Origin of the sequence: Neisseria sp. P0024.S006, assembly GCF_051956595.1 — a bacterium.
In the GTDB taxonomy this organism is placed as follows: Bacteria; Pseudomonadota; Gammaproteobacteria; order Burkholderiales; family Neisseriaceae; genus Neisseria.
Window position 1 is genome coordinate 54,993 of record NZ_JBQCXH010000005.1, and the last position, 57,167, is coordinate 112,159.

The following is a 57,167-nucleotide window of genomic DNA, read 5'->3' on the forward strand; positions in this document are numbered from 1 at the left end:
GGTGCCGGTGCTGTTGTAGCCGGTGACATTGATTTGCCACATGATGTGGAAATCATCAATCCTGAACATGTTATTTGCCACTTGTCCGACAATGGTCAAATCGACATGGAAATTAAAGTAGAGCAAGGTCGTGGTTATCAATCTGTTTCAGGTCGTCGCGTATTGCGTGATGAGAATAAACAGATTGGTGCGATTCAGTTGGATGCGAGCTTTTCGCCCATCAGTCGTGTTAGCTTTGAAGTTGAACCTGCACGCGTAGAGCAACGTACGGATTTGGATAAATTGGTTTTGGATATTGAAACCAATGGTTCTATTGATCCAGAAGAAGCTGTACGTAGTGCCGCACGTATCTTAATTGACCAAATGTCTATTTTTGCAGATTTGCAAGGTACTCCGGTTGAAGAGGTTGAAGAAAAAGCGCCTCCTATCGATCCTATCTTGCTGCGTCCTGTAGATGATTTGGAATTAACCGTACGTTCAGCTAATTGTCTGAAAGCTGAAGATATTTACTATATTGGCGATTTGATTCAACGTACTGAAACCGAGCTTCTCAAGACCCCTAATTTGGGTCGTAAATCTTTGAATGAGATCAAAGAAGTGTTGGCCTCTAAAGGTCTGACATTAGGTTCCAAATTAGAAGCTTGGCCGCCTGTAGGCTTAGAAAAGCCGTAAGTTTGAAGATTAAAGGATAATGACATGCGTCATCGTAATGGCAACCGCAAATTAAACCGTACTAGCAGCCACCGCGCTGCGATGCTGCGCAATATGGCGAATTCCTTGTTGACTCACGAAACCATCGTGACAACTTTGCCGAAAGCAAAAGAATTGCGCCGCGTAGTTGAACCCTTGATTACTTTGGGTAAAAAATCATCTTTGGCAAACCGTCGTTTGGCTTTTAACCGCACTCGCGATCGTGATGTTGTAGTTAAATTGTTTGACGAATTGGGTCCACGCTTTGCTGCTCGTAACGGCGGCTATGTTCGTGTACTGAAATACGGTTTCCGTAAAGGTGACAATGCTCCTTTGGCATTGGTTGAATTGGTTGATAAAGTAGCTGATTCTGCTGAATAAGCAAATTGATATGAAAGCACTACCTGTTTAGGTAGTGCTTTTTTCATTTAGGAAGTCTCTATTTTATTTTGCAACGCTACAATTTTATTGTTTCATTCAATGGGGTGAATATAGTTGTAGCTCCCTTTCTCATTTCGCAGTGCTACAATTCAAACGTGAGATTAACCTCTTTAACCGTTGTTGTAGCTCCCTTTCTCATTTCGCAGTGCTACAATTTCCAACCGAGCCTATCCCCGATGGCCATAGTTGTAGCTCCCTTTCTCATTTCGCAGTGCTACAATGCTGCGGAAACAGCTTGTAACGATGATTCCGTTGTAGCTCCCTTTCTCATTTCGCAGTGCTACAATGATTTGGTACGACCAAAAGGTACGTTTCCGGTTGTAGCTCCCTTTCTCATTTCGCAGTGCTACAATGCGCACGCCTTCGGTGTATTCGTTGGCTGTGTTGTAGCTCCCTTTCTCATTTCGCAGTGCTACAATTCCAAAGTGCGCGGTATCCGCAATACCATGGTTGTAGCTCCCTTTCTCATTTCGCAGTGCTACAATTCCATCATGTTGCATGGTAAGTGGTCTGAAGTTGTAGCTCCCTTTCTCATTTCGCAGTGCTACAATACACGCAAATCACGGTCAATGGCGGTATCAGTTGTAGCTCCCTTTCTCATTTCGCAGTGCTACAATCTACGGCCATACCGTTATTTTGATGACCCAGTTGTAGCTCCCTTTCTCATTTCGCAGTGCTACAATACTCCAACGGGAAATCCTTATTCTATAAGGGTTTCCCGTTTTATTTTGTCTAAAAAATGGGCTTAAAATAATAATAGTTGATCTGAATTGACCCTTTTTTCTTGGGTTTTTAGCTCTCCCAACAGCAGTTTCATGGTGGCAAATTGCTTTTCTGTTACTTCCAAACAGCGGATTGAGCCTTCTTGTGGTAGGTTTGCACATAGTCTATTGTGGTGTTTTTGCAACGAATCTCGACCTTTAACAATACGGCTATATACGGAAAGTTGGAGCATTTGGTATCCATCTTTTAATAGGAACTGGCGGAATTGATTGGCGGCTTTCCGCTTGGCCGCTGTGGTAACCGGTAGGTCGAAGAAGACGATAATCCTCATAAATTTAGCCTCACTCATATTGGTATTCTTTCAATGGCAAGATTTCAGGCAGTTCCAGCTGTTTGGCGTTTTTGTTAGTTACGCTGGCTTGAAATGAAGAAATCATTTTGTCGATGGCAGCCAAGGTACTGAAATGTTGCCGTTCGATGCTGATTTGACAGTGAAGGGTTTTGATAAGGTTTTGTTTTATGTTGGGTGTCAGTTCAGTTTTCAGACGGCCTTGTTCGTGCATATGTATAACGACCAAGTCAGCTAATGGACGCAAGGGTTCGATAAAGTCATCGGCGAGATTGAATGGATTCAGTTCGCTTCTATGAAACAAGCCTAATGCAGGCAACCAGCCATATAAGGTCAGGGCGCGTGCAACTGCTGCACGGAGCACGGCGTAGGTGTAGTTCAATGCGGCATTGACGGTATTGTCGTCATTACGGGTAAACTTTTCTCCAAAGAGGGCTTGGAAGTAGAGGGCGGCAGCTTGGGCTTCACGGTTTCCTGTATCGCCTGAACGGACTTCGACTGCCAAAGTGCGCAGCCGTTTGGCTGCAAGATCATTGCCTGTTTCGTCTGCGACAAATGCTTGATTCAGGATTTTTTGACGGATGATATGTTGCCAGAGTTGCTTTTTTAAGGGTTCGCTTATATTCAGTTGCAGCTTGAGGATTTTGAGTTGGCGGTGATATTGGGCATAAGGCAGCCATTGTCCGCAGGGGAGGAACTGCTCGTCACATGTCAGCAGGGTTGCACCATGCTCGGCTAATGCCGATAGGAGCGGGGCGGTAATCAGGGTTTCGCGGTTTTCGATGATGATAACGGCGATGTCTTCTAATGGTACGGTGTGGGATTCGCCGTTTTGTTGAATCAGCAATTGCCGGCGTTGCAAGGATAGTTTGCCGCCGTTTTGAATGAGTAGACTGCGCCAAGTCATTTTTTCCCCTTATTTTTATATAAAAAATCCCTGCTTCAGGCCGTCTGAAACAGGGATGGATTAATTTAACGGACAGGTGGGCGTTTTTTCAGACGGCATGGTCTGATTTCTTTACCCAGTTCGTCGATTTGGTATTTCTCTACCGATATCAGATTTTGGGTACTGATTCGGAACTGCTGCTCTTTTGAACCTTTATCGTGCCAAGCCAAATAAAACCGTCCATTAGAGCTATCACAGTTGATATAGTATGCAAATTCTACTTCAGATTTTTCATCTTTCTGAAAAGCAATCAGATCATACTTATGCAAGCTAAAACAGAATGTATAGCTATCATCAATCCGGTATCCTTTACAATCAATATCGGGAAGAATGTTTTCAGCAACCTGCCAAGCATAGATGGGAACAATAAAATACTGATTTTTTCCTTTCTTATCCACTTTACAGAACACATCAACACGTACCATGTCTCCATTATCTGCAATGGTATAAGCATTTTTTTTGTTTAATAAGACTCCGCTCTCTTGGGTTTTTTCGATCCTCACAGCTTTAACCAGTTGTCCCCCCTTTTTATAAAACGGATTGTCCTTAGGGTCAAATGCTTGTTTAGCATTACCTCCATATGCCCCTAAACGTGCCTTAAGGGCCTCATATAATTCAATCTCCCTACCATTTTTATAATTAACCATATTTTCAAGGTCGGCCAACTTGATTTCGGTTAACCATACTCGTTTAACACTAATTTTTTCATTATGTTTAACAAATCGTTTAGCAGATCTCAAAGTATCTTTATGTGCACCGCTCATCTTCCGATTGGGCGCGCGTGAAACAAACAGTGGCGTCACGTATTCGTGTACGGCTTCGGGACGAGATGATAATTTTTCTGCGAGCAGGGTACGCAGTTTTTCGGGGGTATCCGCTTCTTCAAATTCGGGTTTTCCGTCCGGTTTGCCGAAGATGCGAATCATGACTTCCTGCGCGAAAAATTCCCAAGGTTGCGGGAAGTGTGTTTTTTGATGCAGCACTTCTCCTGTTTCTTTATCTATGGTTTTACCGTCAAATGCGTTCATTTCTTTGTAATGTACAAAATAGGTAATTTTCTGCTGCATGGCAACGGTTGAGCAGGCAACGACGACGGCGTCCAAAGCATGATGGCGGTCGTTTTCCGCACGCACTTTGCGCAATCCCCAAAAGCCACGCAACAGATTGGTAATTTGTCCGTTGGAGGCAAAGACGCGTCTTTTCCCTTTACCTGTCAGCCGCATATGGTTGGCAACAAATTGGCACAGGAAACGGTTGACGTAGCGCGTATCGTTCAGATTGCGTTCTTTGAAGCCGTCTTCGTCAAATTTTTGCAGCAGAATCCGTTGTTTTTTACTGCGCGGGAAACGGCTGGTTTCAACACGCGCTTTAAATTCCTGCCATTCGCGGCTGTTGTCTTTGCCGTTGAAGTATTCGTAAGGGGTTTTGCTGCCTTTGTTTTGGTTTTCGCTGCCCAATACCAGCACTTTATTGTTGAAACTGTCGTCCCATGTGCGCGAGAACGGCAGGGCATGGTCGATTTCGACATAGCCTTTTTCGTTCAGACGGCCTAAGTCGATTTCTTTGCCCGAATACAGGCATTTGCCGTGTTGTTGCTCGTACAGGCGCAGTTTCAGAATATCTTTGGATTTGGGTTCGCCGACAAAATTAGGAAAATACTCTCGGAATTTGGCAGCAGCTTTTTCCCGGTCTTTACGGTTTTCTTCTTGGCGTTTTTCGATTTCTTTGCGGTCTTTAAACGATTTGCCTACTTCCCTTGCCGTTTCAATATGGATACGCGCAGGAGAGCCGTAACGGCGTACAACGGCATTAATGACCTTACGCGCTTGAGATAAGGCGCGCAAAACGACGGAGTTGCGGATTTCGTCGGCGGGAATCGGCGGCAGATAAATCTTTTCTTCTGTCTTCTTCTTGCCGTAATGGTCTCCGTAGATTTCGGCGCAGGCTTCATCGTAACGTTTGCCTTGTTCCATTAGAGGCACAATTTTGCGCAACGCTTTCAAGGAAATTTGAACGAACTTATCGAAGCTGATGTTCAACAGCGCTTCTAAGATTTCGGGCTGTACACGGTCTTTCAGACGGCCTGTAATGTCTTCATCGGTTTTGAATAGGGAGAGTGCCGTGCCGATTTCGTCTTGTAATTCGGGAGAAAGGTTTAATGGGGATTTTTTGTCTTTCAATCCTTCTTTTTCCAGCGCACGGCTGATGGCATCGTAAGCCTTCATTTCCATCAGTATCGCAGATTCGGCATTGTCTTCACCATAGCGCAAGCCTTTGAAAAAGGCGGTATCTTCTAAACCCAGTAGCTTACGGGCTTGTGCGTAAGTCAGTTTCTTTTTATACGGCTGATTTATAAGTATGGCGCGTTCGGTATCGGTCAACGGCCGCTCGCTGCCTTGCTCTAAAATACGCAGGTTGTTCAGCTTGGTCAGCCAAATAAAACGTTCGGCGGTGTAGGTGTTTTTAGCGGCTTTCGGCTCTGTCGGTTCGAAGGTGCAATGCCCCAACATTTTTTGAACAGCATCGCCGGACAAGGCAGGGCGTTGCGTCATCAGCAGGGTTTCAATATCTTCTTTAAGGCCGTCTGAAACATGCGGATTGCCGAATTCTTTTTGTTTTTCAAACAGTAAATTCAGCTCTGCCTGCAAATCTTTGCGGCTGAACGTATGCGAATAATCGCCGCGCTGGTTGCGGATATGGCCGCTTTCTTTCTCAAATTTATTTAAAGCCAATTCAGCCGGTGTGCGGAAATCGCCTGTTTGTAAGGCATGGGCATTGTCGGCTACGCCTTTGAGTAAAGCGCCAAGTTCCTTGTCGGCAGTTTCGCCCTCGTTTTTTCTTTGCGACAAATAACCGCGGTGTTTGATTAAATGCAACAAGACTGCCGACCACTCCAAAGGCGTCAGTTTGCGGTCTAATGCGGCTGCGCGAAGTTGCCATGGTGTATTCGGCAAGGATTTGATCAAGCCGTTTTCATCAAAATCGGCGGCTTGTAATACACCTTCGCGTTTCAATAGGCGGCGGGCCCGAAGCAGGCGGTGGGCGCGACGGCGGGTCAGGCGGCGAACACTGCGTGCCAAGCGTCTTGCCGCTGCGAGAGAGTCGCCTGTTTTCGGGACTTCGGCACGCTCAAATACGCGCACGCCCAAATCAATCAGGCGTATGGGGTTTTCTTCTTCGTCAATTTCTACCATCGCCCAGCCGACGGATGCGATGCCGATATCGAGGCCGAGGATGTAGTTGATTGGATTGGGTTTGAATGTAGCCATCAGTTTCTCCGTAATGTGATGTTTGGTAAGTATAAATATATCCCAGGTAAGTATTACCATGCAAATGAAATACTTGACTAGGTACCGATTTGGAATTAGAATCTGTCCATATTGTTGCACTGCGAAATGAGAAACGTTGCTACAATAAGGCCGTCTGAAAAGATGTGCCGCAACGCTCTGCCCCTTAAGGCTTCTGCTTTAAGGGGCATCGTTTTGTCTAAATGGCAGGGATTAAAAAGGCCGTCTGAAGTTTCAGACGGCCTTTGGTTTTACCAGATATCGGATTTGATTTTGCGTTTCAAGCCAGGGTGTTCGGAGAGTTTGAACTCTGGGTCTTTGCCCATTTTCAGCTTGGCTGTGTAGTCTTTCAACAGCAGGAAGGCAAGTGGGGACAGGAGCAGGATGGCAACGAGGTTAATCCATGCCATGATGCCCATGGCCATGTCTGCCATATCCCATACCAAGGGTACGTTGGCAACTGCGCCGAAGTAGACCCATGCCAAAACCAGCATACGGAAAACGGCGGTAACCAGCCAATGGCTCTTGATGAATTGGACGTTGGACTCGGCATAGGCATAGTTGCCGATAACGGTTGAAAAGGCAAACATAAACAGGATGGCAGCAAGGAAGCCCGCTCCCCATTCGCCTACCTGGCTGACGATTGCCGCTTGGGTCAGCGCCGCACCGCTCAGGTCGCCGTAAGGCTGTTGATAGGTCAAGACGATAAAGGCGGTGCATGAGCAGACGATGATGGTATCGACGAAAACGCCCAGCATTTGAATCATGCCTTGGGAGACGGGGTGTTTTACTTCGGCTGCGGCTGCGGCGTTCGGCGCGGAACCCATACCCGCCTCATTGGAATACAGGCCGCGTTTGATACCCTGCATCATGGTGATCGAAATCAGACCTCCGAGGAAACCGCCTGCAGCCGAATCAAAGTTGAACGCGTTGGAGAAAATCTGACCGAACACGTCAGGAATCAGGGAAATATTGGTAGCAATGATGAAGAGTGCTATGACGAGATATAAAACCGCCATCAGCGGAACGATAATTTCCGCGGCTTTAGATACGCGACGGATACCGCCGAAGATAATAGGGGCAGTCAGAATGACCAAAGCGACACCGACATAGTGTTGATCCCAGCCCCATGCCGCTTTGGTGGTATCGGCGATGGTATTAGTCTGTACGGCTTCAAATACAAAGCCGAAACAGAAAATCAGGCTCAGGGCGAACAAAACGCCCAGCCATTTTTGTCCCAGGCCTTGAGTTATGTAGTAGGCAGGACCGCCGCGGAAGTGGTGGTTGTCGTAGTCCCGGACTTTAAAGAGTTGGGCCAGTGAAGATTCGACAAACGCCGAACTCATGCCGATTAAGGCGGTTACCCACATCCAGAATACCGCGCCCGGCCCGCCGAGTTTGATGGCAATCGCCACGCCGGCGATGTTGCCCACGCCTACGCGGCTGGCCAAGCCGGTAACGAATGCTTGGAACGGTGTGATTCCGTGCGGATCATCACCTTGTTTGCGGCCGCCCAGCATTTCTTTGATACTGCGCCCGAAGAGGCGGAATTGTACAAAACCGGTGGTAATGGTGAAAAATAGGCCTGCGCCTAAAAGCATATATACCAATCCCGACCACATTGGGTCGTTAATGGCGTTTACCCAGCCGTGAAGCTGTTCGAAAAATTGATCCATACAAACCTTTCAGAGTTTCTGAATTTTCAGACGGCCTGTGCGTGGAGGCTGTCTGTAACTGGATGTATTCTAGCAGACTGTCAACAAACTGAAAAACGTTTACATATTCTTTTTTATATTATGCTTTTGATTATCATGGAATTTTATTATTATGATGTAAAGGAATTATCGATTTGAATTCTACCGTTTTACATATTTGAACAAAAAGGCCGTCTGAAAACAGAGTCTTGTTTTCAGACGGCCTAGATTTTATTTCAATGTGTTATTCGGGACGCATTTGCGGGAACAGAATCACGTCGCGGATGGTTTGCGAATCGGTCAGCAACATTACCAAGCGGTCGATGCCGATGCCGCAACCACCTGTCGGCGGCAGGCCGAATTCCATCGCGCGGATGTAGTCGGCATCGTAATGCATGGCTTCGTCGTCGCCGGCGTCTTTTTGCGCCACTTGCGCCTTGAAGCGTTCGGCTTGGTCTTCCGGATCGTTCAACTCAGAGTAGCCGTTTGCCAGTTCGCGGCCGACAACGAAAAGCTCGAAGCGTTCGGTCAAACCAGGTTTGCTGTCGGATGCGCGTGCCAATGGCGATACTTCGACAGGGTAGTCGATGATGAAAGTCGGGTTCCACAGTTTGCTTTCTGCGCAACCTTCAAACAGGGCAAGTTGCAGGCTGCCGATGCCCGGAGACGGAGGCAGACTTTCACCGTGTTTGACGATTTCTTTTTTCAGCCATTCTTCATCGTTCAACTGCTCGTCGGTGTAGTGCGGATTGTATTTTTTGATGGCTTCGAGAATAGTCAGGCGTTCAAACGGGCTTTCCAAATCGACTTCTTTGCCGTTGTAGCTGATTTTCGCCGTGCCGTTTACCGCGCGGGAAGCGTTGCGGATGATGTTTTCCGCCATTTGCATCATGCGTTCGTAGTCGGAGAAGGCTTCGTAGAATTCGATCATGGTGAATTCAGGGTTGTGGCGTACGGACATACCCTCGTTACGGAAGCTGCGGTTGATTTCAAACACGCGTTCCAAGCCGCCGACAACCAAGCGTTTCAGATACAGCTCGGGAGCGATGCGCAGATAGAGCGGAATGTCCAAGGCATTGTGGTGGGTAACGAACGGTTTTGCCGTCGCACCGCCCGGAATCGGGTGCATCATTGGGGTTTCAACTTCCAAATAATGCTCGTTGACCATGAAATTGCGCACGGATTGGATGATTTGGCTGCGTTTGATGAAGGTATTGCGTGATTCTTCGTTGGCAATTAAATCGACGTAGCGTTGACGGTATTTGGTTTCCTGATCGCTCAAACCTTTGTGTTTGTCCGGCAGAGGGCGCAGGGATTTGGATAGCAGGCGGATGTTGGACACGCGCACGGTCAATTCGCCGTGGTTGGTTTTGAACAAAGTACCTTCCGCGCCGACGATGTCGCCCAAGTCCCAGTGGTTGAAGTCGTCCAAAACTTCTTGGCTCACACCTTTGTTGTTCAGATAAAGCTGGATTTGACCGGTAACGTCTTGAATGGTGGCGAAGCTGGCTTTGCCCATTTGACGTTTGAGCATCATGCGGCCGGCTACTTTGACGGGAATGCCTTGCGGGTCGAGTTCTTCTTTGCTGATTTCACCGTATTGGGTGTGCAGGTCGGCGGCAAAGCTGTCGCGTTTGAAATCGTTAGGGTAGGCGTTGCGTTCTTTGCGGATGTTGTGCAGTTTCTCGCGGCGCAGGGCGATGATTTGGTTTTCGTCCAACTGCGGCTCGATTTGCGGATTGTTTTGTTCGCTCATGGTGTTTTCCGGAAAAATGACTCAGGCTGCCGGAGTTTTCAGACGGCCTGAATAAAGTGAAAAATTGGCTCTATTTTACGCGATGTCGGTGTTTTTTTCTATAAAGGCAGAAAGGCCGTCTGAAACCTGAAAAATCAGTTTCAGACGGCCTTTTGTTTCATGAAGGGCCGTATCGGCAGTTAGATATTGGTTTCCAAATAAACGACTTGGGTTTGCAGATATTCTTCCAAACCGTGTTTACCGTCCGCGCCGCCGATACCTGATTTTTTCCAACCGGCATGGAAGCCCTGCATGGCTTCAAAGTTTTCGCGGTTGATGTAGGTTTCGCCGAAACGCAGGCGGCGGGTTACATAAAACGCTTCATTCAGATTGGTGGTATAGACGGAGCTGGTCAGGCCGAATTCGCTGTCGTTTGCCAAAGCGATGACTTGATCGAGCGTGTCGAAAGTGGCAACCGGCAGGACGGGGCCGAAGGTTTCTTCCTTCATAATGTCCATGCTGTTGTCGGTATCAGTCAGCAGGGTAGGTTCGAAGAAGTAGCCTTTACCGTCGGCACGTTTGCCGCCGCAAACCAAGGTTGCGCCTTGTCGAACTGCGCGTTCGACTTTCTCGGCAACGGATTTTACGGCGCGTTCTTCAATCAACGGCCCCATTTCCAGTGCGCCGGCTTCGGCTTCGGCCGGGTTGCCGTAGCGCACGCCTTTCATGGCGGCGGTCATTTTTTCGATAAACGCGTCTTTCAGGCTGCTGTGGACATACACGCGTTCGGCGCAGTTACAGATTTGGCCGGTATTGCCCACGCGTGAAGCCAAGATGGATTTAACAGCCAGATCCAAGTCAGCATCTTTCAGGACGATGGCAGGGGCTTTGCCACCCAGTTCCAGTGAGACTTTGGTAATGTTGGCGGAGGCGGCTTCCATCACTTGGCGGCCGGCATCGACAGAACCGGTCAGGCTGACCATGTCGACTTGCGGATGTGATGCCAAGGCATTGCCGATTTCTGCGCCCGGGCCGTTGACGACGTTGAATACGCCGGCCGGTAAGCCTGAGGCATGGACGATTTCAGCAAAGATGTGGCAGTTAATCGGGGTAACGCTGCTTGGTTTGACGACGATGGTATTGCCTGTTACCAAAGCCGGGCCCATTTTGCGGGCGATCAGGAAGAATGGGAAGTTCCACGGCAAAATACCGGCGATTACGCCCAAAGGACGTTTGAACAATAAAATGTTTTCGCGCGGACGGTCGCTTTGGATGATTTCACCTTCATAACGGCGCGCCCATTCTGCTTGGTAGTCGAGATAATCGGCAGTGAACATGACTTCTATGCGTGCCAAATCTTTGGTTTTGCCACCTTCGGCAACAATGGTATCCGTCAGCTCGTCGGCACGTTCACGGATGCCTTGGGCAATTTTACGCAGGTATGCGCCGCGTTCAACGGCAGGCAAACGCTCCCATGCAGTTTGCGCATCTCTGGCCGCGGCAACGGCACGATCAACATCGGCTTTTCCGCCTTTAGGCTCACGCGCGATGACTTCTTCGGTTGCCGGATTCAATACATCACGCCATGTGCCGTTAAAGTCGGTTTCAAAGCGGCCGTTGATATACATAGACAGTTGTTTCATCAAACCTTCTCCTGTTGTTGTAGTTGGATGTAGTTTTAGTCTATGCCTAAATTGTCTGGCATACAAGAGGATTTAGCGTGGGTTGATGATAGGTGTTTGGAAGCTTTTAGAAAAATATGATGTGTGGGGAGTTGGATAAGAGGGTGGTGCTGGGGTGATGCCTTGAGTTGAGTCTATAACAACATTGTGACAAGTGCGAATATTCTTGATATTGATAATAAGGGAAGTATCGAGTGAAGAAAGGCTTGATGGAGAATATAAAAAAACCTGCTTTTTTCAAAGCAGGTTTTCATATTTGGTGGGTCGTGAGCGATTCGAACGCTCGACCAACGGATTAAAAGTCCGCTGCTCTACCGACTGAGCTAACGACCCGATAAGCTGTGCATTATATGGAGCTTGTTTCTTTTCGTCAACTGTTTTTTTGAAATTTTTTTCAAAAAACGTAAATTGGTTGTTATTTGGCGTTAATTCTCCCGTTTCCGAGTATTAATTATGTTATGATTTTCTAATCTGTCAGTTCTGATGGATATTTTTTAGACCAAAGGATATACAACATGAAAAAATTATTGATTGCTGCGATGATGGTGGCTGGTTTGGCTGCTTGTTCTCAAGAGGCGAAACAGGAAACTCAAGAAGCGGCTTCTGCCGTTGCTTCTGATGTGAACGCTGCTGCTGAACACGCGGCTTCTGCTGCTGATGCTGCTGCTTCCGAAGCTAAAGGCGCTGCTGAGCAAGCTGTTTCTGACGCTAAAGAAGCCGGTGCCGATGCGAAGGAAACTGCGGAGAAAGCAATTTCCGATGCTAAAGAAACTACCGGTAAAGCCATCGATGGTGCTAAAGAAGCCAGCGACAAAGCTTTGGACGATGCAAAAGCTGCTGTGGGCGAAGCTAAAGACGCTGCCAAAGATGCGGCTAAAGATGCTTTGGGTAAAGCTGCCGATGCAACTCAAGAAGCTGCCGATAAATTGAAAGACGCTGCTAAATAAGCTGGTGTTTGATATTTGAAAAGGCCGTCTGAAATGTTCAGACGGCCTTTTTATATCGGCAGATTATTTTTTCTCTTGCTGACGCGTGTACACCAAAGAAGTCAGGATGGACGCGCCCAGTGCGCCGAAGACGACGGACAGGGAAATGGAAATCGGGATATGCACCCAGTGCATAATCAGCATCTTGATACCGATAAAGCTCAACACGAAAGCCAAGCCGTATTTGAGGAAAATAAAGCGTTCGGCAAAGTCTGCCAGTAAGAAGTACATGGCACGCAGGCCCAAGATGGCAAAAATGTTGGAAGTGAGGACGATGAAAGGGTCGGTGGTTACGGCAAAAATAGCGGGGATGCTGTCCACGGCGAAGATGACGTCGCTCAATTCGATCATAATCAATACCAGCAAAAGCGGCGTAGCGATACGTTTGCCGTTCTCGATGGTAAAGAACTTTTCACTGTCAAACTGTTGGCTGGTCGGGATGACTTTTTTGAGCAGGGTCAGTATCTTGTTTTGGGAAAGATCTTCTTCAGCTTCGGCTTCCGGCTTCATCATGTGGATGCCGGTATAGAGCAGAAATGCGCCGAAAAGGTAGAGAATCCATTCGAATTGCTGTACCAGTGCCGCGCCGATGAAAATCATGATGGCGCGCAGGACGATGGCGCCGAATACGCCATAGAGCAGGACGCGGTGTTGGAATTTGGGTTCGACTTTGAAGTAGCCGAAAATCATCAGGAAGACAAAGATGTTGTCGACGGCGAGGGATTTTTCGAGTACATAGCCGGTGAAGAATTCGAGGATTTTTTCTTTGGCGACAGCGGCACCGTAAGCCGGGTTGCCCGCCAGTTCGAAATAGAGCCAGCCGGCAAACGCGCAGGATACGGCCACCCAAATGCCGCTCCAGGCGAGGGCTTCTTTAATGCTGACTTTGTGGGCACCGTTTTTTTTCAGCGACACCATATCGATGGCGATCATGATTAAGACGGCAATAAAGAAGATGCCGTAAAACATCGGCGAGCCGACGGACGGGTATTGGGTCATAAACAATCCTTGTGTGTGGGGGAAGGGTAAGGTTTACCAAGACAGGTAGAACATTGCTTTGGCAAAAAAGACGATAAACAGCATATGGCTGAATACGACGGCGTGTATGTATTTCGACCAGCCGACGGTGAGGGTGTGCCGTGCCATTTTGACGACGGCGATGGCAAAATGTACCAAAACGCTTATTGCCAACAGGATTTTGATGCTCAGCATGATGCCGAAGGAGCTGTCGAATGGGTGGTGCAGTATCGGCAGGTAGCGGTTGTACACCATCACGATGCCGCTGATGAACAGGGTAATGACGACAGGCGGCATTACGCGGACGGCACGATAGGACATGGCACGTTCGACTTCGCGGCGCGATTCACGCGAAACGCGGCCGGTGTGTAAAACGGAGAGAACCAGCATTTCGAAAAATACGCCTCCGACAAAGGCAATCGCGCAATAAACGTGGATGATGTGTGCCAGTGCGTAGATACTCATGACGGGTGTTTCCGGTAATTCAGACAAGTCGTCATTGTATCACTACCGAATGCGGTTGATGTATGCGCAATTTTATGCCAAATATATTAAAATTTATAAATATTCTTTTGGAATTGCCGTTTGTTTTTGCATTTAACCGTTCATCAAGAGCGTTATCTTAGTTTAATCTGTCTTTACTTATCAGAAAATATATTAATGAAAGGTTGTGCCATACTGTTCCATATACAGCTTAACCCCTGATGGAGAATTAAACCATGAAGAAAACTTTTGCAAAAACTGTGACCTTGATCATGCTGGCCGCTTCTTTGGGCGCGTGTGCCAATATGACTCAAACCCAACGCAACACTGCTGCTGGTGCGGTATTGGGCGGCGTGGCAGGTAATTTGATTGGTGGCGATACCGGCTCTACCTTGGGTGGTGCGGCTTTGGGTGGCGTTATCGGCAGTCAGGTTCATACCCGCTACTAATCCTTTATTCGGTTAAAAATAAAAAGGCCGTCTGAATATTCAGACGGCCTTTTGTTTTACGGTTTATTCGTTGACGAATGTTACACCGGTCAGTTGCGATTGCAAAATGGCAGTGCGCAAGGCAGTCAGTGCTTTCGGACGGACAAAGTTGCGGCGATAAGCCAAAACGACACGGCGGTGCGGTGCAGTGCCTTCAAACGGGATAATGCTGAAAAGCATGTGGTCGTTTTCGGTCAATGCGGTAGCCGGCATGACGCTGATGGCCAGGCCGCTGGCAACCATGTGGCGGATGGTGTTGATGGAGCTGCCTTGCAGGGTATTGGTCAAGCCCTGGATTTTTTGCTTGGAAGCCAATTCGGAACAGCTTGCCAACACTTGGTCGCGCATACAGTTGCCTTCGGACAGCAGCAACACTTGTTCTTCGCTCAAAAGCTGAGGCGTAACGGCATCGAGTTCTTCAAAGTGATGGCCTTTGGGAACGATGACGAAGAAAGGTTCGTCATACAGGGGCTCGGTTACGATGCCCGGCTCTTGGAACGGTTCGGCAACGACGATTGCATCGACATCGCCGCGTTTGAGCGACTCGGTCAGGATGTGGGTATAGTTCTCTTCCAGCATCAGCGGCATTTTCGGCGCGGTTTCACGCAGCGCGGTAATGAGCTTGGGCAGAAGGTAGGGGGCAACGGTAAAAATCAGGCCGAGTTTGAACGCGCCTTCCAATTCGTTTTGCTCTTCATTGGCAAGGTGCTTGATGAGTTCTGCTTCTTCCAGAACCCGGCGGGCTTGGGCGACAATGCGCTCGCCCGCTTCGGTCGTGATGATGTCGTTGCTGCTACGGTCGAACAGGGATACCGACAGCTCTTCCTCCAGCTTTTTGATGGCGATGGAGAGGGTGGGCTGGCTGACAAAGCAGCGTCGTGCGGCACGTCCAAAGTGACGTTCTTGTGCGACGGCTACGATGTAACGCAATTCGGTCAAGGTCATGTGTTAAGCCTTTTTTTGTTCCGGCAGGGTGATGTTCAGCTCAAGAACGTCCAAGCCGTCTTGTTTCTCTTGGGAGATGCGGATGTCGTCCAATGATACGTTGACGTATTTGGACAGGACTTCCAGCAGCTCTTTGCGCAAGGTCGGCAGATAGTCCGGAGCTTGGCCTTCTTGTGCGCGTTCTTGCGCGATGATGATTTGCAGGCGGTCGCGCGCGACGGTGGCGGTTTTCGGCTTTCTGCCGAACAGCATATCGAGCAGTGACATGTATTAACCTCCGAACAGTCGTTTTAAGAAACCTTTTTTCTCGGCTTCAAGGAAACGCATTTCGCGGTTTTCACCCAAAAGGCGGGCAATAACGTCTTTGTAGGCTTCGGCTGCGGCGGCATTGTCTTGATGGATGACAGGTTCGCCGGCGTTAGAGGCCTGCAGGACGTTTTGTGATTCGGGAATCACGCCGATCAACGGGATGCGCAAGATGTCGCAGATGTCTTGTACCGACAGCATTTCGCCTTTGGCCACGCGCTCTGGGGAGTAGCGGGTAATCAGCAGGTGCTCTTTAACTGTGCTGCCTTGTTCGGCTTTGCGGGATTTGCTTTGCAAAATGCCCAAGATTCGGTCGGAGTCGCGGACGCTGGATACTTCCGGATTGGTGGTGATGATGGCTTCGTCGGCAAAGTAGAGCGCCATCAGTGCGCCTTGTTCGATACCGGCAGGGGAGTCGCAGATAATGAACTCGAAGCCCATTTTTTTGCTGGACAGCTCTTTCATCACTTTGTCGACGCCGTCGCGGGTCAGTGCGTCTTTGTCGCGGGTTTGCGAGGCGGGCAGGATGTAGAGGTTTTCGCAGTTTTTGTCTTTAATCAGGGCTTGGTTGAGTGTGGCTTCGCCTTGGATGACGTTGATGAGGTCATACACGACGCGGCGTTCGCAACCCATAATCAGGTCGAGGTTGCGCAAACCGACGTCGAAGTCGATTACGGCGGTTTTGTGGCCGCGCAGGGCCAGGCCGGTTGCGATGCTGGCGCTGGTAGTGGTCTTGCCTACGCCGCCTTTACCTGAAGTTACTACGATGATTTTGGACACGATATTTCCTTTTTAAGTACTGATGTTTATTCGGCGTCGATTGCGCTGATAACCAGTCGGTTGTCTTGCAATGATACTTGTACGGGTTTTTTGTGCAGATGCTCGGGCAGGTCTTGCTCGAAGTTGCGGTAGATGCCGGCAACGGAGACTAACTCGGCCTGCATGGAATGGATGAAGATACGCGCGTTGGTGTTGCCTTTTGCTCCGGCCAACGCTCTGCCGCGCATGGGGGCGTAAATATGGATGTTGCCGTCGGCGATAAGTTCTGCACCTTGGCTGACGATGCCGGTAACGATGAGGTCGCCGTTTTCAGCGTACACCTGCTGGCCGGTACGTACGGGCGTGCTGACCAATACGGTCGGATTGTTGATAACGGTGGCTTGTACGTCTTGCGGCTGCGGTGCTTGGCGCGGGGTGGGCGCTGCCTGTGTGTCGGCTGCTTGGGTGGCGTTGCCTTGTTTGAAGACCAAGTGGTAACGCGCCGCCGCCGCCGCCCATGTGTCGCTGGTGTGGTGCAGCCCTAAAATTTGCATGCCGTAACGGGCAAACAGGGAAATCATGCCGCCCAAATCGATGGATTCGGGATGGTCGAAATCTTGTACGTCTAAAATAAAGGGAACGAATTCGTCTTGGGATTGGCCTGCCAGTTGGCGCAGGAATTCTTCCAATTCGGTTAAATCTGCGGTGTGCAGATGGATGGATAAGACGTCCAAACGTGACGTTTTTATGTCGAATGCGGGTTTCATTGTAATGAAATAATAAAATTTTTTAATGATGTAAGTTTACCGTGTAAATCTTGGCTATTCAATCTGTTTGGCCGTCTGAAACCAAAATATTTTGTTTGGGCGTTTTTTAGTTGTGTTTAGTGTGGTTTTTTGGTGTGAAGCTCTGTTTCAGACGGCCTTGGGGAAGGGGTAGCCGTGTGTGTCGATGTCATCGGCGGCTGCCCACGGTGTGTGGATGAGGGTGGACGGCAGGTGTGCCAATTCGGGGAGGTAACTGCGGATATAGCTGCCGTCGGGGTCGATTTGGTGCGAACGGTGGGCATAGCGGACGGTGGTTGTGTCTTGGGCGGCAAGGTGCCAGTTGGCTTGGTTGAGCGCGGGGTCGGTGCCGGTTTGGACGGAGGCTGTCCACGCGATGCCTTGGTTGGGGTCGAGGTTGAGGGCGTGGCAGAAATAGTGGGCGCACAGCTGCTGGAGAACAGGATGTAGGTGGCCGGTGGCTTCGAGGCTGCGGATGGAGGCGTCGATGACGGGTACGCCGGTTTGGCCGTTGCGCCAGTATTCGCGCACCGGGGCGGCATCGGTTGTTTCGGGTAGGCGGCGGTGGTAGGCGAGCTGGTAGCAGTAGTCGCGGAAAATAAGCTTGTCCAGCCACTCGAAATGTCGGTTTGCCAAGCTTTCGGCGGCCAGCAGGCGTGGGGAAATGCAGCCTGCGGACAGGTAGGCATTGAGGAGGCTGGTGTTTTTTCGTGCCGGAAAGTTTTGGGTAATCGGGTAGTGAACCAAATTTTGTTTGAATGCGTGCCATTGCGTTAAGGCTGCGGTTTCGCCGCCCTGTTGATAGGCAGGCAATACTGCGCCGGTATGGGCTGGAAACAGTGGAACGTTTTGTCCGGTTTGAACAGGCAATTCGGTTTCAGACGGCCTTTGTCCTGAATAAGCCTGCAACCATGCTTGTTTATAGGCGGCAAAATCGGTGTAGGGCAGGCCGTTGGCATCCATGAGGGGGGCTTTGGCCAAGATACCGCGGTCGTTGGCGTGTTGCAGGGCAATGCCTGCGCGGTCGAAATTGTGCCAGAGTAGGTTGTCTTGGCGGATTTCGGCTTCGGTGTAGGCTTCGTCTGTGATGACGGTATGGGCATGGAGCGCAGCGGCCAAGGGGAGGAGGTCTTCGTCAGAAGCGACGGCATATAAAGGAATATGGTGTGCCGCCAGACGGGTATGCAGCTCTTGCGCGGCTTGATAATGGAACAGGCTTTGACGCGGATTGTGGTTTTCAGACGGCCTTTGGCTGACCCAGACGCAGGCGATGGGCAAACCGCTTGCAGCGGCGGCATTAAGCGCGGCATTGTCGTGCAGGCGGAGGTTGCGGCGGAACCAGACAAGGACGTGGGCAGATTTCATGAGCATGTTCCGACGGAAAAGGGGAAACCATTTTATCAGAATCGGCCTTATGTATCAGGCCGTCCGAAAAATCTTTTGGTTTGATTTCGCTATATAATTTTGGTTTTAGCAACGAGATGCAACCATGACCGAGCAAACCGTTTTGGCACTCATTACCTGCCAAACCTATCCTGAACCGTCGGACAACCTGAAAACATTGGCGGCGCATTTGGAAACCATGGGTGTGAAAACCGTATTTGATACGTGGCAAAACCATCCGTCCGCGCCGTTTTTGCTGCCTTTGTGCGCATGGGATTATGCCGCCGAACCAGAAGCCTTCCGCCAATGGCTGGAGCAAGCCGGGCAGGCGGGACAGCGTTTTATCAATCCGCCCGAATTGATAGCTTGGAATATGGAAAAGACGTATTTGTGCGATTTGGCGGCACGCGGCGCGCAAGTGGTTCCCAGCGTGTTCGTTCCCGCGCACAAAGACAAATTGGCCGATATTCTGAACCAACAGGGCTGGACGGAAGCAGTCGTCAAGCCCGCATTCGGGCAGAGCGGCAAAGGCGTGGTCAAAGTTTGTGCGGAGGCATTGGACGTGGATATGGCGGATTATCCGCAAGGCGTGATGGTTCAACCTTATATCCGCGAAATCGAAACGGCGGGCGAAACCTCGCTGGTGTTTTTCAACGGCGCATTCAGCCATGCCGTACGCCGTCAGCCGCCACAAGGCGAATGGCGCGCCAACTCGGCCTATGGCGTGTCGGTGTTCGGTATCGAGCCGCCCGAGTTTGCCGTCCGTGCCGCGCAAGACATACTGGCCGCCTTGCCGAAAATGCCGGTTTACGCCCGCGTGGACGGCACACTGATTGGCGACACCTTCCTGCTTAATGAGTTGGAACTCATCGAGCCCGCCCTGTATTTGCACACCAGCGAAGGCGCGGCGGAGCGTTTTGCCCGAGTGTTGGCCGGGTTGCTGGAATAGGATTGCGGCACGCACATTCAGGCCGTCTGAAAGATTTTTTTCAGACGGCCTGAATTTTTTTTAAACAGTTGGCAGGAAGATGTTTTAAAGCATGCTTTTATTTGTCATTTTAATTGGGCTGGGGTCTTGGCCTGCTCTGGATTGTAAACAATTTTCTTGGTGTTGATTGGGTTTTATTTAGGGTAAAAATACGAAAAGTTTTTGAAAATAAATATGTTGTAATCTTAAACATTCTGTGCTGAAATTACAGGGCACTACAAAAAAGTGGTGTTTTAAAAAAATAAAACAGACAAAGGAGAAAAACCATGCAATTGCTTTTAGACAATCTCAAAGCCTTTTTTGAAACCATCAGCGGCTGGGTCTGGGGGCCTATTATGTTGATGCTGCTGGTCGGTACGGGCATTTTGCTGACCGTTTTGCTGAAAGGCTTGCAGTTCACCATGTTGGGTTATGCACTGAAACAGGCGTTTGTGCCGTCAAAGAAGCATGAAGACGGCGAAGACCACGAAGGCGATATTTCCCATTTTGCAGCGTTGATGACCGCGCTGTCGGCCACCATCGGTACGGGTAACATCGCCGGTGTGGCGACTGCGGTGGTAACCGGCGGCCCGGGCGCGGTATTTTGGATGTGGATGACCGCTATTTTCGGTATGGCCACCAAATACGGCGAGGGCGTGTTGGCGGTGAAATACCGCGTCACCAATTCCAAAGGCGAAATGTCCGGCGGCCCGATGTATTACATCGAAAAAGGCTTGGGCAAAAACTGGAAATGGATGGCCGTTGCGTTTGCGCTGTTCGGCACATTCGCTTCCTTCGGTATCGGCAGCTCGGTGCAGTCCAACTCGGTTGCGCAGGCAGTGCAAACCAGCTTCGGTGTCGAACCTGCCTACACCGGCGTGATATTGACCGTATTAACGGCCATCGTGCTTTTAGGCGGCATTAAAGGCATTGCCAAAGCCGCGTCCTTTATCGTGCCTGCCATGGCCGTGTTTTATGTAGTGGGCGGTATTTCCATTATTGTCGTGAATTCTGACGCACTGATGCCTGCCGTCAAACTGATTTTCTCCGATGCGTTTAGCGCGCAAGCTGTGGCCGGCGGCGCCATCGGCACGGTCATCCGCTACGGCGTGGCGCGCGGTGTATTCTCCAATGAGGCGGGTATGGGTTCTGCGCCGATTGCCGCCGCAGCCGCAAAAACCGATCACCCCGTCCGTCAGGCTTTGGTTTCCATGACCGGTACGTTTTTGGACACCATCGTTGTCTGCTCGATTACCGGCATCATTTTGGTGATGGGCCTGCTCGGCGCAGGCGGCGAGTTTGTCAAACCTGAATTGAGCGGTGCGGCGCTGACCACCGTCACTTTCCAAAAAATGTTGCCCGGTATCGGTGGCTGGATTGTCACCATCGGCCTGATTTTCTTTGCTTACTCAACCATTCTCGGCTGGTGCTACTACGGCGAGAAATGCGCGGTTTACGTCTTCGGCGAGAAGTTTGCCGGTCTGTACCGCGTCGGTTATGTTTCTTCCGTCATGCTGGGTACCGTTTTGAGCCTTGATTTGGTGTGGCTGGCTTCGGACACATTCAACGGCTTGATGGCATTGCCCAACCTGATTGCGCTTTTGTTGATGGCGAAAGTCATCGTCAATGAAACGCGCGACTTCAAACAAAAAATCAAAAACGGCGAATTGCCGCATTAATATCCAAGGCCGTCTGAACCTGAACATTCAGACGGCCCGATGTATATTAAGTTTGTTTTGAAAAAAGTCAGAGGAGGAGAAAAATGAAAGTGCTTGTTTTAGGTGCTGGTGTGGCCGGCGTATCTTCCGCGTGGTATCTGGCAGAGGTAGGACATGAAGTAACGGTCATCGACCGCGCCGAGGGCGTGGCGATGGAAACCAGTTTTGCCAATGCAGGCCAGCTTTCTTACGGTTATACCACGCCGTGGGCTGCACCCGGCATCCCGACCAAAGCGCTAAAATGGCTGTTTAAAAGCCATCCGCCTTTACTGTTCCGCCCCGACGGCAGCCTGTATCAAATCGAATGGTTGTGGCAAATGCTGCAAAACTGTACGGCAGCGCGCTATCAAATCAATAAAGAGCGCATGGTCAGGATTTCCGAATACAGCCGTGAAATGTTCCGCCGTTTTGAAGCGCAAACCGGCATGAATTTTGAAGGACGCAAAAAAGGGACGTTGCAGATTTTCCGCCAAACCAAAGAAGTCGAAGCGGCAGAACAAGACATTGCCGTTTTGGAACGATACGGCGTGCCCTACCGCCGTCTGAAGCCCGAAGAATGCGCAGAGTTTGAGCCTGCGCTGGCGCGCGTTACCGCAAAAATTGCCGGCGGTCTGCACCTGCCTGCGGATGCGACCGGCGACTGCCACCTCTTCACTGAAAACCTATACAAACTGTGTCTGGAAAAAGGCGTACAGTTCCATTTCAACCAAACCATCAGCCGCATCGAACATAACGGGCTGCGCATCAAAGCCGTTGAAACCGAAACAGGGCAGTTTGAAGCAGATGCCGTTGTCTGCGCGCTCGGCTGCTTTAGCAGGACTGTGTTGGCGCAGTTGGACCTCAATCTGCCCATTTACCCCGTCAAAGGCTATTCCTTGACCCTGCCGGTCACAAATTCCGACGGCGCGCCGGTGTCCACCGTTTTGGACGAAAGCTACAAAGTCGCCATCACACGATTCGACAACAGAATCCGCGTCGGTGGCATGGCGGAATTGTCCGGCTACGAAATCAAACTGCCCGAAAAACGCCGCGAAACTTTGGCTTTGGTCGTCAACGATTTGTTCCCCGAAGGCGGCGATTTGAATCAGGCATTGTTCTGGAGCGGCCTCAGACCAATGACGCCCGACAGCACGCCGTTAATCGGGCGCACCCGCTTTGACAACCTGTTCCTGAATACAGGCCACGGCACTTTGGGCTGGACCATGTCGCTGGGTTCGGCAAAATTGACCGCCGATATCGTGAGCGGCAAAGACACCGAAATCCGCAGCGACGACTTGAGCTTGTCGCGCTATCAGGCTTAAGCTGGAAAGCGATAAGGTTTGGTGATATTTCAAACTTAAAGGCCGTCTGAAAAATATTTTTCAGACGGCCCTTAGCTTTATGAGTATTGCGTCCAATCAATAAAATAAATAATAACTATTATCATATGCATTAAAAAGTGTTAGTCTGAACCTGTCCCAGCTTTTAGCGCAGGTTTTCTCATGCCCGATTTTTCGATGTCCAATTTGGCCGTTGCCTTTTCCATCACGTTGGCCGCCGGTTTGTTTACCGTATTAGGCAGCGGTTTGGTGATGTTTTCCAAAACGCCCAATCCGCGCGTGTTGTCGTTTGGTTTGGCATTTGCCGGTGGTGCGATGGTGTATGTTTCCCTGACGGAGATTTTCAGCAAATCCAGCGAGGCGTTCGCTGAAATTTATGATAAAGACCACGCGTTTGCGGCGGCGACCATGGCATTTTTGGCCGGTATGGGCGGCATCGCGCTGATCGACCGCCTGGTGCCGAACCCGCATGAAACCTTAGACGCGCAAGACCCGTCGTTTCAAGAAAGCAAACGCCGCCATATCGCGCGAGTCGGCATGATGGCGGCGTTTGCGATTACGGCGCACAATTTTCCCGAAGGCTTGGCGACGTTTTTTGCCACCTTGGAAAATCCGGCGGTCGGGATGCCTTTGGCCTTGGCGATTGCCATCCATAATATTCCGGAGGGCATTTCCATCGCCGCACCGGTTTATTTTGCCACCCGCAGCCGTAAGAAAACGGTATGGGCGTGTCTGTTATCCGGCTTGGCCGAGCCTTTGGGGGCGGCTTTGGGCTATTTGGTTTTGCAGCCGTTTTTGTCGCCTGCCGTGTTTGGCTCGGTGTTCGGCGTGATAGCCGGCGTGATGGTGTTTTTGGCGTTGGACGAGCTGCTGCCGGCCGCCAAACGCTATTCAGACGGCCATGAAACCGTTTACGGCCTGACAACGGGCATGGCGGTGATTGCCGTCAGCCTGGTATTGTTCCATTTTTAAAACCCGTATGCCAAAGGCCGTCTGAAATGATTCAGACGGCCTTTTTGCGTTATAATCCGCACATCAAAAATAACCTTAATTTCACAAAGTTCCATCATGTTAGACAAATACAATCCAGCCGAAATCGAATCCAAACATTATCAAAACTGGGAAGAGCAGGGCTATTTCCAGCCTGATATGGATTTGACCAAACCGTCTTTCTCCATCCAACTGCCGCCGCCCAATGTAACCGGCACGCTGCACATGGGCCATGCCTTCAACCAAACCATTATGGACGGCCTGACCCGCTACTACCGCATGAAAGGCTGCAACACCGCCTGGATTCCGGGCACCGACCACGCGGGCATCGCCACGCAAATCGTGGTCGAGCGTCAGCTTGCCGCGCAAAACGTGTCCCGTCATGACTTGGGTCGAGAAAAATTCTTGGAAAAAGTGTGGGAATGGAAAGAAGTGTCCGGCGGCACGATTACCCAACAAATGCGCCGCGTGGGCTGCTCTGCCGACTGGACGCGCGAGTATTTCACGATGGACGACGTGCGCGCCGAAACCGTGACCGAAGTGTTCGTGCGCCTGTATGAGCAAGGCTTGATTTACCGCGGCAAACGCTTGGTGAACTGGGATCCGGTATTGGGTACCGCAGTGTCTGATTTGGAAGTGGAAAGCGTGGAAGAACAAGGCTCTATGTGGCACATCCGCTATCCGCTGGCGGACAATCCTGCCGAAGCCGTTATCGTGGCGACCACCCGCCCCGAAACGCTGCTGGGCGACGTGGCTGTTGCCGTCAATCCCGAAGACGAACGTTACACCCATTTGATTGGTAAAGAATTAATCCTGCCGCTGACCGGCCGTACCATCCCCGTGATTGCTGACGAATACGTTGAAAAAGACTTCGGCACCGGCTGCGTGAAAATCACGCCTGCGCACGACTTCAACGACTATGAAGTCGGTAAACGCCACGACACGCGCCTGATTAATGTGTTTGACTTGGAAGCCAAAGTGCTGGCAAACGCCGAAGTGTTCAACTTCAAAGGCGAAGCGCAACAAGGTTTTGCCCTGCCTGAAAAATACGCAGGCTTAGACCGCTTTGCCGCGCGCAAACAAATGGTTGCCGATTTGCAGGAACAAGGCTTTTTGGTCGAAATCAAACCGCACACGCTGATGACGCCGAAAGGCGACCGTACCGGTTCCGTGATTGAGCCGATGCTGACCAGCCAATGGTTTGTCGCCATGTCCGCCACGCCAAACGGCGGCGAGCCTGACAGCGAATTCAAAGGCTTGAGCCTCGCCGACAAAGCCAAAAAAGCCGTCGACAGCGGCGCGGTGCGCTTTATCCCCGAAAACTGGGTCAACACCTACAACCAATGGATGAACAACATCCAAGACTGGTGTATCTCGCGTCAACTGTGGTGGGGTCATCAAATCCCTGCATGGTACGACAACGAAGGCAATGTTTACGTCGCCCGCAATCAAGAAGAAGCCGAAAAACAAGCCGGCAAAACCGGTTTGACCCGCGAAGAAGACGTATTAGATACATGGTTCTCTTCCGCGCTCGTGCCGTTCTCCACGCTCGGCTGGCCGTCTGAAACCGACGAACTCAAAGCCTTCCTGCCATCCAACGTCTTGGTCACCGGCTACGAAATCATCTTCTTCTGGGTGGCGCGCATGATTATGATGACCACCCACTTCACCGGCAAAGTACCGTTTAAAGACGTGTACATCCACGGCATCGTGCGCGACCACGAAGGCAAAAAAATGTCCAAATCCGAAGGCAACGTCATCGACCCTGTGGATTTGATCGACGGCATCGACTTGGAAAAACTGCTGGTAAAACGTACCACCGGTCTGCGCAAACCCGAAACCGCGCCGAAAGTGGAAGAAGCAACCAAAAAACTCTTCCCGGAAGGCATTCCGAGCATGGGCGCGGACGCATTGCGCTTCACCATGGCAAGCTACGCAAGCCTCGGCCGCAGCGTCAACTTCGACTTCAAACGCGCCGAAGGTTACCGCAACTTCTGCAATAAATTGTGGAACGCCACCAACTTCGTGTTGATGAACACCGAAGACAAAGACTGCGGTCAAGACGAAATGCAGCCGTTGGCGTTTACCTTCGCCGACCAATGGATTATCGGCAAACTGCAACAAGCCGAAGCCGCCGTTGCCGAAGCCTTTGAAACCTACCGCTTCGACCTTGCCGCGCAAACGCTGTACGAATTTGTATGGAACGAATATTGCGACTGGTACATCGAGCTGGCAAAAGTGCAAATCCAAACCGGCTGCCCGACAACCCAGCGCACCACACGCCGCACCCTCGTGCGCGTACTCGAAACCATCCTGCGCCTGCTGCACCCAATCATGCCGTTCATTACCGAAGAGCTGTGGCAGGTCGTTGCGCCTCTGGCGAATGCCAAAACCGCCGACAGCATCATGTTGGCCGCCTATCCGCAAGCCGATAAAGAACAAATCGTTCAGACGGCCTTCGATAAAATGGCCGCATTGAAAGACTTGGTGGAAGAAGTGCGCAAACTGCGCGGCGAAATGGGTATCGCGCCAAACGTCAAAGCGCCGCTCTTCGTCGAAGGCAGCGCAGAACTCGAAGGCTTGCTCAAATACCTGCCGTCGCTGACCCGACTGACCGAAGCCAAGCTGGTGGACAGCCTACCCGAAGCAGAAGACGCACCTGTCGCCGTCTGCAACGGCGCGCGCCTGATGCTGAAAGTCGAAATCGACAAAGCCGCCGAAACCGCCCGTTTGAGCAAAGAAGCCGAGAAGCTGCAAAAAGCTTTGGACAAACTCAATGCCAAACTCTCCAAACCCGGCTACACCGAAAAAGCCCCGGCGCATTTGGTGGAAAAAGACAAAGCCGATTTGGCGGAATTGGAAGACAAAATGGCGAAAGTTCAAACTCAGTTGGCGAAGTTGAAAGACTGATTTTGATTGAATAGACAAGGCCGTCTGAAGAATGTTTTTTTCAGACGGCCTTTTTCTTTTTCTCAATCCATCAAATTCAATCAAACCAAACAATTTGACCTTCATCCACGCTGATGCGGATTTCCTGTCCGGTTGGCGGTTTGTCCGTATTTTGGTCGGCGTGGGGATACCAAATCAAATCGCCGTATTGCGGATGGGCGAGGGTGAGGCGTGTGCCTTCGGCAAGGGGGACGGCTTCGCTGATGCGGACGGCCGTGCCGTTCGGGTCGAATCGGATGGCGTGTTGGGGGATGTAGCGTGTGTCGTCGGTGTTGGCCAAACCGAGCAGCAGGGCGGCTTGGGCGTTGACGGGGCGGCGGATAAGGGTTTCCGGCGTGCCGTGTTGGAGGATGCGGCCTTCGTGCATGATGGCGATGGTGTCGGCCATGGTGCAGGCTTCCTCGGCAGAGTGGGTCACGAGGATGGCGGGGATGTTTTGGCTGCGGATGCGTTCGGCGGTCAGGGTGCGCAGGTGGCGGCGCAGGTGGGTGTCGAGGCTGGAGAAGGCTTCGTCCAAGAGCAACAGCGACGGGCGCGTGATTAGGGCGCGCGCGAGGGCGAGGCGTTGCTGTTCGCCGCCGGAGAGGCTTTCGGGTTTGCGTTGCGCTTCGTGTTCCAAACCGATGTCGCGCAAGGCCTGCATGGATTGTTCTTCGATTTCGGCTTTGGGCAGACGGCGCATTTTGAGGCCGAAGCCGACGTTGTCGAGGGCGGACAAATGCGGCAAAAGGGCGTAGTCTTGAAACATCAGCGAGATATTGCGCTTTTCAGACGGCATGTCGGTGATGTTGTCGCCGTTGAGCCAGACTTCGCCGCTGTCGGGACGCACCAGGCCGGCGATGGTTTTGAGCAGGGTGGATTTGCCGCAGCCGGAGCGGCCGAGTACGGCGAGGATTTCGCCTGCTTCGACGTTTAGGTTGATGTCTTGGGCAACGGTTTTGCTGCCGAAGCGTTTGTTGATGTTTTTGAGTTGCAACATGGTTTCAGACGGCCTTTAAAAATGGGGTCGGCAACGGATGCTGTCGAGCCATGCGGACAGCGGATGTTTGAGGTCAATCAGGCCGTATCGACGGCAGGCTTCAAGCGTAACCAGCTGGGCATCGTGCATCATGTGTCCGCCCAACATGGCATCGAGCAGGGTGGGGATGTCCATCAGTTCAAAACCGGCGACTTCGCCGTCTTGGTTGGCGGGTTGGAAGTCTTCGGGCAGGACGATGTCGAAGATATGCAGGATTTCGTTGTGGACACCGCGGTTAACGGGGCGCAAACTATATATTTGGGCGGTCGGTCGGATATGGGGTGTTAACGAAGCGGGAATGCCAGCTTCTTCTTCGCCCTCGCGGCAGACGGCTTCAGACGGCCTCTCGCCGCTGCTGATGCCGCCGCCGGTCAGATTGTCGAGTTTGTTCGGATCGACGGCTTTGTGCGGACTGCGGCGGCCTATCCAAAAGCGCAGACTGTTTTCTGTTTCGACCAATCCGTTCAAATGCACTGCCTGACTCATCAGGCCGAACGGACGGAAGGCGGCGCGTTCAAGTGCGCATAAAGGCTTGCCCGACTGGTCGCAGATGTCGAACTTTTCACCGCGCCAACCTTTGAGCCAACTGCACTCGCGCCACTGTTGCGCCAGCGTTTGCAAACTGTCGCCCATTTCTGCCCAGCTGTCGGTTTCCAAATTCAGGCCGTCTGAAAGGGTCGACTGCCTGCCTGTCCAATCTTGCCCGAGGCGTTCGCGCCATAACGGGTTCAGACGGCCCAAAGGCAGGCCGTTGAGATACAGAATGCACCAATCGTCGGATGCGCCATAGCTGGTTTGCGCCCAATCCCACAATGCATCGTGGACATCGGACGCGAATACCTGTTCAAAGCGGAAAGACTGAGACACGGCACATCCTCCAAAAGAACTAAAGATAAGATACGTCGATTTTAGCCGTTTACGGCGAATTTGCAAAACAACCATACCCTTTGAAAATCGTTATAATAGAGTAAACCATCCGAAACGAGCACATCATGAGCGAATTGAGCGAAATCCTCGCCTATAACCAACATTTCGTCGAAACAGGCGAATACGAAAAATACTTTACCAACAAATACCCCGGCCGCGAGCTGGCCATCCTCTCCTGCATGGACGCGCGCATTATCGAATTGCTGCCCAACGCGCTGGGTTTGAAAAACGGCGATGCCAAGCTCATCAAAAACGCCGGCGCGCTGGTGACCCACCCTTGGGGTTCGGTGATGCGCAGTTTGTTGGTCGCCGTATTTGAACTCAAAGTCAAAGAAATCATGGTCATTGCCCACCATGACTGCGGTATGCGCGGATTACACGCCGAAGAGTTCCTCCAACGCGTACACGACAGCAATATCCCCGACGACCGCATCGAAACCCTGCGCAATGCCGGTATCGATTTGGACGGCTGGCTGACCGGTTTTGACGATGTCGAAGACAGCGTGCGCCATACTGTCGAGCTGATTCGCAAACATCCGCTGATGCCCGACAACATCGCCGTCCACGGCCTGGTCATCCACCCGACCACAGGCAAGCTCAATCTGATTGTTGACGGCAGCCTGCCCGCTTCAGACGGCCAAAACATCTAACGCAGACACTACCACGAAATGAAAAACATCGGATTATTCGGCGGCACGTTTGACCCCATCCACAACGGCCACCTCCACATCGCCCGCGCCTTCGCCGACGAAATCGGTTTGGACCTCGTCGTCTTCCTACCGGCAGGCGATCCGTACCACAAAGACAGCACGCGCACGCCGGCACAAGAGCGCCTCAATATGGTTGAACTCGCCATCGCCGACGAGCCGAGATTCGCCGCCAGCGACTGCGACATCGTCCGCGACGGCGCGACTTATACGTTTGACACCGTCCAAATTTTCCGCCAGCAGTTTCCCGGCGCGCAACTGTGGTGGCTGATGGGCAGCGACAGCCTGATGCAGCTGCACACATGGAAAAAATGGCAAACCCTCGTGCGCCAGACCCATATCGCCATCGCTATGCGCCAAGGTGACAACCTCAACAAGACCCCGCGCGAATTGCACGCATGGCTCGGCGAAGCCCTGCAAAACGGCAGCGTCCGCATCCTCAACGCGCCGCTGCATAACACCAGCTCCACCCAAATCCGCGCCAATCTCGCCAAAACGCATCATTCAGACGGCCTGCCTCAACCCGTCGCCCAATACATCCGCCAACACAAACTCTATGAAAAATAGCGTTTATTCAGGCAGATAAGCTATAATGCCGTCTGAAAACATTTCAACTAGGAAAATAATGAACGAACAAGAATTGCAAGACCTGCAAAAAATGGTCGAAGTGGCCGTAAACGCCCTCGAAGACATCAAAGCCAAAGACATCTCTGTTTTGGAAACCCAAGACAAAACCTCCCTGTTCGCCCGTATGATTATTGCCAGCGGCGACAGCACACGCCAAGTCAAAGCACTGGCGAACAACGTTGCCGTCGATTTGAAAGAAGCCGGTTTTGAAATCCTCAGCACCGAAGGCGACAGCGGCGAATGGACGCTCGTCGACGCAGGCGACCTCGTTGTCCACGTCATGCTCCCTGCAGTGCGCGACTTTTACGACATCGACACCTTGTGGGGCGGAGAAAAACCGAGTTTCCACGCCGGTATGCAAAAACCTTGGCACGCCGCCGACTAAAACGGTTTATCCATACAAAGGCCGTCTGAAACTTGAGAGCAAGCAAGTTTCAGACGGCCTTTTGCTATAATTCCATTCTTTTCACATTATTTAATTTATTGCACCATCATGCCGCAACCCGATTTCGCCCAAACCCTCTCCAAAGACCGCCATTTCCTGCAATCTGCCTTTAAAAACCCCAAAAAATACGGCGGCTTGGCCAAGGTTGAGGAAAAATACAAAAAATCGCACGATCTCTATCTGCAACGCCTGTCCAAACTGCCCAAGCCCGAATTCGACAACACGCTGCCCGTTCACGAAAAACTCGACGAAATCAAAAAAGCCATTGCCGAGAATCAGGTAACGATTATCTGCGGCGAAACCGGTTCGGGCAAAACCACGCAGTTGCCCAAGATTTGTTTGGAACTCGGGCGCGGGACGGCAGGCTTGATCGGGCATACCCAGCCACGCCGTTTGGCCGCGCGCTCCGTGGCAGAGCGGATTGCCGAAGAGCTGAAATCCGAAATCGGCAGCGCGGTGGGCTATAAAGTGCGCTTTACCGACCACACCTCGCGTGATGCCTACGTCAAGCTGATGACCGACGGCATCCTGTTGGCGGAAACCCAGACCGACCGTTATCTCGCCGCCTACGACACGATTATCATCGACGAAGCGCACGAACGCAGCCTGAACATCGACTTCCTCTTGGGCTATTTGAAACAACTGCTGTCGCGCCGCCCCGATTTGAAAGTCATCATCACCTCGGCAACGATAGACGCAGAACGCTTCTCCCAACACTTCAACGGCGCCCCCGTTTTAGAAGTGAGCGGACGGACGTATCCCGTCGAAATCCTCTATCGACCGCTGACCAGCAAAGACGAAGACGATGCAGAAGTCGAGCTGACCGACGCGATTGTCGATGCAGCCGACGAATTGGCACGCTATGGCGAAGGCGATATTTTAGTATTCCTGCCGGGCGAACGCGAAATCCGCGAAGCCACCGAAGCCTTGCGCAAATCCACGCTGCGCCGAAACGACGAAATCCTGCCCCTGTTCGCACGCCTGTCGCACGCCGAGCAGCACAAAATCTTCCACCCCTCAGGCGCGAAACGCCGCATCGTACTGGCAACCAACGTCGCCGAAACCTCGCTCACCGTGCCGGGCATCAAATACGTCATCGACACCGGCCTCGCACGCGTCAAACGCTATTCCGCACGGGCGAAGGTGGAGCAGCTTCATGTCGAAAAAATCTCCCAAGCCGCCGCCCGCCAACGTTCCGGCCGCTGCGGCCGCGTCTCCGCAGGCGTATGTATCCGACTGTTTTCAGAAGAAGATTTTAACAGCCGCCCCGAATTTACCGACCCAGAAATCGTCCGCAGCAACCTCGCCGCCGTCATCCTGCGCATGGCATCGCTGAACTTGGGCGACGTAGCAGCATTCCCATTTTTAGAAATGCCCGATTCGCGGTATATCAATGACGGTTTTCAGGTATTGCTGGAATTGGGGGCGGTAGAGGCCGTCTGAAAACAGTAAAATAGGTTGTTAGAATAACCAATGTTATCTGGCAATATATATCATTGGTTTAAGACGAAACTTACATAAATTTATTGGTTTTAGGTTCAATATAGAAATATTCTAAAAATATTTTTAATGAAAATTTTGAGATATGAAATGGCAAGACAAGAATTAGTTGATTTTCTTTTGACAGTTGATAAACAACATATTATTGATTTAGTTGATATTATAACCGATTTTGGTAAAGGGCGTAGTACGCTAAATTCAACGGTTAAAGATGTTTTGATTTTGGCAAAGGAATCAAACAGAAATTTTACAAAAGATGAGATCAATTTATTATTAATTGAGTTTCAAAAATATGGTGGAAATACTTTTGTTAATGCGATAAGAAGTAAAGATAATTTAATCACGTATCATGAAATTTTAAACGATGTATTTAAGTTATTAATTGGAGATAAAAATCAACTTACTAATGAGGAGAAGGAACAAAAAATTATTCAAACCTTATTTTCTACCGAGTGGGAATCTATACTTTTTGAAGATAGATATAAAAAAAGCATAGATATGGGAAAAATAATTTCTAAAAATATAACAGATGGAATAATAGGAGGCTTCGCATTAGGTCTCTCTTCACCTGCTTTACGAATTACCATCCCTTTTGTTGTTCAAATCTCATGGTTGAAAATGATGAAGCAAAACTATTGGGATAAACAAGAAATTGAATCCGTAAAAATTTTGTCAAATCAAGACTTGCTTATCACGGATGCTGCTGATAAAGATGTTATTTTATCTTTAACTGAATATACCGAACCTCCTAAAATAAAAAATGAATTTAATGAATCTAATATTTCTTCATTTAATCAGTTGTTTAGTAATATTCCTTCATTGGCAACGAAATTTGAAACAGTTAAAAATCAAATAGTCAGCATCAATATAGACCCTAGAAAACTTACACTTGCCAAAGATGGAAATGGCTTGCGCGGTATGGTTCATGGCGTTAATAAGGATGGGAAATTTGGTGTTACGGAGAATGTAAGGATTTTTGAGGCTAATACGTTGAAACAAGTTATTAATTCAGGAGTTATTTTTAATTTGGCTTCAACAGTTGTTGCTCAAAAACATTTAGCTGATATCAATGAAAAATTAAAAGAAATACAAAAAGGAATTAATGAAATTAGGCATTTTCTAGAAGATGAACGACGTAGCAAAATTGATACAACTATTAAACTGCTTAAGTTGGTAAGTGAGCACATGACCGGTTATGGGCAAGAAACGCCTATTTTTAATGAAAATAAAGGTAGATTGCAAAAAGGATTAGATGATAATTTGGCAATTAAATCACATTTAGAAAAAGATTTGCATAGAGTATTTGAACAAATTTGTAATATTAAATTTGATAGTTTCATGGGAATGAATAATAGTGGAGATGTTAAATCCATGATTAAAAGAATGAAAGAGTGGGATAAATATTATGAGTCTTATCAATTATGCTGCAATGTTGTAATGATGATGTATGCTATTCTTTACATGGGTAATGCCAATAAAATAAACAAAGAATTTTATAGTAATGAATTAAAAACTTTTGTAAGTGATACTGATAAATTTATTAGTTGTAGAGTTACCAAAATACAAGAACATTTGAGACAAGCTAGTAAAAATGCCAAAGGCATTACTAATTTTGATAGTAGTACCTTAGCATATGAAGCATTATTTCATAGATGTAATGAGGATTTTAAATATTATCAGCAAGAATTAATCCAGCAATTAACACAAATTTCTGCATCAGCTACAGCACCAATGCCTTTTAAGGCAACTTTGCTGATTGAAAACGGAAAGATTCAAGGTGGGCAGTTTTTATTTGATGAAGCTTTAGAAAGAAGAAGTTAACTTGATATGTCAAATTTTTCATGTAGTTTAAAATCTATATGATCTCTGAAACTGATTCTAGTCTCCTTGATGCAGCTTGAACAATCAAATAAATGCACGATCGCCCATTGATCTGAAAATTACTTATATTTTATTGGTAACATTCCAGTGTATATCAATGACGGTTTTCAGGTATTGCTGGAATTGGGGGCGGTGGAGGCCGTCTGAAAATAAAAGCTTTCTTCATAAAATGGCAGGCCATGTTTCATTTTCAGACGGCCTAAATCATTGAGAAACTAAAAACCATTGAAAAGGGAATATTGAGTTTCAAAACTCAATCGGTAAATTTTTTATTGTGAAATATTAATGATGAAAAAATCTTTCCTTGCGCTTGTTCTGTATTCGTCTCTACTTACTGCCAGCGAAATTGCCTATCGCTTTGTATTCGGAATTGAAACCTTACCAGCGGCGAAAATTGCGGAAACGTTTGCGCTGACATTTGTGATTGCTGCGCTGTATCTGTTTGCGCGTTATAAGGCGACGCGTTTGTTGATTGCAGTGTTTTTCGCGTTCAGCATTATTGCCAACAATGTGCATTATGCGGTTTATCAAAGTTGGATAACGGGTATTAATTATTGGCTGATGCTGAAAGAGGTTACCGAAGTCGGCAGCGCGGGCGCGTCGATGTTGGATAAGTTGTGGCTGCCTGCGTTGTGGGGCGTGTTGGAGGTCGTGTTGTTTTGCAGCCTTGCCAAGTTCCGCCGTAAGACGCATTTTGCCGCCGATATATTGTTTATTGCGGCGATGTTGCTGATTTTTGGACGTTCATTCAGTACGACGCAGGAACACGGTATTTCGCCCAAACCGACATACAGCCGCGTCAAAGCCAATTATTTCAGCTTCGGCTATTTTGTCGGGCGTGTGTTGCCGTATCAGTTGTTTGATTTAAGCAAAATCCCTGTGTTTAAACAGCCAGCGCCAAGCAAAATCGGGCAGGGCAGTGTTCAAAATATCATCCTGATTATGGGCGAAAGCGAAAGCGCGGCGCATTTGAAATTGTTTGGCTACGGACGCGAAACTTCGCCGTTTTTAACCCAACTTTCGCAGGCCGACTTTAAACCGATTGTGAAACAAAGCTATTCCGCCGCGTTGATGACGGCTGTGTCCCTGCCCAGCTTTTTCAATGCGATACCGCATGCCAACGGCTATGAGCAAATCAGCAGCGGCGATACCAATATGTTCCGCCTCGCCAAAGAGCAGGGCTATGAAACGTATTTTTATAGCGCGCAGGCGGAAAACGAGATGGCGATTTTGAACTTAATCGGTAAGAAATGGATAGATCATCTGATTCAGCCGACTCAACTCGGCTACGGCAACGGCGACAATATGCCCGACGAGAAGCTGCTGCCGCTGTTCGACAAAATCAATTTGCGGCAGGGCAAGCATTTTATTGTGTTGCACCAACGCGGTTCGCACGTCCCATACGGCGCATTGTTGCAGCCGCAAGATAAAGTATTCGGCGAAGCCAATATTGTGGATAAGTACGATAACACCATCCACAAAACCGACCAAATGATTCAAACCGTATTCGAGCAGCTGCAAAAGCAGCCTGACGGCAACTGGCTGTTTGCCTATACCTCCGATCATGGCCAGTATGTACGCCAAGATACCTACAATCAAGGCACGGTGCAGCCCGACAGCTATCTCGTACCGCTGGTGTTGTACAGCCCGGATAAGGCCGTGCAACAGGCTGCCAACCAGGCTTTTGCGCCTTGCGAGATTGCCTTCCATCAGCAGCTTTCAACGTTTCTGATTCACACGCTGGGCTACGATATGCCGGTTTCAGGTTGTAGCGAAGGCTCGGTAACGGGCAATCTGATTACAGGCGATGCAGGCAGCTTGAACATTCGCGACGGCAAGGCGGAATATGTTTATCCGCAATAAGCGGCGTGAAAACCAATAAAGACAAATTTAGATGATGTCGGGGAAGATGCCCGACCGACAAGACTATGCAAAATATGAAAAACCAAGTACGCGGATCAGGCATGGATGTCCGATCCAACCCAGCCAATGTTTCAGACGGCCTGCAAAACAGTTCGGGCCATATCGGTACCAACACGCGCTACCGCCTGACCAAGCTCGGCGAACAAATGGCACGCCTGCCCATCGACCCGAAAATCGCGCGCATTTTGCTGGCGGCGAAGAAGCACGACTGTATGGCAGAAATATTGGTGATCGCGTCCGCGCTGTCGATTCAAGACCCGCGCGAGCGGCCGCTGGAAGCGCGCGATGCCGCCGCCAAGGCACATGAACGCTTTACCGACAAGCAATCCGACTTTCTTGCCTATCTGAATATTTGGGACAGCTTCCAGCGCGAGCGCGACAAAGGTTTGTCCAACAAGCAGCTGGTGCAATGGTGCCGCCAATATTTCCTGTCGCACCTGCGGATGCGCGAATGGCGCGAGCTGCACCACCAGCTTGCCCAAACCGCGATTGAAATGGGCTTGACCACCAAAGAAGCCGCGTTTAGACAACCTCCTTCCCAAGAACAATTAAGGCCGTCTGAAAGCCAAGGCGACCAAGATTTGGCGGCAAAGCTCAAACAAAAACAACTGGATAAGAAACAACACCGCGCCCAAATCCGCGCCGCCAAAGAAGCCGGTTACGAACAAATCCACCGCGCCCTGCTGACCGGCCTTATCGCCAACGTCGGCATGAAATCGCCCGATGGCAACGACTACACCGGCGCGCGTGGCAGCCGTTTCCACCTATTCCCCGCCTCCGCCCTGTTCAAAGCCAAACCCAAATGGGTGATGGCGGCAGAATTGGTTGAGACCACGCGCCTTTACGCGCGTGACGTCGCCGTTATCCAGCCCGAATGGATCGAGCAGGAAGCGCCGCACCTCGTCCGCTACCACTATTTCGAGCCGCACTGGGAACAAAAACGCGGCGAAGTCGTCGCCAGCGAACGCGTGACGCTTTACGGCCTGACCGTATTGCCGCGCCGCCCCGTGTCTTACGGCAAAGTTGCGCCCGAAGAAGCGCGCGAAATCTTTATCCGCGGCGCATTGGTGGCGCAGGAAAGCAATCTTCAGACGGCCTTTTTTGCCCACAATAAAAAGCTGATTAAAGAAATTACCGAACTCGAACACAAATCGCGCAAGCAAGACGTATTGGTCGATGACGAAGCCCTGTTTGCGTTTTATAACGAACGCCTGCCCGAGCTGGTGTGGAAAGACGCGAAAGGCGGCGTTTGGGGAAGCGAAGAGGGCGGACAAACCCAGTCGGATAACGTAGCCGGACAAAACGGACAAGCGAACCAGCGCAATGCAGGGCATGTAGCGCAAGCCGCGCACGCAGATGCCAAAGATGCGGACAACCGCGAGCGCGAACCGAGTTCACATACCCGACAAAATGTTTCAGACGACCCCAAGCCCAAAAAGCAGTCCGTATCCCAAAAAGGCCGTCTGAAACCTTTGCCCCTTGCCGATATCCGCACCTTTGAAGCCTGGCTCAAAACCGCCGAGCGCGACAATCCGCGCCTGCTGTTCCTCAGCCGCGACGATTTGATGCAACACGCCGCCGCGCACATTACCGAAGAGCAGTTCCCCAAATTCTGGCAAACCGCAGACGGCAAGTTCAAACTTTCCTACCGCTTCGAGCCGCACCATCCGCTCGACGGCGTGACCATGACCGTGCCGCTGACCGTCCTCAACCGCCTGCACGCGCCATCGCTCGAATGGCTGGTGCCCGGTATGTTGCGCGAAAAAATCCAGCTGCTGATTAAAGCCCTGCCGAAGCAAATCCGCCGCATTTGCGTGCCCGTACCCGATTTCATCACCAAATTTCTCGAAAGCAATCCCGACCGCCAAGCGGCCATCATTCCCCAGTTGGCGCACTTTATCGCCAAAAGCGCCGGCGATATGCGGATTCTCGAGCAAATCGACCAAGACGCATGGGCGGCGCAAGAATTGCCCGAACACTGCTATCTGAATCTGCGCATTATCGATGATGGCGGACAAGAGCTCGCCGGCGGCCGCAAACTGCACGAATTGCAACAACAGCTCGGCCAAGCCGCCGCCGTCACCTTCCGCGACAACACCCAAGAATTCGAGCGCGACAACGTTACCGCATGGGACATTGGCACCTTGCCCGAATCCATCAAATTCGCACGCGGCAAACAACAGCTCACCGGCTATCTCGGCCTGCAAAAAGAAAAAGACGGCCGCATCGCCCTACGCCTGTTTGATACCACAGAAGCCGCCGAACAGGCACACCGTCAAGGCGTGATCGAATTGATGAAGCTGCAATTAAAAGAGCAGGTAAAAGATTTGAACAAAGGCATCCAAGGCTTTACCCAAGCCGCCATGCTGCTCAAACACATCAACGCCGACACCCTGCGCGACGACCTCACGCAGGCCGTCTGCGACCGCGCCTTTATCGGCGAAGACGAGCTGCCGCGCAACGAAAAAGCCTTCAAAGAACAAATCAAACGCGCCCGCAGCCGCCTGCCCGCCGTCAAAGAAGCCCTCAGCCGCTACCTGCAGGAAACCGCCGCCGCCTACGCCGAACTGAACGGCAAACTCGGCAAACACCCATTGACCCACCTCCTAAGACTACGTCTGCAAACCCTGCTCGCCCCCGGCTTCGCCACCCGCACCCCGTGGGCACAATGGCCGCGCCTGCCCATCTACCTCAAAGCCATGACCCTGCGCCTCGAAAAATACAGCAGCAACCCCGCCCGCGACGCAGCCCGCGAAGCCGACATACAGGAATTGGAACAAATGTGGCAGGAAAAAACCGACAGCTTGGTGAAACAAGGCCTCCCCATTTCAGACGGCCTTGCAGGGTTTAAATGGATGATTGAAGAATTGAGGGTGTCGCTGTTTGCGCAGGAATTGAAGACACCGTATCCGGTGTCGGTGAAGAGGTTGTTGAAGGAGTGGGAAAGATAAAGATTATTGACACTAATTAAAAAATATTGAAGAATAAAAATTTATATTAATTTAGAGATTTTAATTATGACTTATGAAGAAGCGTTATATCATGCAAAATCAGGAAAAGCACTTTTGTTTTATGGTTCTGGGATGGCTTATGATGTTCTAAATATGCGTGATGAGAAAATGCCTACTGGAGCTGCATTATCCCATATTCTTTGTCAAGAGGCTGGGTTTAAAGAAGAAGAATATCACGATGACCTTGAACATAGTAGTCAAGAATATATTGAAATAAAAGGTGATATCAGTCTAATTAAATTATTAAAAGAAATTTTCACAACAAAAAAACTTCCTGATTATTACACTGAAATTTCAAAAACTTCATGGAAAAGTATTTTCACCACCAATTATGATAACTCCTTAGAAAATTCTTCTATAAACAATGGAATATCTAGAAATTCCATTGATTTGACATTCGACCCTAAACAATTTCCTCCTAGTACCGAAAATATTATTCATATTAATGGATATATCGAGTCTCTTAATCAAAATAATTTATATTCATCTTTCAAACTTACAAAACAGAGTTACCTTGCTGATCAATTTATAAAAAGCCCATGGTATAAAGTTTTCTATACTGAAGTTTTAGCTAGTAAAGCAATTTTTTTTATTGGGTATTCTTTAAAATCTGATTTTGATATTGCAAAATTATTTTTTGATTTTAATGACGATCTAAAAGAAAAAACTTTTTTTATTACGCAAAAAGAAAATAGAATTTTAAATAAATATGGTACAGTAGTTCCGATTGGAGTTGATAAATTCTCAGAAAATTTATCTAAAACTCCAGTATCAATATCTCAGGCTGATGAATATATTGTAACTAATTTTGAAAGATATCAGAAAACAGAATCTACTCTAGGTACTAACATTAGTGAAAGCACCTTTAAATTCTTAACAATAGGACAAGAAAATCAGAAACTCCTTGAGGAAGTAGTTCTAGAAGGATTAGAAGATTTTGCCATAAACAGACAAAGTACATACTATGATGTAGTGAAAGATTTTACATATATTTTTATACATGGAGATTTAGGTGTTGGAAAAAGCATCCTGGCTAAACAAATTGCTGTTTCTTTTTATAAGAATGGATATGATATTTTCTTTTTAAAAGATGATTATTATAACTATTTTGATGATATAGAATATATCATTTCTTCAACAAAATCTAAAGTGTTATTTGTTTTAGATTTAAACTCTTATTCAATAGAAGAATACAATTTAATTATAGCAATATGTAATAAAATTAAACTAGCTGAAGTCAAGCTAATAATAACAATGCGAGATAACAACTATGATGATATGTATTCTGATTTGGTTTTTAAAAATAAGGTAATATCCTCAAAAGAAATTACAGAGGTTAATGCTTCTCAATTAAGTGATATAGAATTTGAGAACTTTATTAAAATTTTAGATAGGAATGCTTTACTTTCGAATAGTGACTTGGAGGCAATATATCCTAACTTAATATCGAAAGGTGGGAAAAAAAAATTAATCCAAAATATTAAGGATGACTCAAGAAAGCAATTAAATCATTTATTACTATCTTTATTTAACTCTGATGTAATATCAGGAAAATATAATTCAATATTTGAATCCATATCCAAAGAGCGGGAAATACTTGAAATAATTGTTTGTGTCTTCGCATTAAATATTATTGGGAAAACAAATATTGAAAAACAACTAATTTTTCAATTGACAAACAATAATTTAATTATTAGTTCTCAACTACGACATAATGCAATACTTAAAACCTTTTTCTTTAATAATGAGGGAGAATTCATTAGTCCAAAATCTTCTTTATTTTCTGAATTTTTCTTTAAAAAATTCAAAGACTCTAACTTGATGATAGAAATTTTGGTACAGTTTGCAAAAAAAATGTACGATTTAAAATACAAATATTACAAATCAATTGCAACATATGCAAACATACAGAAAATGCTACCTGACGAGAGGAGAAGGGCATCAATCATAAAATTTTATGAAGGAATTAAAACTATTACGAGAGAAAGAGATAATCCACATTTTTGGCTACAATTTGCTATAGCTAGATTAGCATACGCTGAAATTGAAACATATCCACATTTGGATTTAGCAAAAAAATATCTTGATAAATGTTTTGAACTAGCTAGACAAAGAAAGAATTATACAACATATGACTTTACAACCCAATTAGCTCGTTTTCATATTTTAAAAGCTAAATCAACTCCTGAAGAGGATACTGACAATATTAAAAGTAACATAGATGCTGCAATCAATTATTTAGAAGATGTAACATTAAAAGATCCTAAACGTGCTTCATTTCAACAAATAAAACATTTATGTGATGTAATAGATAAGAATTTATCAATATTTAAAAAGGATGATTTGTTAGCATTATTAAATAAATTTATTATTAGAATCGATAACTCTAAATATTCTATCCAAGAAGAAAAAGGAGTTCGTATTTCACGTGACCGTTTGCAGAAACTATTAGAAAAAATAGAGAAAATTACATAATTATCAAGCCGTAGCCTGCAACTGTATGTGCCTTCAAGTACACGCCCTACCTGCCACGTCAAACTTGGAATCTTTGTTTAGGGGAGTGCGGTACGCACGTACGCGGTCTTTTAAAAATGTTCTTTCCAATCAAACCAAAGGCCGTCTGAAAGTATTTCCCAACTTTCAGACGGCCTTCTTATATTCATATCCCTGTTTATTTTTCCAACCGTGCAATCAGTTCGTCGGCCAAGTCGAGATAAGCCTGGGTGCCTTTGGCGTGGGCGTCGTAGGCGAGGGCGGGGAGGCCGTGGCTGGGGGCTTCGGCTAGGCGGATGTTGCGGGGGATGACGGTATCGAAGAGCAGGTTGCCGAAGTGTTGTTTGAGCTGTTCGCTGACTTCGACGACGAGGCGGCTGCGGCTGTCGTACATGGTGCGGACGATGCCGGTTACGTCGAGGTCGGGGTTGATGGCTTGGCGGATTTTGCGGACGGTGGCCACTAAGTCGGAAATACCTTCGAGGGCGTAGTATTCGCAAAGCATGGGGACGATGACGCCGTTGGCGGCGACCAGGCCGTTGAGGGTGAGCAGGGTCAGGGACGGGGGGCAGTCGATGAGGACGTAGTCGTAGTCGTCGGCAACGAGCTGCAGGGCGTTTTTGAGGCGGATTTCGCGTGCGATTTCTTGGACGAGTTCGACTTCTGCGCCGGCCAGTGTGCGGTTGGCGCCCAATACGTCGTAGCCGCCTTCTTTGCTGCGGACGACGGCGTTGGGGATGTCGGTTTCGCCGAGGACGACTTGGTAAACGCCGTTTTCGATGGTGGCTTTGTTGATGCCGCTGCCTGTGGTGGCGTTGCCTTGGGGGTCAAGGTCGACGACGAGGACGCGGCGGCCTTTGGAGGCTAGGGAGGCGGCTAGGTTGACGGTGGTGGTGGTTTTGCCGACTCCGCCTTTTTGGTTGGCGACGGCGAGGATTTGTGCGCTCATGTGCTTTGCTGTCGTGTTAAGTGTGGATGGCTGGATTGTACCGTTATTCGGTATGCTTGGGTTGTTTTCAGACGGCCTTTTTGCGGATGATGACGATATGGCGTTCGGCATTGAGTTGGGGGACGTGCAATGCTTCGACTTTTTCGACGGCGACGCTTTCGGGCAGTTTGTCGATTTCTTCTTGTGGATATATGCCTTTCATGGCCGCCCAGTAGCCGCCGTCTTTGAGGAGGTGCTCGGTCCAGTTGACGAAGTCGGCGAGTTCGGCAAAGGCGCGGCTGGTGATGACGTCGGCGCGGCAGTCGGCGGCGGCTTCTACGCGGCCGCTGATGACGCGGACGTTTTTAAGGCCGAGTTCGATGACGGCTTGTTGTAAAAAGGCGGTTTTTTTGGTGTTGGCATCGAGGAGGGTGATGTCGAGGTCGGGGCGGCAGATGGCGGTGGGTATGCCGGGCTGTCCGCCGCCGGAGCCGACGTCGAGCATGGTTTGGGCGTGTTCGATATAGGGCAAAAGGGTCAGGCTGTCGAGCAGGTGGTGGCTGACGGTTTGGGCGGGATCGCGCAGGGCGGTCAGGTTGTAGGTTTTGTTCCACTTTTGCAGCAGGGCGGCATAGTCTAGCAGTTTGGCCTGTTTGGCTTCGTCGATGTCCAAACCCAGTGCCTGTATGCCGTCGCGGAGCTGTTGCGCCTGATTCATTTGTTATTCCTTATTGGTTAAAACGCGTTGGATGTAATGGTAACGGAAAGCATGCCGTCTGAAAATGTTTGCGCCTGTTGAATCAACGTTTCATTTTGTGAAAGACGATGGGCTGTTCCGGCGCGCGCGTGAGCTGTTTGGGCAGGGTCAGCATGGCGATGATCCATACGGAGAGGGTGTAGTAGAACACGCCTTGTCCGCGCATACCTGCCAATGCGGCATTGCCTAAGATGGCTTCAAAAATCAAGCCTGCCGCCGCCGAGGCACACGCTGCGACACCGGCAAGGAAGATGGCGTAACGCGAATGCCGGCGCATCATTTTTTTATACGCCAGCTTGGTCAGCCCGCCGGCAATCGGCAGATTGAGGAAGGCAAACATGCCGCAGACGAACCATGCGACGGAATCCTGCCAGCCGCTTTGCCATGCCCACGCGCCGTCTTTGACCGTTATCAGCAGCCCTTGGCCGTCTGAAAAGGCGATTTGCACGATATTGTGCAATATCATCGCCAGCGGCAGGGTGAGGAACATCAGTGCGACCAATAGGGGGCGGTAGGGTTTTTCTTGAGTCAGATACATGGCGGTTTGCCTTGTTGTGGGATAAGTCGAAATGATAGCAGATTGGCGGTTGATTCACGTTTGTTAGCGCTGAAATTGCTGACAAAAACGGTCAATTAAAAAAGAAATGAAAAATTCTTTTTTCTTGGCAAACGTTGGCGGATAAAGGGTAAGAAAACGTTTTCAGACGGCCTAATCACTTATTTTTATATGAACCGAACAGAAAATCTTTGCATTTCTCCGTAAAATCTACTAAATTCTCAATAACATATTATAAAGACCTGAAATCTGGAACCCAAACCGAAACTGCCTCCCGCCCTTTACGCTCGGAAACTCAGCAGGCAAAAAAGTTTCACACACTACAAAAACAAAACAATTCCTATGAAATCAGTTGTTTATAATGATAGATAACCACAAGGCAAACCATGCCTGACTTTAGTAGGAGTAAAACCATGGCTGAAGCAACCGATGTCGTATTAGTAGGCGGCGGCATTATGAGCGCCACTTTGGGCGTATTGCTCAAGGAGCTCGAACCATCTTGGGAAATTACCCTGATCGAACGCCTGGAAGATGTAGCGTTGGAATCATCAAATGCATGGAACAACGCCGGTACGGGACACTCTGCCCTGTGCGAATTGAACTATGCCCCCCTGACTGCCGACGGTACGATCGATCCGACCCGCGCCCTCAATATTGCCGAACAATTCCACATCAGCCGCCAGTTTTGGGCATCTTTGGTTGAAGAAGGCAAACTGGCCGACCGCTCTTTCATCAATTCCGTCCCCCATATGTCGCTGGTGATGAACGCCGATCATTGCGATTATCTGCAAAAACGTTTCGACGTGTTCAAAAAACAAAAACTCTTTGAAAAAATGGAGTTTTCTACCGACCGCGCCAAAATCGCCGAATGGGCGCCGCTGGTTATCAACGGCCGCGATGAAAACCAATCCATCGCCGCCAACTACTCCGCCGAAGGCACGGACGTCGACTTCGGCAGCCTGACCCGCCAGATGGTCAAATACTTGGGCGACAAAGGCGTAAAAATCAAATTCAACCGTCATGTCGACGACCTCAACCGCGAATCGGACGGCGCATGGGTGCTGAAAACCAGCAGCACTAAAGACGATGACGACCCGTTGACACTCCGCACCCGTTTCGTCTTCCTCGGCGCAGGCGGCGGCGCACTGACCCTGCTGCAAAAATCCGGTATCCCCGAAGGCAAAGGTTACGGCGGCTTTCCGGTTTCCGGCCTCTTCTTCCGCAACAGCAATCCCGAAACGGCCGCGCAACACAACGCCAAAGTGTACGGCCAAGCCTCCGTCGGTGCGCCCCCAATGTCCGTTCCGCACTTGGATACCCGCAACGTGGACGGCCAACGCCATTTGATGTTCGGCCCGTATGCAGGCTTCCGCCCCAACTTCCTCAAACAAGGCTCGCTCATGGATTTGCCGATGTCCATCCACATGGACAACCTCTACCCCATGCTCCGTGCCGGTTGGGACAATATGCCGCTGACCAAATACCTCTTGGGCGAATTGCGCAAAACCAAAGAAGAACGCTTCGCCTCGCTGCTCGACTACTATCCCGAAGCCAACCCTGACGATTGGGAACTGATTACCGCCGGTCAACGCGTACAAATCATCAAAAAAGACCCGAAAAAAGGCGGCGTACTCCAATTCGGTACCGAAATCGTCGCCCATGCCGACGGCTCGCTGGCCGCATTGCTGGGCGCGTCCCCAGGTGCATCAACCGCCGTACCTTTGATGATTAAGCTGATCAACCAATGCTTCCCAGATCATGCCGAATCATGGTCAGGCCGTCTGAAAGAATTGGTGCCCGGCTACGGTATCAAGCTGAACGACAATCCGACTTTGGCGGACGAAATCATCAGCCACAACGCGTCCGTTTTGGGCATCCACCACTAATTGAAGCAGACACAAAGGCGGGCATTCTTGCCCGCCTTTTTTCAAACCATTAAAATAGCGGCATTCAGGCCGTCTGAAATCTAATCTGCAGCAGCATGTTGCACGACTCAAACCCGAAAATCAGCCCCAATAGAAAAACGCCATGACCGATATTCTCAACAAAATCCTTGCCACCAAAGCAGAAGAAGTGGCCGCCCAAAAAGCCGCCGTTTCCTTGGAAGACATCAAAGCCCAAGCGCAGGCTGCTGCGCCGGTTCGCAGCTTTATCGGCTCGATCCGTGAAAAACACGCGCAGAATCTGCCTGCCATTATTGCCGAAGTCAAAAAAGCCAGCCCGAGCAAAGGCCTGATCCGTCCTGATTTTCATCCTGCCGAAATTGCCGTTGCCTATGAAAAAGCGGGTGCGGCCTGTTTGTCCGTGTTGACGGACGAACCTTATTTCCAAGGCTCGCCCGAGTATTTGAAACAGGCGCGTGCGGCCGTGGCGCTGCCGGTCTTGCGTAAAGATTTCATCATCGACGAATACCAAATCTATCAGGCGCGCGCGTGGGGTGCGGATGCGGTTCTTCTGATTGCCGCTGCCTTGGAAGCCGAGCAGCTTGAGCGTTTTGAAGCCGTCGCCCACGAATTGGGCATGACTGTATTGTTGGAGTTGCACGATGCGTCCGAGCTGGAAAAATGCCACAACATGACCACGCCGTTGTGGGGTGTCAACAACCGCAACCTGCGTACGTTTGAAGTGACCCTGCAACAAACCCTCGACCTCTTGCCCGAATTAAACGGCAAAACCGTTGTAACCGAAAGCGGCATCCGCAACAAAGAAGACGTCGATTTCATGCGCAGCCACGGCGTGCATACTTTCCTGATCGGTGAAACCTTTATGCGAGCCGAAGATATCGAAGCCGAAGTCAAAAAACTGTTCTAAACCTAAAAAACATCAGGCCGTCTGAATTTTCAGACGGCCTGAATCCATTGGAGATGAGAAAAAATGTTTACCGTACAGCGCATTTACGCCTATCAACCCGATTCTAAACAAACCGCCGTCTTTATCGACCGCCTCTATCCGCGCGGCGTCCGCAAAGAGGTTTTTGCCACTGCGCTTTGGCTGAAAGACATTACGCCCAGTGCAAACCTGCGCCGCTGGTATCACGAAAATCCGGCTGAGAATTTTGACGGTTTTGTCAGCCGTTATCACGAAGAGTTGTATGGCGATACCGAGCAGGCAGCCATCAAGCGGCTGCTGGATTTGGAAAAACAGCACGGCAATATTTTATTGCTGACCGCCGTCAAAGACCCTCGACATTCCCACGTCTCCGCACTGGCTCAATTTTTGGGCACAACGTTTGAATATCGCGATTAAAAAATCAGTGTTTGAACCGGATATAAAAAGGCCGTCTGAAATCAAGGTTTCAGACGGCCTGCTATTTTCAAATCAAGAAGGATAACGGTGTGCCACCAATTTTCCGTCTATGTATTCGCCGATATAGACTTGCGAGGCTTCAAGGTGGAGGCGGTTGAGTTCTTGTTGCAGCCATTCTTCATCACGCTTAATGATTTCGAGGATGTCGGGGTCGACTTGGCCGTCTGTAATCAGCGGATAGCGCAGGCTTTCGTCGCCGTACTTAATGACGGCGAGCTGGCCGTTTTGCTCCATGACGGCGCGTTTGACGGCAGAGATTTCGTAGATGCCGGCGGCGCGGAGTTTGAACATTAGGTCGTGTGCGCTGATACCGTTTTTCATGCATTCATCGGTTTGGATTTTGCCGTTGACGATAACCCAGACGGATTTGCCGTCAATGATGGATTTGACCCAGCGGTTGTGGTTTTTGATGAATTTCAGGCTCAAGACCAACAGCGTCCACAAAATCAGCACGAGGAAAAATTGCAACAGGCCGACGCTGTCGCTGTAAATCACGCCGCCGATGATGCCGCCGAGTACATAGTTTTGCACTTGGTCCATGGCGGAGGTCGGCGCGAGGTTGCCTTTACCTAAGAGGTTGATTTGCAAAATCAAACCTAAAATACCCATCAGCAGTTTGAGGGCGAGCAGGGAGTATGCTTCCATGTGTGTGTATCCTGTTATTCTTTATCGATGAGTTCGATATTGTTGTTGACCAAATTGATGGGCGTCAGCGTGTAGGCGGAGAAGTCTTGATTGAAATGGACTTCGTAGTATTGGTTTTTGATGCCGATAATCATGCCGTTGAACAGGCGCGTGCTGTTGACGATGATGTCTTGTTTTTCAACTTTTTGGTTTTCAATCAAGGCATTGAGAAAACCCACCATGCGCGAAGTATCGGCGGCAAAGTTTTGACGCTCGCTGTATGAAAGATATTGCGTGCCGCAGATGAGGATGAGCAACAACAGCGCAATAATGCTCAGGTCGCGGTATTTGGTGTCCATGCGGTGGCGCAGGTATTGCGATACGGCGAGCAGGAGGATGACGAGGGCGGCGAAAATCAGGACGTATTTCAAGTAGTCGTTGAAATACATATGGTTTTCAAGATAAAAGTGAGAAAAGAATTTCATGGTATTTGATAAATTTGGGAAGGGTAATCAGGCCGTCTGAAACTTAAATTTCAGACGGCCTTGTCTATTAAACAAGGATGTTGCGTCAAGGTTTCGGATAAAGCATACATGGCGCTTCTCGAAGTAGTATCAGTTGATAAATCCGTCGTCCTTCATTTTCTTTTCGGAAAAATACTGGCTGATGACCAGTAAGCTGGCCAGAATGATAATGAAAAGACCTGCCATGGTCAGGGTGATTTTGAGAAACAAATCGGCATCGATGAAGGAAAACCAAAGTTGCAAAATCAAGAGCAACACCCAGCTGACGAATAATCCGAGACAGGTATAGACGCCGAGTTTAAACACGTTCTTTTTCCAAAATGACGACGTAGGCTTCACGCACGAAAAACAGCAGCATGCGGCGCTGGTCTTTTTCCATGGTAACGACCTTCCATCCTTGCGAAGCGTGGCTGTTGAGGAAATCGCTGAATTTGACCGGATTGATTTTGGCGCTGCCAAAAACCAAACTGGAAAGCAGGTTCTCTTGATAAATGACGGCTTTATATTCTTTCATTTTATTCCTTTAAAAATAAGGGGGCTTTAAAGCCCCCTCATTCTACTCCTTATTATTCAACTGCGGTAATACGGAGCCTTCGCCCAATGCCAACAAACCGCTTTGCGAGTAAATACCCAGTTTGGCGCGGGTGTCGGTGATGTCGAGGTTGCGCATGGTCAGTTGGCCGATGCGGTCGAGCGGTGTGAACGCTGCGTCTTCGACTTTTTCCATACTCAGGCGTTCCGGTTGGTAGGTCAGGTTAGGCGATTCGGTGTTCAGAATCGAGTAGTCGTTGCCGCGGCGCAGTTCGAGGGTGACTTCGCCGGTAATGGCTTTGGCGACCCAGCGTTGGGCGGTTTCGCGCAACATTAGGGCTTGGCTGTCAAACCAGCGGCCTTGGTAGAGCAAGCGGCCGAGGCGCAGGCCGTTGATGCGGTATTGTTCGATGGTGTCTTCGTTGTGGATACCGGTCACCAAACGTTCGTAGGCGATGTGGAACAAAGCCATGCCCGGGGCTTCGTAGATGCCGCGCGATTTAGCTTCGATGATGCGGTTTTCGATTTGGTCGCTCATGCCCAAGCCGTGACGGCCGCCGATGCGGTTGGCTTCGAGGAAGAGTTCGACAGGATCGGCGTATTCTTTGCCGTTTAATGCAACCGGCACGCCTTCTTCAAAGCGCACGCTGACTTCTTCGGGTGTGACTTCGACGTTTTCATCCCAGAAGGCAACGCCCATGATGGGCTTAACGATTTTGATGCCGCTGTTGAGGAATTCCAAGTCTTTGGCTTCGTGGGTGGCACCCAGCATGTTGGAGTCGGTAGAGTAGGCTTTTTCAACCGACATTTTGTAGTTGAAGCCGTTGGCAATCAGAAATTCGCTCATTTCGTGACGGCCGCCGAGTTCGTCGATAAATTGTTGGTCGAGCCAAGGTTTGTAGATTTTCAGCGCGGGATTGGTCAAGAGGCCGTAGCGGTAGAAACGCTCGATGTCGTTGCCTTTGTAGGTGCTGCCGTCGCCCCAGATATTCACATCGTCTTCTTTCATGGCGGAAACGAGCATGGTGCCGGTCACGGCGCGGCCTAAAGGCGTGGTGTTGAAGTAGGCGATGCCACCGGTGGAAACGTGGAACGCGCCGCATTGGATGGCGGCGATGCCTTCGTGTGCCAACTGCGCGCGGCAGTCGATCAGGCGGGCATTTTCTGCGCCGTATTCCATCGCTTTTTTAGGAATGGCGTTGTAATCGTCTTCGTCAGGTTGGCCAAGATTGGCGGTGTAGGCGTAAGGCTGTGCGCCTTTGAGTTTCATCCACAACAGCGCGGCAGAGGTATCAAGACCGCCGGAGAAGGCGATGCCGACTTTTTGACCGATGGGGAGATTTTGTAAAATGGTATGGTTTTGGCTCATTGGGATTCCTCCAGACTTGAAAAGTTGAAACCATTATCTTATAAATGGAATACATTGTCAGCAATTAGGCCGTCTGAATGTTCGGAGGGCCGTATTAAAGAAACCTCATCATGAACGCTTTTAACCTCATCATCATCGGCGACGAAATCCTGCATGGCAGCCGTCAAGACAAGCATTTCGCCTTTTTCAAATCCTTATTGGAATCGCACGGGCTGAAGCTCAATCAGGTGCAATATCTGCCTGACGAACCCGATTTGCTGGTCAAACAACTGCGCCGCAGTTTTTCAGACGGCCTGCCGACTTTCGTTACCGGCGGTATTGGTTCTACGCCTGACGACCACACGCGCCAAGCCGCAGCGGCTGCTTTGGATTTGCCCGTCGTCCGCCATCCTGAAGCCGCCAAGTTCATCGAAGGCGTGACCCAGAAACGCGGCGAACCGCTCGATTCGCCGGAACACGCCCAACGCCTGAAAATGGCGGATTTCCCCGAAGGCGCGGAATTGGTGCCCAATCCGTTTAACAACATCGCCGGATTTTCCGTCCGCGAGCATTATTTCTTCCCCGGTTTTCCCGTGATGGCGCACCCGATGGCCGAATGGGTATTGGAAACTTATTACGCCGACCGCTTCAACCAAACTGAACGCGGCAGCCGCAGCGTATATGTGTTCGACCAACCCGAATCGCGCATTACGCCGATTATGGAACATCTTGAACATACCTACGCCGGTATCCGTTCGTACAGCCTGCCCACCGTGGGCCGTACCGATTCAGACGGCCGTTACACTCCGCCGCATATCGAGTTCGGCATTAAAGCGGAAGGCGAGGCCTGCTGCTTGCTGGATGCTGCGTGGGAAGATGCGTTGCAGGGTTTGCAGGCGATTGGCGCGACTTTGAAAGAAACGGTGGAATGATGCACTTATCCCCGGCCCAATCCAGACGCGCACTGACTTTTGCCTCTTTGCTGTTTTTGCCGCCGACCCTCATCATCGGCATTTGGCTGGCGCAATATGGCGGCTTTGCTTTTGAGCCGCCGCTGATGCACGCCGTCCATGCCCATGCGGGCACATGGTTTGATCCGATTGCTACCGTGTTGCACTATCTGGGCAAAACCGCGATTGCTGTGCCGCTGATCGGCGCGGTTGCCGCCGCCCTGTATTTCGCCGATAAAAAGCGAGAGGCACTGTTTTGCGTGTTGGCGGCATTGGTGCCGACTGTGAACATGCTGATTGTGAAAGCATGGTTTGCCCGCGAACGCCCGCTGCTTTGGCCGCGCCTGATTGAAGAGAGCAATTTCTCCTTCCCCAGTGGCCACAGTACGTTTTCCGCCGCCATTGCCGTCATGCTGATATTGCTTTGCCGCCGCACGCGCTACCGCCGCACCGCTTGGGTGGCCGGTATTGCCTTTGCCCTGTTGACCGGGTTTTCACGCGTTTATTTGGGCGTGCATTATCCCACCGACGTTTGGGCAGGCTGGACAAACGGCACGCTGACTGCCTTGCTGGTGTATATGCTCATCTTCAGGCCGTCTGAAAAATAGAAGAAATAATTATGAATACACGTTCACCTAACACGCCTTATTGGCTCAGAAACGGCCATGCCGACACTCTGTTTGCCAAGTTGCTGCAAGGCAAGGCGCCCGACTACCGCCGCGAGCTTCTGCCCGACAGTACCGGCAAAACCCAGGTTGCCTACGATTTTGTCGACAGCGCCGACCCCGATGCGCCGTTGGTGGTTTTGTTCCACGGACTGGAAGGCAGCAGCGAGAGCCATTACGCGGTCGAGCTGATGAAAGCCGTGCAGCAGCGCGGTTGGAACGGCGTGGTTGCCCATTTCCGCAGTTGCGGCGGCATCGCAAACACCGCGCCCGTGTTCTACCACCTCGGTGATACGACTGAAATCGCCTTTATGCTCAACACGCTGGCGCAACGCTATTCAACCATTTACGCCGTCGGCGTTTCTTTGGGGGGCAATGCCTTGGCCAAATATCTGGGCGAGCAGGGCAGCAATGCCGTTCCGCGCGCTTCTGCCGTCGTTTCCGCACCGGTTGATGCCGTAGCGGCAGGTACGCGTTTTGATCAGGGCATGACGCGACTGATTTACACGCGCTATTTTTTGAATTCGCTGCTGCCGAAAGCCCGAGCGATTCCTCAGTTTCAGACGGCCTTGAGCCGGCAAAACTGCAAAACGCTTGGCGATTTTGACGACCGCTTTACCGCGCCGTTACACGGTTTTGCCGACCGCCACGATTACTATCGCCGCAATTCCTGCAAACCGTTTCTGAAAGGCGTGGATACGCCGTTGCTGCTGCTCAATGCCGTTAACGACCCCTTCCTGCCGCCGGAAGCCCTGCCGACCGGGCGGGATGTGTCCTCGGCCGTTACGCTGTTGCAGCCGGCATACGGCGGTCATGTCGGCTTTGTTAGCCGCGATCGGGGCCGTCTGAATCTGCAATGGCTGCCGCAAACGGTGTTGGACTATTTCAAACAGTATCAGCCGTAAATGAAAAAGGACATGTATGCGACACGCCCTTAGAGTGTAGAAAGTAAAAAGGCCGTCTGAAAACGAATTTCAGACGGCCTTTTGAATGCCTTGATTATTTGCCTTTGTTGTCGGCTTTGGCTTCTTTTTTCAGAGAAGCGTACAACTCAGGGTCGCGGTTTTTCAGCAAGGACGCAACGGCCAAGTCGTCACGGTTTACTTTAGCCAAATCGACGCGCTCGATGTGTACCAAACGCAGCAATTCGCGTACAGGTTTAGGCATATTGCGGCCGGATTCGTAACGGGAACCACCGGATTGAGTCACACCGATGCGGCTCCAGAAGTCCATTTGGTTCAGGCCGAGTTTTTTACGGATATCGCGGATGTTTTCAATTTTTTCGAACGATTTCATGAATCTTCCTTATTGTGGTATTTGTTGCATGCCTCTAGGCATAAAAATGGGTCTGCAAGAATGCCGGCATCCCTTTTCCTGTAGGCTTTTGGGGTGATATGTGGGCGTATTGCAAATGACTGATCTAGATAATTAGACAGTATATTCGAAAGAAGTTTGCCGCTGTTTGCCATAATTTGTGTAAATATTTCTTAATTCATTATTTCGTATAATTTTTGGCATATAAATCATTAAATTATGCGATTATCTTAAATATGGCGTGGGCAAATTTTTACATAACTAAACAATTCATTATGGGTAAAAACTTAATTTTGAGCTTTTATTCGGTTTGACGGGTCGAGAAAACGGATAAATTTCAGGCCGTCTGAATCTGTATTTTCAGACGGCCTGAAAATTTTTCAAGTTTAAGGCTTGCCGGTGGCAGGGCTGATGGTGAGGATTTCGTAGCCGGTTTCGGTAACCAAGACTTCGTGTTCCCATTGGGCGGAAAGGGAGCGGTCTTTGGTGACCACTGTCCAACCGTCGTTCAGGATGCGCAGGTGGCGTTTGCCTTGGTTGATCATCGGCTCGATGGTAAAAATCATGCCCGGTTTGAGGACGAGGCCCTGACCTTTGCGGCCGTAATGGACCACTTGCGGCGCTTCGTGGAAACCGCGGCCGATGCCGTGGCCGCAGAATTCTTGCACTACGGAGTAGCCGGCATTTTCGGCAACCTGTTGGCAGGCATAGCCGACATCGCCAAGGGTGGCGCCGGGTTTGACCGCTTCAATACCCGCCATCATGGAGGCGTGGGTCACGTCGATCAGGCGCTGGGCAATCGGTGAGACTTTGCCGACGGTAAACATACGGCTGGAGTCGCCGTGGAAACCGTCTTTTTTGATGGTCAGGTCGATGTTGACGATGTCGCCTTCTTTCAGCGGCTTGTCATCGGGAATGCCGTGGCAGATGACGTGGTTGACGGAGGTGCAGCAGGATTTCGGGTAGGGCGGGTTGCCGTAGTTGAGGGGGGCCGGATAACCGCCTTGGACGTTGACGTGGTAGTCGTAAACGAGTTTGTCGATTTCGTTGGTGGTGACGCCGGGTTTGACGAATTGGCCGATGTAGTCGAGGGCTTCGGCGACCAAGCGGCCGAGTTCGCGCATTTTTTCGATTTCTTCGGGGGTTTTGATGATGACTTTGTCCATGAGGTTTCCTTCTTGTTTCAGACGGCATGGGGGCCGTCTGAACGGGACGGGTGTGCCGTCTGTTTAAAACAGGTTGTCGAGATTGTCTTTGTTGCGCGGTTTGGCTTGTGGTTTGGCCTCAGGTTCGGCTTTGGGAGTCGGTTTGGACTCGGGGGCTTTGGCTTTTGCCGGTTTGTTTTCTGCTGCTTGTGCGGCCGGTTTGCTGTCTGCGGCTTTGTTTGCTACCGGCTGGCTGTCTGCTTGAGGTGTGTTTTGAGCGGCAGGGCTGTTGTTGTCGGATTGTGTTTTTTCTGATTTGTCGGTTTCGGCGCGTTTGTTTTCTGTGCGTTTGCCGCGGTGTGCGGCAGGACGGTCGTTTTTTGCACCTTCTTCGGCTTTGTCGCTTTTTTCGGTTTGGGGAACAGCCGGGTTGCCGGAAGTGGTTTTTTCGTCGCCTTCTTGGGCGGGTTGGACGGTTTCAAGTTCGACTGTGCCGTTGGGACGCCAAACTTCAATGCGTGTGTCGTTTTGTTCGGCCGGGTTTTTTGCGGGGGGGTCGGTTTTGCCGGAGTTTAGGGTGCTGAATACGCCGGCGACAAGGGCGGCGACGGCGACGAAGCTGACAAGGAAGAATGCGCGGATTAAGTGTTTGGGTTTAAGTTGGAAAGGGGCTTTATTATTTTTTGACATGATGGGTCAGGTAATAGTTGGTGGGATGGCCGTCTGAATGTTCAGACGGCCCCGGGTTGCCTGTGAATCAGTTGGCAACGTAGTTTTGATAGAGGGTAACGACTTTTTGTACGCCGACGGTCGTGCTGACTTTTTGGGTCACGCGGGCTTGTTCGTCGGGCGTGAGGATGCCCATGACGTAGGTCACGTTGCCGTAAGTTACGATTTTGACACGCGCCTGGGTAGCCGGGCTGAGGCCCAACAGGGCGGCGCGGACTTTGGATGTGCCCCAGGTGTCGTTGGTCACGTCGCCAAGCGAACGCGCTTGCGAGGCGACGGTAATGTAGTTGTACACGCCTTCTGCGGCTTGTTCGGAACGGGCGATGCGTTCAACAAATTGTTTTTCGCCTTCGGTTGCCACTTGGCCGAGCAGGAGCAGGTGGCGGTTGTAGCCGACAACGTTCAGTTTGGGCTTGTAGCCTTCGACTTGGTTGTTTTGGCGCAGGTAGGAGCGTGCGGTGGTTTCGACGCGCAGGGCCATAACGTTGTCGTCGGTTTGCGCGCCTGTGGTGCGGCGGTCGACGGCGGATTTGGTGCCGACGGCAGCACCGCCGATCAGTGCGCCGACGCAGCCGCTCAGACTCAGGCTCAAGAGGGTCGCTGTCAGAACGGGGAGGGCGTAGCGTTTGATATTCTTCATATCCTTTTCCTTGGGTATGGACGGGTGGGTGTTCAGACGGCCTTTAAGGGATGGGCCGTCTGAAAAGAAAGGGTTACATGCCTTCAAGCAGGGCGGAGTCGATGCAGTCGCACATGGCGTGAATCAGCAGAATATGGTTTTCCTGAATGCGGGCAGTGCGCGGATAAGGGACGTTGAGTAAAACGTCGGTATCTTTGAGCATGGCGGCGATTTTTCCGCCGTCGCGGCCGGTCATGGCGATGACGTGCATATCGCGTTCGTGTGCCGCTTTGATGGCTTCGATGACGTTGGCGGAATTACCGGAGGTGGAGATGCCAACCAATACGTCGCCGGCACGTCCGAGCGCGCGCACTTGTTTGCTGAACACATGGTCGAAACCGTAGTCGTTGCCGATGGCGGTCAGGGCGGAAGTGTCCGTTGTCAGCGCGACAGCGGCCAATTCCATGCGTTCTTTTTCAAAACGGCCGGTCATTTCGGCGGCGAAGTGTTGCGCGTCGGCAGCCGAACCGCCGTTGCCGCAGGCTAAAATTTTGCCGTCGTTCATCAGGCATTGCAGCATCAGCTCGGCAGCCTGTACAGTCGGCTCAACCAGTACTTTTTCGGCTTCCTGCTTGGCGCGGATGCTCTCGGCAAAATGTGCGGAAACGCGTTCTTGTAATGTTGTCATGAGGTTAACCTGTAATATTTTGAATCCATTTGGGCGGGCCGTCGCCCTCGATCAGTACCGCGTCCAGGCGGCAGGGCGCATGGTTTAACCCGTGCTTTTGCAGATAATACTCTACACTTCGTTGCAATTTCAATAATTTGGACGGCGAGATGCTGTATGCTGCACCACCGAAACCTCGGTTTTTGCGGTATTTTACTTCAACAAACACAATCGTACCGCCGTTTTTGACGATTAAATCGATTTCGCCGTAGGCGCAATGCCAGTTCCGTGCCAGCAGCGAGCAGCCTTTGCCCAGCAGGAACGCCAGTGCTGCATCTTCGGCCGCCGCCCCCTGTTTGTGGTTTAAGCGCATGAAAAGTTTACCTGTTATATAATTATTGTTTTTAAAGAGACACCGTTTCAGACGGCCTTGAATCTATGTACACAAAACACCTGCAAAAAGCCGTCGACAGCATCGAAAAACAGACATTATACGTTGTCGCCACACCCATCGGCAATTTAGCCGACATAACGCTGCGCGCGCTGGCCGTTCTGCAAAAGGCCGACATAATCTGCGCCGAGGATACCCGTGTTACCGCCCAGCTTTTGAGTGCGTACGGCATTCAGGGCAAGCTCGTGAGCGTGCGCGAACACAACGAGCAGCAAATGGCCGACAAAATCATCGCCTATCTTTCAGACGGCCTGAGCGTTGCCCAAGTTTCGGATGCGGGTACGCCTGCGGTTTGCGATCCCGGTGCGAAACTTGCCGCCCGCGTGCGCGAAGCCGGATTTAAAGTGGTGCCTGTGGTCGGTGCAAGCGCGGTCATGGGGGCGCTGAGCGTGGCCGGGGTGACGGAATCCGATTTTTACTTCAACGGTTTCCTGCCGCCTAAGGCCGGCGAACGCCAAAAGTTGCTGGCCAAATGGGCGGAAGCCGATTTTCCGATTGTGATGTTTGAAACGCCGCACCGCATCGAAGCAAGCCTTGCGGATATGGCCGCGCAGTTCCCCGAACGCCGGTTGACTCTGGCGCGCGAAATCACCAAAACGTTTGAAACCTTCCTCAGCGGCACGGTTGCCGAAATCCAAGCCGCCCTCAAAAACGACAGCAACCAAACGCGCGGCGAGATGGTGCTGGTGTTGCACCCTTCGGTGAAAGAGAAACACAGCGATTTGCCCGAGGCGGCGCAAAATACCATGAAAATCCTTGCGGCCGAGTTGCCGACCAAACAAGCTGCCGAGCTTGCCGCCAAGATTACCGGCGAGAATAAAAAGGCGCTGTATGATTTAGCGTTGGAGTGGAAACGGATTTCAGACGACGCTTGAGGTC

53 protein-coding genes, 1 tRNA gene and 1 CRISPR repeat array (1 of these 55 only partly in view) are annotated in these 57,167 nt (G+C 50.2%); of the genes, 24 read left to right on the forward strand and 30 right to left on the reverse strand.

Annotation, left to right across the window (positions count from 1 at the left end; genetic code table 11):
• Together ACTHUF_RS09840 and rplQ are read left to right on the forward strand one after the other, a co-directional pair.
• On the forward strand, positions 1–672 hold the 3' portion of the coding sequence (locus tag ACTHUF_RS09840) for a DNA-directed RNA polymerase subunit alpha (protein ID WP_003749298.1). It extends 315 nt beyond the left edge of the window; only the last 672 of its 987 coding nucleotides appear in the window; the start codon falls outside the window, past its left edge; it ends in the stop codon at positions 670–672.
• 24 nt (positions 673–696) lie between these two features.
• Positions 697–1,071: a 50S ribosomal protein L17 gene (rplQ, locus tag ACTHUF_RS09845; RefSeq protein WP_049348888.1), complete on the forward strand. Its 375-nt coding sequence runs from the start codon at positions 697–699 to the stop codon at positions 1,069–1,071.
• Positions 1,072–1,184: 113 nt separating this feature from the next.
• A CRISPR array of direct repeats spans positions 1,185–1,814; the repeat unit is 36 nt; unit sequence GTTGTAGCTCCCTTTCTCATTTCGCAGTGCTACAAT.
• Positions 1,815–1,876: 62 nt separating this feature from the next.
• On the opposite strand, the gene cas2 is transcribed toward rplQ, so the two are convergent.
• From cas2 to ACTHUF_RS09880, 7 genes are all read right to left on the reverse strand, one after another.
• Positions 1,877–2,203: a CRISPR-associated endonuclease Cas2 gene (cas2, locus tag ACTHUF_RS09850; RefSeq protein WP_036493500.1), complete on the reverse strand. Its 327-nt coding sequence runs from the start codon at positions 2,201–2,203 to the stop codon at positions 1,877–1,879.
• Positions 2,196–3,110 carry a type II CRISPR-associated endonuclease Cas1 gene (cas1, locus tag ACTHUF_RS09855; RefSeq protein ID WP_315094952.1) on the reverse strand — a complete coding sequence of 305 codons (915 nt, stop codon included), beginning with the start codon at positions 3,108–3,110 and terminating at the stop codon, positions 2,196–2,198. The genes cas2 and cas1 overlap by 8 nt, the downstream gene beginning before the upstream one ends.
• A 65-nt stretch (positions 3,111–3,175) precedes the next feature.
• Entirely contained in the window at positions 3,176–6,418 is a 3,243-nt protein-coding gene (gene cas9, locus ACTHUF_RS09860) for a type II CRISPR RNA-guided endonuclease Cas9 (RefSeq protein WP_315094954.1), read from the reverse strand.
• A 269-nt stretch (positions 6,419–6,687) separates the two neighbouring features.
• On the reverse strand, positions 6,688–8,112 hold the full coding sequence (locus ACTHUF_RS09865; RefSeq protein WP_222571308.1) for an alanine/glycine:cation symporter family protein: 1,425 nt from the start codon (positions 8,110–8,112) through the stop codon (positions 6,688–6,690).
• Between the two features lie 262 nt (positions 8,113–8,374).
• The gene (gene lysS / locus ACTHUF_RS09870) at positions 8,375–9,886 is read right to left on the reverse strand and encodes a lysine--tRNA ligase (protein ID WP_440407536.1); all 1,512 of its coding nucleotides are present in this window, start codon (positions 9,884–9,886) and stop codon (positions 8,375–8,377) included.
• 179 nt (positions 9,887–10,065) lie between these two features.
• A complete protein-coding gene (gene aldA / locus ACTHUF_RS09875; protein WP_440407537.1) occupies positions 10,066–11,508 on the reverse strand; it encodes an aldehyde dehydrogenase in 1,443 nt (480 codons plus the stop codon).
• A gap of 296 nt (positions 11,509–11,804) precedes the next feature.
• Positions 11,805–11,880, reverse strand: a tRNA-Lys gene (locus ACTHUF_RS09880).
• Between the two features lie 182 nt (positions 11,881–12,062).
• Between ACTHUF_RS09880 and ACTHUF_RS09885 the strand changes: the two genes are divergently transcribed.
• Entirely contained in the window at positions 12,063–12,494 is a 432-nt protein-coding gene (locus tag ACTHUF_RS09885) for an Ag473 family lipoprotein (protein WP_003749309.1), read from the forward strand.
• A 63-nt stretch (positions 12,495–12,557) separates the two neighbouring features.
• Here ACTHUF_RS09885 and ACTHUF_RS09890 read toward each other — a convergent pair whose 3' ends face one another.
• Together ACTHUF_RS09890 and ACTHUF_RS09895 are read right to left on the reverse strand one after the other, a co-directional pair.
• On the reverse strand, positions 12,558–13,532 hold the full coding sequence (locus ACTHUF_RS09890) for a TerC family protein (protein WP_440407538.1): 975 nt from the start codon (positions 13,530–13,532) through the stop codon (positions 12,558–12,560).
• Positions 13,533–13,565: 33 nt separating this feature from the next.
• On the reverse strand, positions 13,566–14,015 hold the full coding sequence (locus tag ACTHUF_RS09895; protein WP_049330770.1) for a CopD family copper resistance protein: 450 nt from the start codon (positions 14,013–14,015) through the stop codon (positions 13,566–13,568).
• A 254-nt stretch (positions 14,016–14,269) separates the two neighbouring features.
• Here ACTHUF_RS09895 and ACTHUF_RS09900 point away from each other — a divergent pair, with 254 nt between their 5' ends.
• Positions 14,270–14,482, forward strand: a complete 213-nt coding sequence (locus ACTHUF_RS09900) for a glycine zipper 2TM domain-containing protein (RefSeq protein ID WP_003684747.1) — start codon at positions 14,270–14,272, stop codon at positions 14,480–14,482.
• A 63-nt stretch (positions 14,483–14,545) separates the two neighbouring features.
• Here the strand turns inward: ACTHUF_RS09900 and ACTHUF_RS09905 are convergent, their stop codons facing one another.
• The 5 genes from ACTHUF_RS09905 to ACTHUF_RS09925 form a co-directional block, all read right to left on the reverse strand.
• Positions 14,546–15,466, reverse strand: coding sequence for a hydrogen peroxide-inducible genes activator (locus ACTHUF_RS09905; RefSeq protein ID WP_003749313.1), 921 nt, complete (start codon positions 15,464–15,466; stop codon positions 14,546–14,548).
• Positions 15,467–15,469: 3 nt separating this feature from the next.
• Positions 15,470–15,733: a cell division topological specificity factor MinE gene (minE, locus tag ACTHUF_RS09910; protein ID WP_003680625.1), complete on the reverse strand. Its 264-nt coding sequence runs from the start codon at positions 15,731–15,733 to the stop codon at positions 15,470–15,472.
• A 3-nt stretch (positions 15,734–15,736) separates the two neighbouring features.
• A complete protein-coding gene (minD, locus tag ACTHUF_RS09915) occupies positions 15,737–16,552 on the reverse strand; it encodes a septum site-determining protein MinD (RefSeq protein ID WP_440407539.1) in 816 nt (271 codons plus the stop codon).
• Positions 16,553–16,578: 26 nt separating this feature from the next.
• Complete coding sequence (gene minC / locus ACTHUF_RS09920; RefSeq protein WP_003749320.1) at positions 16,579–17,298, reverse strand: septum site-determining protein MinC; 720 nt, start codon at positions 17,296–17,298, stop codon at positions 16,579–16,581.
• A gap of 147 nt (positions 17,299–17,445) precedes the next feature.
• The gene (locus ACTHUF_RS09925) at positions 17,446–18,681 is read right to left on the reverse strand and encodes an FAD-binding domain-containing protein (protein ID WP_440407540.1); all 1,236 of its coding nucleotides are present in this window, start codon (positions 18,679–18,681) and stop codon (positions 17,446–17,448) included.
• Between the two features lie 124 nt (positions 18,682–18,805).
• Between ACTHUF_RS09925 and ACTHUF_RS09930 the strand changes: the two genes are divergently transcribed.
• The 5 genes from ACTHUF_RS09930 to ACTHUF_RS09950 all read left to right on the forward strand — a co-directional run bounded on the left by ACTHUF_RS09930 (position 18,806) and on the right by ACTHUF_RS09950 (position 26,603).
• Positions 18,806–19,648 carry an ATP-grasp domain-containing protein gene (locus ACTHUF_RS09930; protein WP_440407542.1) on the forward strand — a complete coding sequence of 281 codons (843 nt, stop codon included), beginning with the start codon at positions 18,806–18,808 and terminating at the stop codon, positions 19,646–19,648.
• 305 nt (positions 19,649–19,953) lie between these two features.
• Positions 19,954–21,345 (forward strand): alanine/glycine:cation symporter family protein, encoded by a 1,392-nt coding sequence (locus ACTHUF_RS09935; RefSeq protein ID WP_440407544.1) that lies wholly within the window; start codon positions 19,954–19,956, stop codon positions 21,343–21,345.
• An 83-nt stretch (positions 21,346–21,428) separates the two neighbouring features.
• A complete protein-coding gene (locus ACTHUF_RS09940; protein ID WP_440407546.1) occupies positions 21,429–22,685 on the forward strand; it encodes a D-amino acid dehydrogenase in 1,257 nt (418 codons plus the stop codon).
• Between the two features lie 180 nt (positions 22,686–22,865).
• Positions 22,866–23,675: a zinc transporter ZupT gene (gene zupT / locus ACTHUF_RS09945; RefSeq protein ID WP_002224778.1), complete on the forward strand. Its 810-nt coding sequence runs from the start codon at positions 22,866–22,868 to the stop codon at positions 23,673–23,675.
• 96 nt (positions 23,676–23,771) lie between these two features.
• Positions 23,772–26,603 carry a valine--tRNA ligase gene (locus tag ACTHUF_RS09950; RefSeq protein ID WP_315094968.1) on the forward strand — a complete coding sequence of 944 codons (2,832 nt, stop codon included), beginning with the start codon at positions 23,772–23,774 and terminating at the stop codon, positions 26,601–26,603.
• 76 nt (positions 26,604–26,679) lie between these two features.
• Here the strand turns inward: ACTHUF_RS09950 and ACTHUF_RS09955 are convergent, their stop codons facing one another.
• Entirely contained in the window at positions 26,680–27,621 is a 942-nt protein-coding gene (locus tag ACTHUF_RS09955; RefSeq protein WP_440407548.1) for an ABC transporter ATP-binding protein, read from the reverse strand.
• A 15-nt stretch (positions 27,622–27,636) separates the two neighbouring features.
• Positions 27,637–28,527: an NUDIX domain-containing protein gene (locus tag ACTHUF_RS09960; protein WP_440407549.1), complete on the reverse strand. Its 891-nt coding sequence runs from the start codon at positions 28,525–28,527 to the stop codon at positions 27,637–27,639.
• 125 nt (positions 28,528–28,652) lie between these two features.
• Between ACTHUF_RS09960 and ACTHUF_RS09965 the strand changes: the two genes are divergently transcribed.
• The 8 genes from ACTHUF_RS09965 (at position 28,653) to ACTHUF_RS10000 (ending at position 41,156) form a co-directional block, all read left to right on the forward strand.
• Positions 28,653–29,237: a beta-class carbonic anhydrase gene (locus ACTHUF_RS09965; RefSeq protein ID WP_036493603.1), complete on the forward strand. Its 585-nt coding sequence runs from the start codon at positions 28,653–28,655 to the stop codon at positions 29,235–29,237.
• A gap of 18 nt (positions 29,238–29,255) precedes the next feature.
• Positions 29,256–29,861 (forward strand): nicotinate-nucleotide adenylyltransferase, encoded by a 606-nt coding sequence (gene nadD / locus ACTHUF_RS09970; protein WP_036493606.1) that lies wholly within the window; start codon positions 29,256–29,258, stop codon positions 29,859–29,861.
• Positions 29,862–29,919: 58 nt separating this feature from the next.
• On the forward strand, positions 29,920–30,306 hold the full coding sequence (gene rsfS, locus ACTHUF_RS09975) for a ribosome silencing factor (protein ID WP_002246503.1): 387 nt from the start codon (positions 29,920–29,922) through the stop codon (positions 30,304–30,306).
• Positions 30,307–30,414: 108 nt separating this feature from the next.
• The gene (gene hrpA, locus ACTHUF_RS09980) at positions 30,415–31,809 is read left to right on the forward strand and encodes an ATP-dependent RNA helicase HrpA (protein ID WP_440407551.1); all 1,395 of its coding nucleotides are present in this window, start codon (positions 30,415–30,417) and stop codon (positions 31,807–31,809) included.
• Between the two features lie 147 nt (positions 31,810–31,956).
• A complete protein-coding gene (locus ACTHUF_RS09985) occupies positions 31,957–33,687 on the forward strand; it encodes a hypothetical protein (RefSeq protein WP_440362168.1) in 1,731 nt (576 codons plus the stop codon).
• 345 nt (positions 33,688–34,032) lie between these two features.
• Complete coding sequence (lpt3, locus tag ACTHUF_RS09990) at positions 34,033–35,610, forward strand: lipooligosaccharide phosphoethanolamine transferase (protein WP_440407553.1); 1,578 nt, start codon at positions 34,033–34,035, stop codon at positions 35,608–35,610.
• Positions 35,611–35,675: 65 nt separating this feature from the next.
• On the forward strand, positions 35,676–38,621 hold the full coding sequence (locus tag ACTHUF_RS09995) for a DUF3418 domain-containing protein (protein WP_440407555.1): 2,946 nt from the start codon (positions 35,676–35,678) through the stop codon (positions 38,619–38,621).
• A 66-nt stretch (positions 38,622–38,687) separates the two neighbouring features.
• On the forward strand, positions 38,688–41,156 hold the full coding sequence (locus tag ACTHUF_RS10000) for an SIR2 family protein (RefSeq protein WP_440407557.1): 2,469 nt from the start codon (positions 38,688–38,690) through the stop codon (positions 41,154–41,156).
• Positions 41,157–41,352: 196 nt separating this feature from the next.
• Here ACTHUF_RS10000 and ACTHUF_RS10005 read toward each other — a convergent pair whose 3' ends face one another.
• The 3 genes from ACTHUF_RS10005 to ACTHUF_RS10015 all read right to left on the reverse strand — a co-directional run bounded on the left by ACTHUF_RS10005 (position 41,353) and on the right by ACTHUF_RS10015 (position 43,397).
• The gene (locus ACTHUF_RS10005) at positions 41,353–42,123 is read right to left on the reverse strand and encodes a ParA family protein (protein WP_049336841.1); all 771 of its coding nucleotides are present in this window, start codon (positions 42,121–42,123) and stop codon (positions 41,353–41,355) included.
• A gap of 67 nt (positions 42,124–42,190) precedes the next feature.
• Complete coding sequence (gene rsmG, locus ACTHUF_RS10010) at positions 42,191–42,820, reverse strand: 16S rRNA (guanine(527)-N(7))-methyltransferase RsmG (protein WP_049359315.1); 630 nt, start codon at positions 42,818–42,820, stop codon at positions 42,191–42,193.
• Between the two features lie 82 nt (positions 42,821–42,902).
• Positions 42,903–43,397 (reverse strand): hypothetical protein, encoded by a 495-nt coding sequence (locus ACTHUF_RS10015; protein ID WP_070712209.1) that lies wholly within the window; start codon positions 43,395–43,397, stop codon positions 42,903–42,905.
• Positions 43,398–43,828: 431 nt separating this feature from the next.
• Between ACTHUF_RS10015 and ACTHUF_RS10020 the strand changes: the two genes are divergently transcribed.
• The 3 genes from ACTHUF_RS10020 (at position 43,829) to ACTHUF_RS10030 (ending at position 46,661) form a co-directional block, all read left to right on the forward strand.
• A complete protein-coding gene (locus ACTHUF_RS10020; RefSeq protein WP_440407559.1) occupies positions 43,829–45,301 on the forward strand; it encodes a malate:quinone oxidoreductase in 1,473 nt (490 codons plus the stop codon).
• A 142-nt stretch (positions 45,302–45,443) separates the two neighbouring features.
• Positions 45,444–46,226 carry an indole-3-glycerol phosphate synthase TrpC gene (gene trpC, locus ACTHUF_RS10025; RefSeq protein ID WP_440407561.1) on the forward strand — a complete coding sequence of 261 codons (783 nt, stop codon included), beginning with the start codon at positions 45,444–45,446 and terminating at the stop codon, positions 46,224–46,226.
• Positions 46,227–46,289: 63 nt separating this feature from the next.
• The gene (locus ACTHUF_RS10030; RefSeq protein WP_049330869.1) at positions 46,290–46,661 is read left to right on the forward strand and encodes a DUF488 family protein, N3 subclade; all 372 of its coding nucleotides are present in this window, start codon (positions 46,290–46,292) and stop codon (positions 46,659–46,661) included.
• Between the two features lie 72 nt (positions 46,662–46,733).
• Here ACTHUF_RS10030 and ACTHUF_RS10035 read toward each other — a convergent pair whose 3' ends face one another.
• The 5 genes from ACTHUF_RS10035 to argG all read right to left on the reverse strand — a co-directional run bounded on the left by ACTHUF_RS10035 (position 46,734) and on the right by argG (position 49,769).
• A complete protein-coding gene (locus ACTHUF_RS10035; protein ID WP_049330868.1) occupies positions 46,734–47,366 on the reverse strand; it encodes a DUF421 domain-containing protein in 633 nt (210 codons plus the stop codon).
• A gap of 14 nt (positions 47,367–47,380) precedes the next feature.
• Entirely contained in the window at positions 47,381–47,830 is a 450-nt protein-coding gene (locus ACTHUF_RS10040) for a DUF3290 domain-containing protein (RefSeq protein ID WP_049330865.1), read from the reverse strand.
• A gap of 129 nt (positions 47,831–47,959) precedes the next feature.
• Positions 47,960–48,175, reverse strand: a complete 216-nt coding sequence (locus tag ACTHUF_RS10045) for a hypothetical protein (RefSeq protein WP_440407564.1) — start codon at positions 48,173–48,175, stop codon at positions 47,960–47,962.
• Positions 48,168–48,383, reverse strand: a complete 216-nt coding sequence (locus ACTHUF_RS10050) for a DUF4177 domain-containing protein (protein WP_003749376.1) — start codon at positions 48,381–48,383, stop codon at positions 48,168–48,170. Before ACTHUF_RS10050 ends, ACTHUF_RS10045 begins: the two co-directional genes overlap by 8 nt.
• Before the next feature lie 42 nt (positions 48,384–48,425).
• Positions 48,426–49,769 (reverse strand): argininosuccinate synthase, encoded by a 1,344-nt coding sequence (argG, locus tag ACTHUF_RS10055; protein ID WP_440407566.1) that lies wholly within the window; start codon positions 49,767–49,769, stop codon positions 48,426–48,428.
• Positions 49,770–49,879: 110 nt separating this feature from the next.
• Between argG and ACTHUF_RS10060 the strand changes: the two genes are divergently transcribed.
• Genes ACTHUF_RS10060 through ACTHUF_RS10070 form a run of 3 tightly spaced genes read left to right on the forward strand, consistent with a single transcriptional unit; the run spans position 49,880 to position 52,268 of the window.
• Positions 49,880–50,680, forward strand: a complete 801-nt coding sequence (locus ACTHUF_RS10060) for a competence/damage-inducible protein A (RefSeq protein WP_440407568.1) — start codon at positions 49,880–49,882, stop codon at positions 50,678–50,680.
• The gene (locus ACTHUF_RS10065) at positions 50,680–51,306 is read left to right on the forward strand and encodes a phosphatase PAP2 family protein (RefSeq protein ID WP_440407591.1); all 627 of its coding nucleotides are present in this window, start codon (positions 50,680–50,682) and stop codon (positions 51,304–51,306) included. Before ACTHUF_RS10060 ends, ACTHUF_RS10065 begins: the two co-directional genes overlap by 1 nt.
• 11 nt (positions 51,307–51,317) lie before the next feature.
• Positions 51,318–52,268: a YheT family hydrolase gene (locus ACTHUF_RS10070; RefSeq protein ID WP_296116047.1), complete on the forward strand. Its 951-nt coding sequence runs from the start codon at positions 51,318–51,320 to the stop codon at positions 52,266–52,268.
• Positions 52,269–52,362: 94 nt separating this feature from the next.
• Here ACTHUF_RS10070 and ACTHUF_RS10075 read toward each other — a convergent pair whose 3' ends face one another.
• The 6 genes from ACTHUF_RS10075 to ACTHUF_RS10100 all read right to left on the reverse strand — a co-directional run bounded on the left by ACTHUF_RS10075 (position 52,363) and on the right by ACTHUF_RS10100 (position 56,210).
• Positions 52,363–52,659, reverse strand: coding sequence for a helix-turn-helix domain-containing protein (locus tag ACTHUF_RS10075; RefSeq protein ID WP_003680641.1), 297 nt, complete (start codon positions 52,657–52,659; stop codon positions 52,363–52,365).
• A 404-nt stretch (positions 52,660–53,063) separates the two neighbouring features.
• Entirely contained in the window at positions 53,064–53,864 is an 801-nt protein-coding gene (gene map, locus ACTHUF_RS10080; RefSeq protein WP_223168906.1) for a type I methionyl aminopeptidase, read from the reverse strand.
• A 42-nt stretch (positions 53,865–53,906) separates the two neighbouring features.
• The gene (locus tag ACTHUF_RS10085; protein WP_315095005.1) at positions 53,907–54,512 is read right to left on the reverse strand and encodes a hypothetical protein; all 606 of its coding nucleotides are present in this window, start codon (positions 54,510–54,512) and stop codon (positions 53,907–53,909) included.
• A 67-nt stretch (positions 54,513–54,579) separates the two neighbouring features.
• Entirely contained in the window at positions 54,580–55,191 is a 612-nt protein-coding gene (locus tag ACTHUF_RS10090; protein ID WP_036493677.1) for a BON domain-containing protein, read from the reverse strand.
• Between the two features lie 73 nt (positions 55,192–55,264).
• Positions 55,265–55,858, reverse strand: coding sequence for a phosphoheptose isomerase (locus tag ACTHUF_RS10095; protein WP_308904870.1), 594 nt, complete (start codon positions 55,856–55,858; stop codon positions 55,265–55,267).
• A 4-nt stretch (positions 55,859–55,862) separates the two neighbouring features.
• Positions 55,863–56,210, reverse strand: coding sequence for a YraN family protein (locus ACTHUF_RS10100; RefSeq protein WP_342685741.1), 348 nt, complete (start codon positions 56,208–56,210; stop codon positions 55,863–55,865).
• Between the two features lie 65 nt (positions 56,211–56,275).
• On the opposite strand from ACTHUF_RS10100, the gene rsmI reads away from it, so the two are divergent.
• Positions 56,276–57,163, forward strand: a complete 888-nt coding sequence (gene rsmI, locus ACTHUF_RS10105) for a 16S rRNA (cytidine(1402)-2'-O)-methyltransferase (RefSeq protein ID WP_440407572.1) — start codon at positions 56,276–56,278, stop codon at positions 57,161–57,163.
• Positions 57,164–57,167: the final 4 nt, after the last annotated feature.

Bases quoted from the DNA above. Each gene is read 5' to 3' on its own strand.
- rplQ (WP_049348888.1), top strand. From the start codon at position 697: ATGCGTCATCGTAATGGCAACCGCAAATTAAACCGTACTAGCAGCCAC.
- cas2 (WP_036493500.1), bottom strand. From the start codon at position 2,203: ATGAGTGAGGCTAAATTTATGAGGATTATCGTCTTCTTCGACCTACCG.
- cas1 (WP_315094952.1), bottom strand. From the start codon at position 3,110: ATGACTTGGCGCAGTCTACTCATTCAAAACGGCGGCAAACTATCCTTG.
- cas9 (WP_315094954.1), bottom strand. From the start codon at position 6,418: ATGGCTACATTCAAACCCAATCCAATCAACTACATCCTCGGCCTCGAT.
- ACTHUF_RS09865 (WP_222571308.1), bottom strand. From the start codon at position 8,112: ATGGATCAATTTTTCGAACAGCTTCACGGCTGGGTAAACGCCATTAAC.
- lysS (WP_440407536.1), bottom strand. From the start codon at position 9,886: ATGAGCGAACAAAACAATCCGCAAATCGAGCCGCAGTTGGACGAAAAC.
- aldA (WP_440407537.1), bottom strand. From the start codon at position 11,508: ATGAAACAACTGTCTATGTATATCAACGGCCGCTTTGAAACCGACTTT.
- ACTHUF_RS09885 (WP_003749309.1), top strand. From the start codon at position 12,063: ATGAAAAAATTATTGATTGCTGCGATGATGGTGGCTGGTTTGGCTGCT.
- ACTHUF_RS09890 (WP_440407538.1), bottom strand. From the start codon at position 13,532: ATGACCCAATACCCGTCCGTCGGCTCGCCGATGTTTTACGGCATCTTC.
- ACTHUF_RS09895 (WP_049330770.1), bottom strand. From the start codon at position 14,015: ATGAGTATCTACGCACTGGCACACATCATCCACGTTTATTGCGCGATT.
- ACTHUF_RS09900 (WP_003684747.1), top strand. From the start codon at position 14,270: ATGAAGAAAACTTTTGCAAAAACTGTGACCTTGATCATGCTGGCCGCT.
- ACTHUF_RS09905 (WP_003749313.1), bottom strand. From the start codon at position 15,466: ATGACCTTGACCGAATTGCGTTACATCGTAGCCGTCGCACAAGAACGT.
- minE (WP_003680625.1), bottom strand. From the start codon at position 15,733: ATGTCACTGCTCGATATGCTGTTCGGCAGAAAGCCGAAAACCGCCACC.
- minC (WP_003749320.1), bottom strand. From the start codon at position 17,298: ATGAAACCCGCATTCGACATAAAAACGTCACGTTTGGACGTCTTATCC.
- ACTHUF_RS09925 (WP_440407540.1), bottom strand. From the start codon at position 18,681: ATGAAATCTGCCCACGTCCTTGTCTGGTTCCGCCGCAACCTCCGCCTG.
- ACTHUF_RS09930 (WP_440407542.1), top strand. From the start codon at position 18,806: ATGACCGAGCAAACCGTTTTGGCACTCATTACCTGCCAAACCTATCCT.
- ACTHUF_RS09935 (WP_440407544.1), top strand. From the start codon at position 19,954: ATGCAATTGCTTTTAGACAATCTCAAAGCCTTTTTTGAAACCATCAGC.
- ACTHUF_RS09940 (WP_440407546.1), top strand. From the start codon at position 21,429: ATGAAAGTGCTTGTTTTAGGTGCTGGTGTGGCCGGCGTATCTTCCGCG.
- zupT (WP_002224778.1), top strand. From the start codon at position 22,866: ATGCCCGATTTTTCGATGTCCAATTTGGCCGTTGCCTTTTCCATCACG.
- ACTHUF_RS09950 (WP_315094968.1), top strand. From the start codon at position 23,772: ATGTTAGACAAATACAATCCAGCCGAAATCGAATCCAAACATTATCAA.
- ACTHUF_RS09955 (WP_440407548.1), bottom strand. From the start codon at position 27,621: ATGTTGCAACTCAAAAACATCAACAAACGCTTCGGCAGCAAAACCGTT.
- ACTHUF_RS09965 (WP_036493603.1), top strand. From the start codon at position 28,653: ATGAGCGAATTGAGCGAAATCCTCGCCTATAACCAACATTTCGTCGAA.
- nadD (WP_036493606.1), top strand. From the start codon at position 29,256: ATGAAAAACATCGGATTATTCGGCGGCACGTTTGACCCCATCCACAAC.
- rsfS (WP_002246503.1), top strand. From the start codon at position 29,920: ATGAACGAACAAGAATTGCAAGACCTGCAAAAAATGGTCGAAGTGGCC.
- hrpA (WP_440407551.1), top strand. From the start codon at position 30,415: ATGCCGCAACCCGATTTCGCCCAAACCCTCTCCAAAGACCGCCATTTC.
- ACTHUF_RS09985 (WP_440362168.1), top strand. From the start codon at position 31,957: ATGGCAAGACAAGAATTAGTTGATTTTCTTTTGACAGTTGATAAACAA.
- lpt3 (WP_440407553.1), top strand. From the start codon at position 34,033: ATGATGAAAAAATCTTTCCTTGCGCTTGTTCTGTATTCGTCTCTACTT.
- ACTHUF_RS09995 (WP_440407555.1), top strand. From the start codon at position 35,676: ATGCAAAATATGAAAAACCAAGTACGCGGATCAGGCATGGATGTCCGA.
- ACTHUF_RS10000 (WP_440407557.1), top strand. From the start codon at position 38,688: ATGACTTATGAAGAAGCGTTATATCATGCAAAATCAGGAAAAGCACTT.
- ACTHUF_RS10005 (WP_049336841.1), bottom strand. From the start codon at position 42,123: ATGAGCGCACAAATCCTCGCCGTCGCCAACCAAAAAGGCGGAGTCGGC.
- rsmG (WP_049359315.1), bottom strand. From the start codon at position 42,820: ATGAATCAGGCGCAACAGCTCCGCGACGGCATACAGGCACTGGGTTTG.
- ACTHUF_RS10015 (WP_070712209.1), bottom strand. From the start codon at position 43,397: ATGTATCTGACTCAAGAAAAACCCTACCGCCCCCTATTGGTCGCACTG.
- ACTHUF_RS10020 (WP_440407559.1), top strand. From the start codon at position 43,829: ATGGCTGAAGCAACCGATGTCGTATTAGTAGGCGGCGGCATTATGAGC.
- trpC (WP_440407561.1), top strand. From the start codon at position 45,444: ATGACCGATATTCTCAACAAAATCCTTGCCACCAAAGCAGAAGAAGTG.
- ACTHUF_RS10030 (WP_049330869.1), top strand. From the start codon at position 46,290: ATGTTTACCGTACAGCGCATTTACGCCTATCAACCCGATTCTAAACAA.
- ACTHUF_RS10035 (WP_049330868.1), bottom strand. From the start codon at position 47,366: ATGGAAGCATACTCCCTGCTCGCCCTCAAACTGCTGATGGGTATTTTA.
- ACTHUF_RS10040 (WP_049330865.1), bottom strand. From the start codon at position 47,830: ATGAAATTCTTTTCTCACTTTTATCTTGAAAACCATATGTATTTCAAC.
- ACTHUF_RS10050 (WP_003749376.1), bottom strand. From the start codon at position 48,383: ATGAAAGAATATAAAGCCGTCATTTATCAAGAGAACCTGCTTTCCAGT.
- argG (WP_440407566.1), bottom strand. From the start codon at position 49,769: ATGAGCCAAAACCATACCATTTTACAAAATCTCCCCATCGGTCAAAAA.
- ACTHUF_RS10060 (WP_440407568.1), top strand. From the start codon at position 49,880: ATGAACGCTTTTAACCTCATCATCATCGGCGACGAAATCCTGCATGGC.
- ACTHUF_RS10065 (WP_440407591.1), top strand. From the start codon at position 50,680: ATGCACTTATCCCCGGCCCAATCCAGACGCGCACTGACTTTTGCCTCT.
- ACTHUF_RS10070 (WP_296116047.1), top strand. From the start codon at position 51,318: ATGAATACACGTTCACCTAACACGCCTTATTGGCTCAGAAACGGCCAT.
- ACTHUF_RS10075 (WP_003680641.1), bottom strand. From the start codon at position 52,659: ATGAAATCGTTCGAAAAAATTGAAAACATCCGCGATATCCGTAAAAAA.
- ACTHUF_RS10085 (WP_315095005.1), bottom strand. From the start codon at position 54,512: ATGTCAAAAAATAATAAAGCCCCTTTCCAACTTAAACCCAAACACTTA.
- ACTHUF_RS10090 (WP_036493677.1), bottom strand. From the start codon at position 55,191: ATGAAGAATATCAAACGCTACGCCCTCCCCGTTCTGACAGCGACCCTC.
- ACTHUF_RS10095 (WP_308904870.1), bottom strand. From the start codon at position 55,858: ATGACAACATTACAAGAACGCGTTTCCGCACATTTTGCCGAGAGCATC.
- ACTHUF_RS10100 (WP_342685741.1), bottom strand. From the start codon at position 56,210: ATGCGCTTAAACCACAAACAGGGGGCGGCGGCCGAAGATGCAGCACTG.
- rsmI (WP_440407572.1), top strand. From the start codon at position 56,276: ATGTACACAAAACACCTGCAAAAAGCCGTCGACAGCATCGAAAAACAG.